This window comes from Streptomyces exfoliatus, assembly GCF_000725545.1.
GTDB classification, from domain to species: Bacteria; Actinomycetota; Actinomycetes; order Streptomycetales; family Streptomycetaceae; genus Streptomyces; species Streptomyces exfoliatus.
Genome location: NZ_JNZP01000012.1, coordinates 1 through 57671, shown reverse-complemented (window position 1 = coordinate 57671; position 57671 = coordinate 1). Strand labels below are relative to the sequence as shown.

The window sequence follows — 57671 nt, the reverse complement described above, 5'->3', positions numbered from 1 at the left end:
GCTCTTCCTCTCCCTCGCCGCCGACCCCGGAGGACAACCGTGACCGACGACCCCGCACCGTACGACGCGCCTGCTCCGTACGACGACCCCGGTGCGTACGACCCCACCGCCCCCGGAAGCGACACCCCGTCCCCCGGTTCCCCGCCGGAGCCCACGCTCGACGCACTCGTCGCCGCGGGCTTCGACGTGGACGCGCTCAGCGAGGAGCAGCACGAGGTCCTGCGCACGCTGACCCCCGAGGAACTGGCCCTGCTCGTCGACATCAGGGGCCGTCTCGACGCGGCGGCCCCCGAGGTACAGGCCCACGCCGACGTGGCGGGTGGCGCCCTCTTCTGACCCCGGCCGCCCCACCGTCCCGCGCCCACCGGAGGAACCCATGACCTGCGCCTCGTGCCGGAGCGCACTGCCGCCCGGCGCCCGGTTCTGCCCCTCCTGCGGCAGCCCGAGCGCCCCGGGGCCGGTCATGGCGAGACCGACCGGCCGCAAGGTGGTGACCGTCCTCTTCTGCGACCTGGTGGGCTCCACGGCCCTCTCGGGCGCCCTGGACGCGGAGACCCTGCGCTCGGTGACCCTCCGCTGGTTCGACCTGATGCGGCTGCGGATCGAGGAGCAGGGCGGCACCGTGGAGAAGTTCATCGGGGACGCCGTCATGGCCGTCTTCGGCGTGCCGACCGTCCGGGAGGACGACGCCCGCCGGGCGCTCGCCGCCGCCCTCGCCATGCGGGAGGCCCTCGCCGGGCTCAACACCCGACTCGAGCAGGCCGTCGGCGTCCACCTGGACATGCGCATCGGCGTCAACACCGGGCAGGCGGTCACGGGTTCGGCCACACCGCGTCAGGCCATGGTCTCCGGTGAGGTCGTGAACGTCGCCGCCCGCCTCGAACAGAACGCCGCCGCCGGGGAGATCCTCATCGGCCCCGACACCCTCGCGGCCGCCGGTCCCGGCGTACGGACGACGGAGACCGGCCCGCTGCTCCTGAAGGGCAAGAGCGACCGGGTCGCCGCCCATCGGCTGCTCGGCCTCGACGAGGAGGACGGTCCGGAGGCGCTCCGCCGCTTCGATCTCGGATTCGTCGGCCGGTCCCGTGAACTGGCCCTGATCGACGAGGCGTTGGAGGGGGTGGTGCGCAGCCGGCGGGCCGGACGTCTGGTGGTCGGCGGAGAGGCGGGCCAGGGCAAGACCAGGCTCGTACGCGAGTGGCTCCACCGGACGGCGGCCGCGCCCGCTCCGGCGGAATCCGGGGATGACCCCGCGACCGCGGTCCCGGCCGTCCGTCCGTGGCATGGTGTGGGCCGCTGCCGGGCCCGTGGCGAGCAGCCCAGCCTCGGACCGCTCGCGGACGCCGTCGCGGACCTCCTCAGGACGGGCGGCACGGTCATTCCCTCGCCCGAACTGGACATGCTCCACCGGGGTCTGCTCCTCGACGGGACGCCCAACCCGTCACCGGCCGACACCTTCGCGGCGCTCGCCAAGGTCCTCGCCGAACTGTCCGACGCGCGTCCCGTCGTGCTGGTCGTCGACGACTGCCAGTGGGCCGCCCAGCCGTTCTTCGACGCCCTCGACCGGCTGCTGCGCGCCCTCACCGACGCGGCCGTCCTGGTCGTCCTCCTCGGCCGCCCCCAACTGTTCGACCAGCGCCCCGAACTGCTTGCGGACGCCGTGCCGCTCGGCGGGCTCACCGACGCCGAGGCACAGCTCCTCGCGGCCGAACTCACCGGCGTCACGGCGGACGGCGGACCGCTCGGCCCCGCCGTACTTGCCCGGGTGGGCGGAAACCCGCTGCACCTGGAACAACTGCTCGTCGCCGGGGACCCGGTGGACGCCGACAGCGTCCCGCTCCCGCTCCAGGCCCTGATCGGCGCCCGCATCGACGCCCTCGACCCGCCGGAACAGCTCGTCCTGGGGCTCGCGTCCGTACTGGGCGGCGACTTCACCGCCGACGAACTCGCGGCGCTCGCCGGACCTCCCACGGAGGAGTGGGACGGGGCCGAGGTGCGGTCGACGCTGCGCCGACTGGTCCGGCACCGGCTGCTCAGGCCGGACGGCGAGGCGTTCCGCTTCGCCGGAGGCCTGATCCAGGAGGTCGTCCACGCCAGCCAGTCCAAGCAGGACCGGGCCGACCGGCACGAACGCGCGTCCCGCCTCGACTCGGTCCGCGCGCGGGGCAGTGCCGCGGTCGGCGCCCACCTGGAACAGGCGTACCGCTACCGGGCCGAGCTGGGCGCCCAGGACCCGTACACCGACGGGCTGCGCCGAAGCGCCGCCGACACGCTCGCCGAGGCCGGTCGTCTCGCACTCGCCCACGCCGACCCCGTCTGGGCGGCGGACCTGCTGACCAGGGCCACGGCCCGGTACGCGCCGGGCGAGCCGGGCAGCACGGCGGCGCGTCGGCGGCTCGGTCAGACGCTCCTCGACCTGGGGCGCGGCGCGGAAGGCAGGACGCTGCTCGAAGAGGTCCTCGCGGAGGCCCCCTCGGACGCCGGGGGCGCCCTGGAGGCTGCACACGCCCGCCTGGCCCTGGCCTCCGTAGGCCGGACGGCGGGAACGGCGGATACGGCGGGAACGGATGGATCGGGGTCGGCCGGCAAGGGAGCCCCCAGGGCGGCCGGAGCGGCCCCGCGAGCGTCGGCCCCCGGAGCGGCACTCCGAGGGGCCGACGAGACGGCCGCCGAGGCCGCCGGCGCGACCCTGCCGGTCTTCGCGGCGGCCGGTGACGACCTCGGCCAGGCCAGGGCCTGCCTGCGGCTCGCCCAGCGCGCCCAGGAACAGGGCCGGCACCGGGCGGCGGAGCGGCTGCTCGACCGCGCGCTCGACCACGCGGTCCGCGCGGACGCCGAGCCCGAGCGGGCGGCGGCCCTCGGCGCGATGGGGGTGTCGCTCTGGCGCGGCCCCCAGCCGGTCCCGGACGCCGTCGCCCGCTGTCGCGCACTCCTCGCCGACCAGGGCACGGGCCGCCGGGCCGTTCGCCTGACGCTCAACTGTCCGCTGGCCGTGCTGCTCGCCCTCCACGACGACCGCGACGGGGCCCTGGCCTGCCTCGCGGAGGCGGAGCACCTCGCGAAGCGGCTCGGCTATGCCGAAGCCGACGCCTTCCTGCCGCTCTTCGCCGCGACCGTGGCCGACGTGGGCGGCCGTCACGAGGAGGCCCTCCTGAACCTGGAACGGGCCGCCGCCGCCGCGCGGAAACTCGGCGCCACGGCGCTGTTGCGCAGCGCCCGGCTGGATGCCGCCCGCATCCGGCTCGACCTCGGCGACCGGCGGACCGCCCACGAGGTCCTCGCCGACCTGCTCGGAACCGGAGGCGAACCGGTCCCGCCGCACGCCGGACCGCCCCTGGCCCGTGTCGAACCGGTCCCGTCCCGTGTCGAACCGGTCCCGTCCCGTGCCGAACCGGTCCCGGCCCGCGCCGAGTCCGCCGACCTCGACGGGCTGCGCGCGCGGCTGGCCGCGGCGCGGGGGCAGGACGCGGCCGCCACCCGGCTGGCCGCGAGGGCGCTCGGCACCGCCGGCCGCACCGACTCGCCGATCGTCCAGGGCCTCGCCGCCCTCGACGCGGCCCGCACGGCCCTCCTGCTCGGTCGCCCGGCCGAGGCGGCCGACGCTGCGGCGCGGGCCCGCCGCCACTTCGCGGCCAAGGGCCATCTGCCAGCCGTACGGCTGGCGGAGGCCACGGCCGCACAGTGCCGTCGCCGCCCGCCGGGACAGGGGCCCGCCGCCGGACGGGCCACCGGAGCCGGAGAGGAGGCACCGCGATGACCACCGTGCGGCGACCGGCGCCCGGACTCACCTGGGGCCTGCGAGGGCGCGGCCCCGACGACGTACCCGTGGACGCGGACGGTCCGCCGTCCCCGCCCGAGGGGGGCCTCCTCGGCGGTACGGGACAGGGCATCCGCGTCTGTGTGGTCGACTCGGGCGTCGAACGCGACCACCCCATGGTCGGCCCGGTCGCCCGGTCGTGGCGCGTCCTCAAGGACGAGGACGGCGTGCGCGTGGAGGAGACGGAGGAGGGGGACGCCTGCGGTCACGGCACCGCCTGCGCCGGCATCATCCGCCGCACCGCGCCCGACTGCGAACTGTCCAGCGTCCGGGTCCTCGGCGAGCGGTTCTCCGGCAGCGGGGACGTCCTTCTCGAAGGGATCAGGTGGGCCGTCCGCCAGCGGTTCGACGTGATCAACCTGAGCCTGTCCACCAGCAGCGACCGCTTCGTGGAGCAGCTGCGCCGACTGGCCGACGAGGCCTACTTCCAGCAGACCGTGATCGTCGCCTCGGCCCACAACACGCACGTGGAGAGCTTCCCCTGGCGCTTCTCCTCGGTGATCTCGGTGGGCAGCCACCAGGAGGACGACCCGGACCTCCACCTGTACAACCCCGAGCCGCCGGTGGAGTTCTTCGCCCCCGGCCAGCGGGTCCGCGTCGCGTGGCTCGGAGGCACGTCGATCCGCAGCTCGGGCAACAGCTTCGCCACCCCGTTCATCGCGGGGCTGTGCGCCCGGATCCTGTCGAGCCACCCCCGGCTGACGCCGTTCCAGCTGAAGAACGCCCTGTACCTGTCCGCAGCCAACGTCCGTGTCCACGGAAGCCGGTAACGACCGGCGCCGGAAGGGAACCCCCATGGCCCAGCCGATCGCCCCCTTCGCGTCCGCGGCACCCCAGCCGGATCCGGCCATGGAGGAGCTCCTGCAGTCGGTGGTCGACACCGCACGCGCCATCTTCGGCGCCCAGGCGAGCTCCATCCTGCTCCTGGAGACCGAGAAGGACGAACTCGTCTTCGAGGCCGTCTCCGGGCAGGGACAGGACTTCCTGGTCGGCCGGCGGTTCCCGGCCGGCCGGGGCATCGCCGGCTGGGTCGCCGCCTCGGGCGAGCCGATGGTGGTGGACGACCTGCACGACAGCACGTCCTTCGACCGGGACATCGCCCGATCCACCGGCTACGTTCCGGACGCGCTGATGGCCGCCCCCCTCGTCCACGGGGACCGGGTCCTCGGGGTCCTGGAGGTGCTGGATCCCTCTCCGCAGGCCAGGTCCAGCCTGACGGAGCTCGACCTGCTGTGCCTCTTCGCCCGGCAGGCCGCCGTCGCCCTGAACGTCCTGACCACCCACACGCGCCGCGCGCCGGCCCCCGACGCCTCCCCCGACCCCTCGCGCACGGAACTCCTCCGGCTCCTCTCCGAAGCCCGCCGCCTCCTCGGGGAGTGAGAGAGCGGCGGGGGCGGGGGGTCAGGTCGGCAGGTTCTGTTCCGCCCAGACCACCTTGCCGGTCACCGTGCGGCAGGAGCCCCATCGGCGGCACAGCATGTTGATGAGCTGGAGCCCGCGACCGCCCTCGTCGCTGAGGTCCGCGTGCTGGATCTGGGGCAGGTCCGGGCCCGTGTCCGAGACCTCCACGACGAGGCGCTCGCCGCGCAGCAGCCGGAGCTCGCCGGGACCGTTGCCGTAGCGCAGGGCGTTGCCGACGAGTTCCGAGACGACGAGTTCGCACACGTCGGCGAGCTCGGCCAGGTCCCAGGCGGCGAGCTGCTCCGTGACCAGGCCACGGGCGACGGACGCGGCGCGCCCCTCCTGCGGCAGCTGCCACACCCGCAGGTCGGCCGGTGTACCGGAGGCGGTCGTCGCGGTGAGGAGCACCGCCTCGTCGAACCGGGCGGAGCCGGCCGGGGCGCGGGCGACCAGGCCGCCGTCTTCGAGGGTCCCGGGTTCCAGGTCGCGCGCCGCCGTGCGCAGCAGGTCGAGCTGGTGGTCCAGGTCCGCGTGCCGCGACTTGATGAGGCCGTCCGTGTACATGACCAGGTGGCCGCCCGTCGGAACCCTGAGGCGGACCGGGTCGTACGGGATGACTCCCGCGCCGAGCGGCGCGCCGGTCGGCACGTCCACGAAGTCGGCGGAGCCCCGCCCGTCGAGCAGGAGCGGGGGCAGGTGGCCGGCACTGGCCAGGGTGTACGTGGAGTCGACCGGGTCGTAGACGGCGCACAGGCAGGTCGCGACCTGTTCGTCCTCCAGATCGCGGGTGGCCAGGTCGAGCCGGGCGAGCACCCGCTCCGGGGCCATGTCGAGGGTCATCAGGGTACGGGCGACCGCCCGCAGGCGCCCCATGGTCGCGGCGGCGGGCAGACCGTGCCCCATCACGTCGCCCACCATCAGGGCCGTACGACCGCTGGGCAGGGCCATGACGTCGTACCAGTCGCCGCCCACGCCGTGGTGGGCGGTGGAGGGCGCGTACTCGGGGTGCACCAGAAGCCCGGGCGTCACCGGGGTGGCCCGCGGCAGCAGACTGCGCTGCAACGAGACCACGTGCGCGCGCTCGCGCCCGTACAGCCGGGCGTTGTCGATGAAGACGGCGGCCTGGGAGGCCAGCTGTTCCGCGAGCGCGAGGTCGGTGGAGGAGAACGGCGGGCTGCCGGGACCGCGGACGAAGTCGGCGCTGCCGAGCAGCAGCCCGCGGGCGATCAGCGGCACCGCGAGGTAGCTGTGCACCCCGGCGGCCCGCATCTTCGCCGCGGCGCTCTCGGTCGGCGCCACCTTGATGAAGTCGTCGTCGCGGATCCTGCTGACGAGGACGGGCCTGCCCTGCCGGAGGCAGTACCGGTGGAGGAGCGTCTCGTGCTGCTGCTCGCCGCGGAGGAACGTCTCTCCCAGCGGTGTGGGCTCCAGGGAGGACAGCGACTCGACGGCGCTCAGCGCGGCCGCCCGCATCAGGGGGACGCCCGAGCCGGTCCAGCGGGCGCCCTCCTCGCCCCTCAGGACGCTCTCCAGGATGTCCACGGCGGCTCCGTCGGCGAAGCCGGGCACGGTGAAATCGGCCAGCTCCTGAGCGGTGCGTTCCAGGTTCAGGCTCGTGCCGATCCTGGAGCCGGCGGAACTCAGCCAGGCGAGCCGGCCCCGGGCGGAGAGCCGGTCGAGGGAGACCCCGCCGGTACTCCGCCCGAGCCGGCCGCGGTTTCCGGCCGACCGTTGCGCCGCGACGCTCCGGCCGGCGGAGGCCCGGCTGGTCAGACGCCGCCTCCGGCTGCCGCCGTTCACTCTTTCGGCCTCCAGACAGGAACTCGACGCTCTTTGGTGCACAGCATGCACCGGAAGCGGCCGCAGTGCACGAGGCATGCGGAAGACGAGCCGCCGCTCGTGCGCCTCCCGGGGGCCTGTTCCCCGTCGGCAGTGCCGCGGAACGCCCAGGACAGCAGGCCCGCAGACCGAGGCGTCACCGTGGGTAGCGGTGCGTGCGCGCCGACGAGGTTCAACGGAGGCGGAACACCGGGCCGCGGGGCGTGAACGGCAGTGAGGCGCCCTCCGGGACGAGGTAGGCGTGCTCGGGCCGTACGCGGAGCGTGTCGCAGGCGCCGTCCGTGATGATCAGCACCGGCGCCGTCGCCGGGAAGTCGTCCGCGCGGCGGAGCAGGTCCAGGCCCGGCTGGAGAACCGTGCCGCCGCGGCCGTGCACCCGGACCCTCCCGGCGATCTCCGTCGGCGGAAGGTAGCCGGCGTCGTACGCGGCGGCGTCGCAGAACACCACCCGCGCGGCCGGGACGTCGCGCGCCTCGGCGTACGAGGCGATGGCACCGAGCGCCTTGCCGAGCAGCGCCGCGTTCATGGACCCCGAGGTGTCCAGGACGACGCCGAAGGTGCAGCGGGCGACCTCCTCGGGCGGGAAGTACCGTCCGGCACGCGGGATGTCGGGGGTGGACGCCTGGCGGCGGGCCGGCCGCGCGTAGCTCCGCACCGGCTCGGGGCGGGGCACGAACTCGTCGAACCAGCGGGCCAGCCGGGCGTCCCAGGGCACCGGCGGGTGGGCGAGCGCCCTGATCTCCTGGACGAGCCCGGCCGGCAGCACCCCGCGCTCACCACTGACATGCAGGTCGAGCCCTTGGGCCAGGCCGCGCCGGTAGAACTCGTCGAGGTCGACCGAGTCACGGCGCACGCCGCCGAGCGGCTCGCCGAGGATGTCCCCGGTGCCCTTGCCCCTCAGCGTGGCCAGGCGCCTCATGCGCCGGACGTCGGTCGCGATCCGGTCGTACACCTCCTCCGTCGACAGGCCCGTCAGGCCGGGGTCGTACAGGAGCCCTTCGGGCATGGTGCCGACCCGCATCTCGACCAGCCAGCCGTTGACGACGTAGTCGGCGGCGACGTTGAAGAGGTACGGGTCGCGGGCGCCCCGCCGGTCGCCGTGGCGCAGCGCGGCGTGCAGCATCTCGTGGGCGAGGACGAACCGCCATTCCTCGTCCTCGAAGCGGCGCAGCGGGTTGAGGTAGATCTCGCCGAGCGTCGCGTCGACGGCGGCGACGCCGATGCCGTGCGCACGGGCGAGCTCCGCGTCGGCGACGATCTTCAGACCGGCCGCGATGCCGCCGAGCAGGGGATACGAGGAGACGAACCAGCTCAGCGCCCGGTCCCAGGGCTGCCTGGGGCGCCGCTCACCGGTGAGCGTCTCGCGCCGGCCGCCCGCGACGTCCATGGCGGCGGACATGGTGCGCGTCAGGGCGTGCGCGAAGGCGAGCTGCCAGTCCGGCGGGGTGTGCCAGGTCGACCACGGCACGAGGATCTGGTCGGGGACGTCGCCTCCCGTACCGAGGTGCTCGTACGCGGGCGGGATGCCGTCCCTGCGCCAGCGGCCGGCGAGCTGCTCCTCGTCGCCGTCGGGGTAGGAGACGGGCAGGTTGTCCGGGGCGCGGCCGACGGGGAACGTGAGCAGGAAGCGGTCGACGACGGTGCAGCGGGCGGCGAGGTCGAACCGGTCGGGTTGCGGGCGGGTCTCCTTGTGGGCCGGGACGTGGCCGAAGCCGAGGTGGATCAGGCAGTGGGCGAGGGCCCTGGCCCAGTCGGCGGGTTCGGCGCGGCGGTCGGGGTGGACGTGGACCTTGCCGTTGGAGTCGACGACGGCCAGGCCGTGGCGCGGGTTGCGCGCGCAGTCTCGGGTGCGGCAGATGTCGGCGTCGAGCGCGGCGAGGGCCGGATTGCGCTGGACGATGGCCAGTCCCGCGAGGAACGCCTCGGTGGCCGCGTCAGAGCCCGCCGCCTTCCCGCGACGCGACGGCGCACCGCTCACCGGCGGGCCTCCACGAGGCGCGGCATGTCGCGGGCGGCCTCCACGAGGAACCAGGCGGGCAGCACGGGCTGACCGTCCTCGTCGTCGCGGATGACGGTCTGGGCGACCTCGACGGAGATCTCCGCCAGCTGCACGAGCAGGGACTTGGCACGGTGGGCGGTCTGCCGCAGGGCGGGCGAGATCTGGTCCTTGCCGGCGGGGAGTTCCTTGACGAGCCGGCCCCGGAAGGCGTCGGCGAGGTAGTAGAGCAGATCGCGGTCCTCGACGCGGCGGGGCCAGGACGCGTCGCCCTTGATGATGGCGTCGAGGCCGTACGCGTGCCGCACGATCTTGGCGTGACCGCAGAAGGAGACGGCGTGCCGGGGGGTGAGGGTGCCGTGCGCGATGACCTTGAGGGTCTCCTCGTCGAGCGTCGGCCCGAAGGAGTGCAGCGCGTCGGAGAGCATGTGCCAGGAGCGAGGCGTCGAGAACGGCTCCTCGGTCTTGGGCGGCTGGGACCACAGGTGGTCGGGCCGGTCGGTGACGTAGTCGACGACCCACGGATGGATGCCGTTCTCGCCCGCCCACACGAGCCAGTCCGTGGTGGAGGCGCGCAGATGGACATGGGTGAGCCGGTTGACCAGCGCGGAGGCGATGGGGCGGGCGAGCGCGTTGTCGGTGGCACGGTTGCCCGCGCCGATGACGATGGAGCCCGCGGGCAGCTCGTACGACCCGATGCGGCGGTCGAGGATCAGCGAGTAGAACGCCTTCTGCACGTCGGCGGTCGCCGCGTTGAGTTCGTCGAGGAAGAGGCAGTACGGCTCGTCCCTGGCGATGGCCTCCGGCGGGCAGAACACGGACCTGCCGTCGCGGATCTGCGGCACACCGATGAGGTCCTCGGGCGCGAGCTGGGTGCCGAGCAGACTGACGCATTCCAGGCCGAGGGACTCGGCGAAGTTCCGTACGAGGGACGACTTGCCGATCCCGGGCGCGCCCCACAGGAAGACGGGCCGGACGGTGGCGAGACCGAGCAGCAGCTCGGGGACGCGGGACGGCGTGACGGTGACGGCTGCCTGCAAGCGGAGAACTCCTGAGAACGGGTGAGGTGCCGGGGCGCGCCTCGGCTGTTCGATGTGCTCGAACAGTGTGGAGGGGGCGGACGGGACGGCGCAGCCCAATTAACCGCCGCCGGGCGGTCGGCGCCGGTCGTCCGGTCCGACACGGCGTCGTCGGCCCCGGGGAGGCTCCCCGAGGCCGACGCGGTGGTTCAGCCCGTGTGGTTCCCGGTGCCTACCAGGTGACCGTCCGGCCGCCGAATGCCGTGACGAGGCGGCCGTCCGCGGCGTAGGACCAGCTCAGGGCTCCGGCGTACGAGGAGCAGCGGGAGCCGTTCGCGCCGGACCAGAACTGGTTCGTGCCGTCGACGTCGCCGATGGTCCGGTCGTTGGTGCCGCTGGAGCTGCGGCAGGAGGTGTTGCTCCGGAACACCGAAGTGCCCGCGTCGAACGAGAAGTTGCGCTGTGCGTTGTCGATGCTGATGTTGTTGGAGATGGTCATCGAGCCCGGGTTGCTGTTGTACGTGAACCCGTGCTTGCCGTTGTGGAAGGCGATCGTCCGCCGGACCGTGTGGTTGACCGGGATGTCCTCGCCGCCGAGCTTGAAGCCGTTGCGGTCACCGGCGCCTGCCTGGGATCCGTCGCTGAGGGTCCCGTTGTCGTACGCGAGGGAGTCCTCGATGGTCACGGTCCCGATGGGTCCGGTGTCCGTCTTGGTGTACAGGTCCCAGCCGTCGTCGATGTTGTGGTGGGCCACGGCGTAGCGGAAGACGTTCCCCGAGCCGACCGTGAGCTTCGCGGCGAAGCCGTCGGCGTCCTCACCGTCGGAGTCGGCGTTGTCGTGCGACTCCGCGCTCAGGATGAGGTTGTTGGACGGCCACTGCTCGCGGGGCGTGGTGGAGGCCGCGCGGGAGAGCTGCAGCCCGGTGTCGCGGTTGAAGCGCGTCACGGTGCGCTCGATGATGTTGTTGCTTCCGCCGACGAAGATCCCGTTGTCGCCGGCGCGCTCGACGACGACCCCGTTGACGTGCCAGTACGAACCGTTCAGGGCGAGGCCGCGGTTGGCCGGGTCCTCGATCATGGCCGAGAAGTTCAGGACCGGGGTCTCGCCGGGGTAGGCGGACAGCTTCTTCAGGGCGCCGGCCGTGCCGTTATTGCCGGTGGGGACGGTGACCGTCGTGGAGTGGCGGTAGGTGCCGCCGCGCAGGTAGATCGTGCCGCCGGCCGCGACGCGGCCGATCGCCGAGGTGAGCGTCGTGGGGTCGGACTGGGTTCCGGAGGCGGTGTCGGTGCCGTTCGGCGCGACGTACAGCGCGCTGCTCGTCGGCGGCGGCGGGGTGTCGCCCGTCGTGACGTTCAGGGAGTCGACGTTGGGCAGGCCGGCGGAGGTGGTGGGGTTCAGCCGGATCGTGTTGCTGCCCGCGTTGAGCGCGACGGTCAGGGTCTTGGTGGTCCAGGTGGACCACGCGCCCGTGCTCTCGAACGACGGCGTCTGCACGGTGGACCCGTTGACGACGAGACCGGCCGGCCGCGCGGTGGTGCCGCCGTTGGCGAACCGGACGGCGAGCGTCGCCGTACCGGCGGCGGGGGCGTTCACCGTGAACTGCGCGTAGGCCCCGGTGGCGTTGGTGGCGTTGCAGAAGCCGCTGCCGGTGTAGCCGGTCCAGTCGGATTCGATGACGCCGGTGCAGACGGCGGGGGAGGACTCGGCTTCGTACAGCGTGGACGCGGCGTGGGCCGTGTTCACGGAGAGGGCGACGAGCGTGCCTGCCAGCAGGCTGACGCAGGCTGTGGCGGATCGCAGGTGCATCTGGGGGCTCCGGGGTGAGGGGAAAACGTTCCGGGGACTGGACGAGAAAGCGCTTTCATCGGACGCTAGGGGTGTTGCCGTGGACGCGTCAATGGTTGTGTACGCGACTGATGTTCAGATATCTGAACGGTTGAAGGGGGGTGCAACAGGGAACGCGGGGGCGGGTGTCGAGCGCTCGACCGGTCGCGAATCCGAGCAATTACCGCCGTGTGCAGGCGTTTTCCTCGACAGGGGGCGGACGGTCGCGTGGTTACCGCGACGCGGCGGGAGGGTCATCGTGATTGCCCAGGAGCAGATCGCCGCGATCGTGGAGCCGCCGGGGACGGCGACGGCCGGCGCGGACAGGGCCTGAGCGACGCGAGTGGCATCGGCGGCGCCGACGCGCGGCCCGGAGTCGGTATGCCGGACGAAGGGCCTCGGTGTGTCGCGCGGCGGGGTCGGTGAGTCGCGTACCTGCGACGACGCCATGACCCGCTCCGAGGGGCGGATGCGCGTCGGCACCGAGCAGGTCGAGACCGGCCGCGTACGGCTGCGCGAGTACGTCGTGACCGAAGACGTCCAGCAGACCGTCCCCGTCGGACGCGAGGGGGTCCGCGTGGAGCGCGAGCCCATCACCGGGGCGAACCGGGGTCGGGCCCTGTCCGGACCCGAGATCTCCGAGGTCGAACGCGAGGTGACCCTCCATGAGGAGCGCCCCGTCGTCGAGACCGGGGCCGTCCCCGTCGAGCGGGTCAGCCTGCGGACGGACGAGGTCGCGGAGGAAGAGGCGGTCGCCGGGCGGGTCCGCGAGGATCGGGTCGACGTCGAGGCGGAGGCGGTGGAGGGGGATGGCGAGATCGCCGAGGGCCGCGGCGGCGAAGAGGGTCGCTTCTGACCGCACGTCCGCCCCGGGGGCTTCCGGTGCGCGCGAGTCTGCGAGTCCATTGCAACCCCCGCCCTGATCGTCCATTGCATTCAGCTCCATTCTCATTGCAACGGAGTGCGAAATGATGGCGTAATGGCAGGCCAGTTGAGCCCGTTCGTCGTTGACGAAGCAGTGAACGCAATGTAGCGTCACTGGCGTTCAGCGGTTCTCGAACATCGACGAACGGGGAGACTCATGACGGGAAAGAACAGCGGCGGCTTCTCCGAAGCGGGGCTGCGCAAGGTGCGCGACGTACTGGAGCGGTACGTCGGGTCAGGGAAGATCCCGGGGGTCGTCGCGCTGGTCGGCCGGGGCGACGAGACGCACGTCGAGGCGATGGGGACGATGCGTCACGACGGTGGTGCGCCGATGCGTCGCGACACCATCTTCCGCATGGCGTCGACCTCCAAGCCGGTCTCGGTCTCCGCGGCGATGATCCTGCTCGACGAGTGCAGGCTGCGCCTCGACGACACGGTGGACGACTGGCTGCCCGAACTCGCCGATCGGCAGGTCCTGAAGCGGATCGACGGACCGCTGGACGACACCGTGCCGGCGCGGCGGCCGATCACCGTGCGGGACGTGCTGACCTCCACGTTCGGACTCGGCATGGATATGACGGCGCTTGGCACTCCGATCATGAACGCGGTCTTCGAGCAGGGGCTCACGCCCAACCTGCCCACGCCGATGCCCGAGCCCGACGAGTGGATGCGCCGGCTCGGCGCGCTGCCGCTGATGCACCAGCCCGGCGAGCGCTGGCAGTACCACCTCAGCAACGACCTCATCGGGGTGCTCGTCGCCAGGGTCACGGGTCAGTCCTTCGAGACGTTCCTGCGGGAGCGCGTCTTCGAGCCGCTGGGCATGAAGGACACCGGATTCCACGTGCCCGCCGACAAGATGGACCGGCTGCCGCCGCTCTACGCCCCCGACCCGCAGACCGGGGAGTTCCATGTGTGGGACGAGGCCGAGGGAGGCCGCCACAGCGCGCCGCCGGCGTTCCAGGGCGGCGGCGGAGGGCTGGTCTCCACCGTCGACGACTACCACGCCTACTTCCGGATGCTGCTGAACCACGGAACGCACGGCGACGAGCGGATCCTGTCCAAGCCCGCCGTCGAGCTCATGACCACCAACCGCCTCGCGCCCGAGCAGCAGGCCGCCCGGCACGCCATGGCCGTCGACAACGTCCACATCTCCTTCGGCCAGGGCCAGCACGGCGGCTGGGGCTTCGGGATGGCGGTGCGCACCTACCGCGGCGACTACGCGCCCCTCGGCCAGTTCGGCTGGGACGGCGGAAGCGGAACCTCCACCTATGCCGACCCCGAGAACCAGCTCACCGGCATCCTGCTCACCCAGGTCGGGACGTCCGTCCCCGACCCGGCGCGGCTCTTCCACGACTTCTGGACCACGGTCTACCAGTCGCTCGACGACTGACGCCGGGCAGCGGGCCCCGCTGACGACTGACGCCGGGCAGCGGGCCCCGCTGACGACTGACGCCGGGCAGCTGGCCCCGGGCGCTCAGAAGATCCTGTGCTCCGTCCAGAACGGGCCGAGGTCCTCCGTCGTCGCCGCCTGTGCCGCGCGCGTGAAGTCCGCGGTGGTGGCGACGCCCAGCCAGTGGTCGCGCACGTACCCCCGCAGCATGGCCGTCATCGCCGGGCCGCCCAGGACGCGTTCCAGGTCGTGCAGGGCGCAGGCGCCGCGCATGTAGACGGCGCGGACGTACTCCGAACGGCGGCCGTCCGCGTAGGAGGCCGGGGAGTGGGTCAGGGCGGCCGTGGCGCTGGGCCATTCCCCCTGGTCCTCCCAGCAGGTGGCGGTGGGCTCCCCGTAGTACAGCTGGTTCGCGTACTGGGCGAAGGACTCGTCCAGTCAGGGCGAGGCGAACCGGTCGTTCCCCACGATGCCGTAGAACCACTGGTGGGCCACCTCATGGACGACGGCCGACCCCTCCGGTTCGGTCCACAGCAGGACGGGCTCGTTCCGGGGCCCTCACCTCAGGACCCGGTCCCCCTCTCCACACTGTCGCGCGCCTGGTAGCCACCGGCCTGGAGCGTGAACATCTCCGCGTAGAGGCCGCCGAGGGCCATGAGTGCGGTGTGCGATCCCGACTCCACGACCCGGCCCTTGTCGAAGACGTAGACGCGGTCGCAGTCGACGACGCTGGCGAGCCGGTGCGAGATGAGCACCGTGATCTGGTCCTCCCGCAGCCGGCCGCGCAGCACCGCCTCGTAGACGGCGTGTTCCGACGGCGGGTCCATGCTCGCGGTCGGCTCGTCGAGGAGGAGGAGCGAGGCGTTCTTGTACAGGCCGCGCGCCACCGCGACCTTGGCCCACTGCCCGCCGGACAGCTCCTGGCCGCCGCGGAACCGCTTGGACAGCAGCGCCTCCCACTGCCCGGGGAGCCCCGCGAGGACCTGATCGGCGCCGGCGGCGCGTACGGCCGCCATCGCCCGCTCCGGGTCGGCCTCCGTCAGGCTGCCGGTGGACACGGTCACGTTGGACAGGGCGCTGAACGGGAAACGGACGGGGTCCTGGAGGACGCAGGCGACCTGTCGCTGCAGGGACCGGCTGTCCATGGTCCGGACGTCGACGCCGTCCCAGCACATCCGCCCTTCCTGCACGTCGTGCAGGCCGGCCAGGACCTTGGCGCAGGTGCTCTTGCCCCCGCCGTTGAGACCGACGAAGGCGACGGTCTCGCCCGCGGTGAGCGTCATCGACACCCCGTCGAGCGCGGGGGTGTCCTTTCCCGCGTAGGTGAAGGACACGTCCTCCAGGGTGATCGTCTTCACTCGCTCCGGGGCGTGCAGGTCCGCGGTCCGCTGCTGGAGGCCGCGGCAGCGCTGCTGTACGGCGAGGAGGTCGTCGACCCACATCGCGTGCTCGTACACGAGGTGCGCGGTCTCGACGAGCCGGGTGAGGGCCGCCTGTCCGGCCTGGATCGCGAGCACCGCGCCGGCCCCGGCGGCCAGCGGGAGCCAGCCCGCGATCAGCATGGCGCCCAGGGCGAAGTACGTGACGCCGGTGCCGATCCCGCCGACCCCGCGGCCCGCCAGGTTGAGCACGGCGGCCTGCACCCCGAGTCGGGTGTCCTCCTCGGAGATCCGGGTGATCAGACGCCGGTGCTCGTCCAGGAGCGCGGCCTGCGCGGTGTCGGAGCGGAGTTCGGCGGCGGCGTCCTGGTCGAGGAGCAGCCACGAGAAGACCCGGACGCGGCGCTGGAGCGCGTTCCACCGCTTGAAGGAGTGGAAGCGCGCCCGCGCGCTGCGGACGGCCGCCATGCCGACGGGCAGCACGGACAGGAGGAGCAGCGGCAGCAGGGCGGGGTGCAGGACGCCGAGGACGCCGGCGGTGCCGGCGAGGCCGAGGGCGGAGGAGGCGAGGGAGACGACCTGTCCGACGATCTGCCGTGCGTAGAACAGCCCCCGGTCGTTGGCGCGGTAGACCTCGTCGTGCCAGTCGGCGTCCTCGACCGCCTCCAGCCTCACGTGCGCGGTGAGATGGAAGAACTCGGTCTCCAGGGCGGTGCGGATCTTGGGTGTCACCCGGGCCTGCGCCACCGCGACCGCCGCCTCGAGGAGGGCTCGGCCGGCGATGAACCCGACCACGAGCAGGATCTGCGGGACGGCGGCGCGCACCCGGTCCGGGGTCGGGCCCTGGGCGAACAGCTCCCGCAGCACCGCGACCGAGGCGATGAGACCGAAGGCGCTCATGGCTGCCGACCCCAGCTGGCACGCGACGACGGCCGCTGTCGCCCGCCTGTCGGCGCGCCAGGCGAGCCGTCCGATGCTCGCGGTGATCCGCGGCAGCCGCACCAGGACCTGCCGGACGGTCGCCCGCGCGGCGGCACCGTCATGGACGGACCAGTACGCCTCCTCCATCTCCTCGGTCATGTCCCCGTCCTGCGCACCGACGGGAAGGGTCCGGGGCGGCGGGGCGAGCGAGGCGGCCCGCGGGCCGGGAACGGTGCTTCCGGAAGCCGGGCCGTCGGCGTACTCGCTCATGCCGCCCACCTCCCGCCGAGGGCGGCGGACAGGGGTCCGCACGGCTGCCGCCGTTCGAATCCGGAGACGCACGAGAAGGGAAGGGGTACGGGATGCACGGAGGCCTCCGAAGGAGCTCGATGGGTACGTGTGTGCTCTCAAACGGGCCTCGCCTTCACCCGTTACGGGGCGTCGGGGAGCAGATCCGGGGTGAATGTTCGAATGTGCGCCGCAGGGCGGACGCGCCTTGAGGAGTACCGCCGGAGGCCCTCTCGAACGGCGCTCTCACCCTTCAGGGGACTTGCGGGCGGTGTGGCCGACGGCTGTGAGGGTCCACGCATGGTCGAGATGATCGAATCGCTCATATGTTCGGTTTATCGTCTACGCTGGAACCATGACCGCAGTACGACCGGACGTCCCCGGCTTCCAGGGCTCCCTCTTCGACCAGGGCTCCGACATCGGACCCGGCCCCATGGGCGCCGTCCGGCGCACCGAGCTGGGTCGCGGCGCCTGGGTCGATCACCTGCCCGGCTGGTTCCACGGCGCCGACGCCCTCTTCGAGGAGCTCGTCGCCGGGGTCCCCTGGCGGGCCGAGGAGCGCACGATGTACGAGAACGTCGTGGCCGTGCCGAGGCTCCTCGCGCACTACGGGGAAGGTGCCCCGCTCCCGCACCCCGCGCTCGACGAGGCCCGTGACGCCCTCGGTGCGCACTACGCCGCCGAGCTCGGCGAGCCATTCGCCACGGCGGGGCTCTGTCTCTACCGCGACGGGCGCGACAGCGTCGCCTGGCACGGCGACCGCACCGGCCGCTCGGCCACCCGCGACACCATGGTCGCGATCCTGGCCCTCGGTGACCCGCGTGACCTCGTCTTCCGCCCGCGTGGTGGCGGCCCCGTGGCTCTCCGTCTTCCCTCCGGCCACGGCGACCTCCTCGTCATGGGCGGGTCCTGCCAGCGCACCTGGGAGCACGCCGTCCCGAAGTCGGCCCGTGCCGTCGGTCCGCGCGTCAGCGTGCAGTTCCGCCCGCGCGGAGTGCGCTGAACCGTCGAGCGGTCAGGAGAGGGAGCGCCAGGCCTCGTTCAGGGCCGCCCGGAACGCGGCGGTCTCTTCGGCGTCCATGCCGGCGGTCATGCGTTCCTCGATGTGGCGGGCCGGCTCGGCGTACTCGGCGAGCAGTCGCCGCCCGGGGTCGGCGAGCAGGATGAGGCGCTCACGGCGGTTGGCGGGGTTGGGCTCGCGGCGGATCAGGCCACGGCTCTCCAGGGCGCGGACCATGTCGGCCATCGACTGGGCGGTGACGAAGGAGTCGCGGGCGAGCTGGGCCGCGGAGATGCCGTCGTGCCGTTCGAGCACCGTCAGGGCGGTGTACTGCAGCGCCGTGACCCCGGCGGGCTTGAGCAGCTCCTCCAGGCGTGCGCGGACCACCAGTTCCGTCCTCTTGATCAGGTAGAGCAGTGACGTGCCCACTTCGTCCTCCCGTCGTGACCGCCCGCGCGGGCGGCAGCCGTCCCATCCTAGGTCATTGACAGGAATCCTGGCGATTGCCCAGACTGGCGTTCATCAGGATTCCTGTCGATCCCGGCTGTGGCCGGGATCTCCGGCATCCCCTCCTCCACTCCCTCACGAGAGGCACCCCTCATGGACCTTCAGGGCAAGGTCGCCGTCGTCACCGGCAGCGGCCGCGGTCTCGGACTCGCATACGCCCAGGCCCTCGCCACCGCGGGCGCCGCCGTCGTCGTCAACGACGTCGACAAGGACACGGTCGACGCCGCCGTCACCTCGATCACGACCCGGGGCGGCTCGGCGACCGGCGTCGTCGCGGCCGTGGGCGACAGCGAGGCGGCCCAGCGGCTCGTCGACGCGGCCGTCGGAGAGTTCGGGCGCCTGGACGTACTCGTCACCAACGCCGGCATCCTGCGCGACCGCGTGCTGTGGAAGATGACCGACGACGACTTCGACGACGTCGTCCGCGTCCACCTGCGCGGCACGTTCACCTGCGCCCGCGCCGCCGCCGTCCGCATGCGCGAGCAGGGCACCGGCGGCCGGCTCGTCCTGATCTCCTCGCCCGCGGGCCAGCGCGGCAACTTCGGCCAGACCAACTACGCCGCCGCCAAGGCCGGCATCGTCGCCATGGCCCGCACCTGGGCGATGGAACTCGGCCGCGCCGGCATCACCGTCAACGCCGTCGTGCCCGTCGCCGCCACCGAGATGACCAGGAGCATCCCGGCGTTCGCCCCGCTCATCGAGAAGTCCGAGCGCACCGGGGAGCCCCTCCCTGACCGGCTGCGCAAGGACGAGGGCCTCGGGACCGTCGAGGACGTCGCAGGCCTGATCACCTTCCTGGCCTCGGACGCCTCCGCCGGAGTGACCGGGCAGGCCATCGGCATCGGCGGCGACCGGCTGGCCCTGTGGGCGCACCCCAAGGAGAAGGCGGTCGCCTTCGCCGACGGCGGCTGGAGCGCCGACGCGATCACCGCCGCGTGGCGGGACGGTGTCGGCGCCGAGCCCGAGACCTACGGCATCCCCGCGCCCCAGGCCCCGGAGGCGTGAGATGACCGACCGTGCCTACCGGAGCGCACTCGACCTCGACGCGCTGACCGCCATCGACATGCACACCCACGCCGAGGTCTCCAAGGACGGCCACGGGGCCCTCAGCCCCGAACTGCTCGGCGCCTCCGAGGCGTACTTCAAGGCCCACGGCCACCGGCAGCCGACCATCGACGAGACGGCCGCGCACTACCGCGAACGCCGCATGGCGGCCGTCGTCTTCACCGTCGACGCCGAACACGCCACCGGCCACCCGCGGATCCACAACGAGGAGATCGCCGAGAGCTGCGCCGCCCACGCCGACGTCCTGATCCCGTTCGCGAGCGTCGACCCGCACAAGGGCCGGGCGGGAGTCCGCGAGGCCCGGCGCCTCGTGGAGGAGTACGGGGTGCGCGGATTCAAGTTCCACCCCAGCGTCCAGGCCTTCTCCCCGAACGACCGCCTCGCCTACCCGCTGTACGAGGCCATCGAGGAACTCGGCGTACCCGCCCTCTTCCACACCGGCCAGACCGGCATCGGCGCCGGCGTCCCGGGCGGCGGCGGCATCCGGCTGACGTACTCGAACCCCATGGCGGTCGACGACGTCGCCGTCGACTTCCCCGAACTGAGGATCGTCCTCGCCCACCCGTCCTTCCCCTGGCAGGACGAGGCCCTCGCGGTGGCCACCCACAAACCGTACGTGTACATCGACCTGTCCGGCTGGTCGCCCAGGTACTTCCCGCCGCAACTCGTGCGCTACGCGAACACCCTGCTCAAGGACAAGGTCCTCTTCGGCTCCGACTACCCGGTCATCACCCCCGACCGGTGGCTCGCCGACTTCGAGGCGCTCGACATCAAACCCGAGGTCCGGCCGAAGATCCTCAAGGAGAACGCCGCCCGCCTCCTCGGTCTGTCCGGCGACGCGGAGAACTCCCCGTGCTGAACCAGGGCATCGGCTCCTGGCCGGCGCGCCGGGCCCGCAGGACACCCGACCGGACCGCCGTCGTCCACGAAGACCGCGCCCTGACCTACCGCGAGCTCCACCGGCGCGTCCTGCGGCTCGCCCACGCCCTGCGCGCCCTCGGCGTGACGAGCGGCGACCGGGTCGCCTACCTGGGACCCAACCACCCGGCCTTCCTGGAGACGCTGTTCGCCGCGGGAGCGCTCGGCGCGGTCTTCGTCCCGCTCAACACCCGCCTCACCGCCCCGGAACTGGCGTACAACCTCGCCGACTCCGGCAGCGTCGTCCTCGTCCACGCCCCCGAGCAGGGCGAGGCCGCCCGCGCCGCCACCGACCAGGCCGGGGTGCGCCACCGGATCGCGCTCGAAGGACCCGGCGACGGCGCTCCCGGGTACGAGGAACTGCTCGCCGGTGCCCCCGACGAGCCCCTGGACGTGGCCGTGGCCCCCGAGGACCCGTGCATGATCATGTACACCTCCGGGACCACGGGCCGCCCCAAGGGAGCCGTCCTCTCCCACGCCAACATCGTCTGGAACAGCGTCAACGTCCTCGTCGACACCGACCTCACCGCCGACGAGGTCACCCTCGTCGCGGCCCCGCTGTTCCACACCGCCGGCCTCAACATGACCTGCCTGCCCACCCTGCTCAAGGGCGGCCGGGTGATCCTGCTCGCCGCCTTCGACGCCGACCGGGTCCTCGACCTCGTCGAACGCCGCCGCGTCACGTACATGTTCGGCGTCCCCACCATGTACGACGCGATGGCCGCCCGGCCCCGCTGGGCGGGCACCGACCTCTCCAGCCTGCGCACCCTCAACTGCGGCGGCGCTCCGGTCCCGGCCCGCACCATCGCCGCGTACGTCGACCGCGGCCTCGCCTTCAGCCAGGGCTACGGCATGACCGAGGCGTCCCCCGGCATCCTCTTCCTCGACCGGGAGCAGACCACGGCCAAGGCCGGCTCCGCCGGCGTCCCGCACTTCTTCACCGACACCCGCGTCGTCCTGCCCGACGGCGCAGACGCCGCGCCCGGCGAACGCGGCGAGATCCTCGTCCACGGCCCCCACGTCATGACCGGCTACTGGAACCTGCCCGAGGACACCGCGGCCGCCTTCACCGACGACGGCTGGCTGCGCACCGGGGACATCGCCAGGACCGACACCGACGGATACGCCTACCTCGTCGACCGGGTCAAGGACATGTTCGTCTCCGGCGGCGAGAACGTCTATCCGGCCGAGGTCGAGGACGCGCTCCTCGGCCACCCCGACGTCGCCGAATGCGCGGTCATCGGCGTCCCCCACCCCGTGTGGGGCGAGGTCGGCCGTGCCGTCGTCGTCCTCGAACCCGGCGCCCCGGCGACCCAGGACGACCTCCTCGGCCATCTGCGGGGCCGGCTAGCCAAATACAAGATCCCCAGGTCCGTCGTCCTCACGGACCGACTGCCCCGAACGGCCACCGGAAAGATCATCAAGCCCGCCGTGCGCGAGGCGTTCTCGACAGGGCCCGTCGAACACCCTTACCCGTAAAGGCGTTTCGAGCAGCACCCTCCCGCAGCCCGCGCCATCGAAAGGAATCCCCATGCCCACGACCGCCGACAGTCTCGCCGCCCTCACGTCCCTCGCCGGAGCCGACCTCGGCCGCACCGAGTGGAGGGAGATCACCCAGGACCGGGTGAACACCTTCGCCGACGCCACCGACGACCACCAGTGGATCCACACGGATCCGGAGAAGGCCAAGGACGGGCCCTTCGGCGGCCCCATCGCCCACGGCTACCTCACCCTCTCCCTGATCATCCCGCTCTTCGGCGAGCTGCTCACCATCACCGGCACCCGCATGAGCGTCAACTACGGCCTGGACAAGGTCCGTTTCCCCAGCCCCGTCCCCGTCGGCGCGAGGATCCGCCTCCACGGCGTCGTCGGCACCGTGGAGGAGGTCAAGGGCGACGGCGTGCAGATGCCGATCACGTTCACCGTCGAGGTCGAGGGCAGCACCAAGCCGGCCTGCGTCGCCGAGGCCGTCTACCGCCACTACGCCTGACCGACGCACCCAACGTGCCGGAGTGCCGGTCGCCCCGTGAGGTGGCGACCGGCACTCCGGCATGAGATCTCAGAAAGCGGAGGCGGCGGTCAGCTGCTCCTCCAGGGCCGCAAGCGTCCGGTAGCAGGACATGACCTGGGCGATCGAGGAGTTCGGCTCGCGGCCCTCGCGGATCGCCGCGACGAACTCACGGTCCTGCAGCTCGATGCCGTCCATCGACACGGCGACCCGGCTGACGTCGATCGGCTCGTCCTTGCCGGTGAACAGGTCGTCGTAGCGGGCGAGATAGGTGCCGTTGTCGCCGATGTAGCGGAAGAACGTGCCGAGCGGCCCGTCGTTGTTGAACGACAGCGAAAGCGTGCAGAGGGCACCGTTCGCCGCGCGCAGCTGGATCGACATGTCCATCGCGATGCCGAGCTCGGGGTGGATCGGGCCCTGGATCGCGTGGGCCTGCACGATCGGCGAACCGGTCTGGTACGCGAAGAGATCGACGGTGTGCGCAGCGTGGTGCCACAGCAGGTGGTCGGTCCACGAGCGCGGCTGACCAAGGGCGTTGAGGTTCGTGCGGCGGAAGAAGTACGTCTGCACGTCCATCTGCTGGATGTGGTACTCGCCGGCCTGGATCCGCTGCCGCAGCCACTGGTGGCTCGGGTTGAAGCGCCGGGTGTGGCCCACCATGGCGACGAGACCCGTCCGCTCCTGCGCCGCCAGGCACGCCTCGGCGTCGCCGAGGGAGGCGGCGAGCGGGATCTCGACCTGGACGTGCTTGCCGGCGTCGAGACAGGCCAGGGTCTGCCCGGCGTGCATCGGGGTGGGGGTGGCGAGGACGACGGCGTCGACGTCGTCCATCGCGAGCACCTCGTCCAGGGACGCCACGGCGCGGCCGACCCCCTGGTCGGCGGCGAACTTCCGTGCGCTCTCCAGGCTGCTGCTCACCACGGCGGCCACCTCGACGCCCTCGATGCGCCGGAGCGCCGCCGCGTGCTTGGCGCCGAAGGCGCCGCCTCCGGCCAGGGCGATCCTGAGGGTTCGGTCGTCGGTCATGTCAGTTCACTCCTTCGGCGGGCTCCTGGGCCCGGGGACGGTTCTCGAGGATCAGGTGGCCGACGGCGGTGTTGGACGCCGGCACATGGTAGAAGCGGTGCTTGACGTCGACCTCTCCGGTCCCGTCCACGTCGCTCAACGCCCCGCGGGCGATCAGCCACATGACCAGCTCGATGCCCTCCGAGCCGGCCTCCTGGACGTACTCCAGGTGCGGCACCTGCGACAGGCCGGCCGGATCCTCGATCAGCCGGTCGAGGAACGCGTTGTCCCACTCCCGGTTGATCAGTCCGGCGCGCGGACCCTGCAACTGGTGGCTCATGCCACCGGTGCCCCACACCTGGACCTTCAGCGGCCTGTCGTACGACTCGATGGCCCGGCGCAGCGCCTGGCCGAGCCGGAAGCACCGGGCGCCCGAGGGCACGGGGTACTGGACCACGTTGACGTGGAACGGGATCACCTTGCACGGCCACTTCTCGACGTCCCCGAACATCAGGGACAGCGGGACGGTCAGGCCGTGGTCGACGGTCATCTCGTTGGCGAGCGTGAGGTCGAAGTCGTCCCGCACCAGCGAGTGCGCGATGTGCGCTGCCAGGTCGGGATCGCCCTCGACGCCGGGGACGGGTCGGGGCCCGTACCCCTCGTCGGCGGTCGCGTAGGCCGCGCCCGTACCGAGGACGAACGTGGGGATCAACGACAGGTCGAACGCGGACGCGTGGTCGTTGTAGACCAGGAAGATCACATCGGGGAGGTTCTCCCTCTCCCACTCCTTGGAGAAGTCGTACCCCTCGAAGACCGGCTTCCAGTAAGGCTCGCGGGTCTTGTCGTGGTCCATCGCCGCGCCGATCGCCGGTACGTGCGAGGTGAAGACCGCGCCGGTGATGGTGGCGTGCACGGCGGGGGGCGCCGCATCGGCGTGCGCCGCTTCGAGGACGGCGTGGTCGATGCGGTTGCCCTCGACGGAGCGGCCGCCGCCGGCCATCATCGCGCGGTACTCCTCCTCGGTCATGCCGGTCATCGACCCCGCCATCTGCTGGAACGAGAGCCCCAGCGTGGCGCCCCACTTGGCGAGGAAGTAGATGTTGCCGCCCTCGTCCATGGCCGCGTTCAGGTCGCGGTCGAGCAGGGCCCGCTTCTGCTCCTCCCGCAGCGGCCACGCGTCCAGATACGCGCGCTCGTCGGCGAGGTAGCGCTCGCGGTTCTCGGCCGTCATCAGCGACATGCAGAACTGGTTGAGGTGATAGCCCCTGGCGGACTGCTCGGCGTCGAAGACGATGGTCCCCGGCACGAGTCTGTAGGTCTTGTCGAGTGACATGTTCGGACTCCGATCGTGAGGCGGGTCAGCCGGCGTCCGGCCAGTACAGGCGCGTCGGGTTGTCGACGAGGAGCTTGCGCCGCAGCTCCGGTGTGGGGGCGATGTGCGGGACGAAGTCGACGAGCAGACCGTCGTCGGGCATGTGGGAGACGAGGTTCGGGTGCGGCCAGTCCGTGCCCCACAGCACCCGGTCGGGGAACTCCTCGACGACCCGGCGGGCGAAGGGGACGACGTCGCGGTACGCCGAACGCTCGCCGTCCAGGGCGGGCGGCCCGCTCACGGACAGCCGCTCCGGGCAGGTCACCTTGCACCAGATGTCCGGCCGCGCCCGCATGAGGTCGAGGAACGCCCCGAACTCCGGGCCGTCCGGATCCTTGGTGACATCGGGCCGCCCCATGTGGTCGACCACGAGCGGAACCGGGACCGACAGGAGGAAGTCACGCAGGTCCGGCAGGTCGGCCGCCTCGAAGTAGACGACGACGTGCCATCCGTACGGGGCGATCCGCAGGGCGACGTCCCGCAGGTCCTGCCGCGGCGCCGCGTCGACGAGCCGCTTGACGAAGTTGAACCGCACGCCGCGCACACCGGCCTCGTGCAGTTCCCGCAGCTCGGCGTCGGAGACGTCGGGCCGCACCGTCGCCACGCCCCTGGCCAGCCCTCCGGAGGCCCGCAGGGCCTCGACCATGGCGCTGTTGTCGGCGCCGTGGCAGGTCGCCTGGACCACCACGGTACGGGAGAAGCCCAGGTGGTCGCGCAGGGCGAAGAGCTGGTCCCTGGACGCGTCGCAGGGCGTGTACTTCCGTTCGGGCGCGAACGGGAACACGGCCCCCGGGCCGAACACGTGGCAGTGCGCGTCGACGGCCCCCTCGGGCATCCGGTAGCGCGGCCGGCTCGGACCGGCGTACCAGTCCAGCCAGCCGGGAGTCTTCCTGAAACTCGTCGTCATCCTCACTCCTCGTAACGCAGACCGAGCTCGGCCAGCGGGCCGCGCATGCCGTACATGTCCAGGCCGAGTTCGCCCGCGCGGAACCGTGCCCGCTTGCCCTCCTCGGCCGCCTCGCGCCGGGCCGCCGCCGCGGCGACCTCGGCGGCGCGCTCGCGCGGCACGACCACGACGCCGTCGCCGTCCCCCACGACGACGTCGCCGGGACGGACCAGGGCGTTGGCGCAGACCACCGGCACGTTGACCGAACCGAGGGTGGCCTTGATCGTGCCCTTGGCGTTGACCGCGCGGGCGAACACCGGGAAGTCCATGCGCTCCAGGTCGGCCACGTCGCGCACGCCGCCGTCGATGACCAGGCCCTGGCCACCGCGGGCGCGGAACGAGGTGGCGAGCAGCTCGCCGAAGAATCCGTCCTCGCTCTCGGCAGTGCAGGCCGCGACCACCACGTCGCCCTCCCTGATCTGCTCGGCGGCGACGTGCAGCATCCAGTTGTCGCCGGGCTGCAGCAGCACGGTCACCGCCGTGCCGCACAGCCGCGCCCGGGGGTAGACGGGCCGCAGGTAGGGGCGCATCAGGCCCACCCGGCCCATGGCCTCGTGGATCGTCGCGACGCCGTACGCCGACAGGGCGGCGACCTCCTCGGGGTCGGCGCGGCTGATCGAGGTGTGGACGACACCTGTCCGGGTGTGTTCCATGAGGTGTTCTCCTGGGTCAGAGGTCGGCGACGGCGAGCCGGGCGGCGAGCCGGGGGTGGACGCGCAGGGCGTTGCCGGAGTAGACGGCTGCCCGTTCCGCGTCGGTGAGGTGCGCGGTGGCCTCGACGTACCGCTTCGTGTCGTCGAAGTGGTGGCCGCTGCGCGGGTCGACGTCGCGGACCGCGCCGATCATCTCGCTGGCGAACAGCAGGGAACGGCTGGGTATGACCCGGGTGAGCAGGTCGATGCCGGCCTGGTGGTACACGCAGGTGTCGAAGAAGACGTTGTCGAGCAGCGTCTCGGGATCCGGCCGGCCGAGCGCCATCGCCAGACCTCGGAACCGTCCCCAGTGGTAGGGCACCGCGCCCCCGCCGTGCGGGATCACGAACCGCAGCGACGGGAAGTCGGCGAACAGATCGCCCTGGACCAGCTGCATGAACGCCGTGGTGTCCGCGTTCAGGTAGTGGGCGCCCGTGGTGTGGAAGGCCGGGTTGCAGGACGTGCTGACGTGGATCATCGCGGGGATGTCGTACGCGACCATCGCCTCGTAGACCGGGTACCAGCTGCGGTCCGTCAGCGGCGGCGCGGTCCATCCGCCGCCTGACGGATCGGGGTTGAGGTTGACCGACACCGCGCCGAGCTCCTCGACCGCGCGGCGCAGCTCGGGCACGCAGGTCGCCGGGTCGACGCCCGGTGACTGCGGCAGCATCGCGCCCATCGCGAAGCGGTCGGGGTAGAGCCCGCTGACGCGGTGGACCAGGTCGTTGCAGATCCGCGCCCATGCCGAGGAGACCTGGAAGTCACCGATGTGGTGGGCCATGAAGCTGGCCCGGGGGGAGAAGATCGTCAGATCGCTGCCGCGCTCGTCCATCAGGCGCAGCTGATTGCCCTCGATCGCCTGGCGGAGGTCGTCGTCGGTGACGACGAGGTCGTCGGGGTCGGGCGCGTCCTCCGGTGCGCCGACCGCCGCCACCTGCCGTTCACGCCACCGCGCGAGCTGTGGCGGCGCCGTGGTGAAGTGACCGTGACAGTCGATGATCATGGCGTGTCTCCTGGGTTCGTCGGGGTCGGCCCCGGGGTTTGTCCGGGTCAGCCCCGGGAGCCGGCGGGCCAGCCGGTGTACTGCTCGGCGAGGTAGGCGCGGCCGGCGCGCGTGGCCACCACGTTGTCGAGCTCGCCGAGGCGGCGCCGCAGGTCGAACGGCGAGTCGCCCGGCGCGGTGTGCAGCAGCCCCGTCATCCAGTGCGAGAAGTTCTGCGCCCGCCAGACCCGCCGCATCGCGCGCGGCTGGTAGTCGTCGAGAGCGGCCTCTCCGGCGGCGCCGAGCGCCCGGGGCAGGACCTCGGCCAGGATCTTCACGTCGTGCAGCGCGAGGTTGAGCCCGCGGGCGCCGGTCGGCGGCACGGTGTGCGCGGCGTCACCGGCGAGCACCATCGAGCCCCAGCGCATCGGCTCCTGCACGAACGAACGGAACCGCAGGACCGTCTTGTCCAAAACCGGGCCCTCGTGGAGCCGGAAGCCGTCCTCGCCGGCCACCCGGGCCTGGAGCGTCTCCCAGACGCGGTCGTCCGGCCAGGCGTCGACGGACTCGCCGGGGGAGCACTGGAAGTACATCCGCTGCACGGTCTCGGTCCGCCGGCTGATCAGCGCGAACCCGTGCTCGGAGTGGGCGTAGACCAGCTCGGGCGCGCTCGGCGGGGCCTCGGCCAGGATGCCGAACCAGGCGAAGGGGTACTCCTTGCCGTACCGCACCCGCCGGTCCTCGGGGACGAGATCGCGGCACATGCTCCGGGAGCCGTCCGCGCCGACCACGTACCGCGCGCGGATCTCGTGCCGGGTGCCGTCGGCCGCGGTGTAGCGGACTCGGGGAGCGCCGGTGGTGACGTCGAGGACCTCGGTGTCCTTGACGCCGAAGTGGACCGTGCCGCCGTCCCGCTCCCGCGCGTCGGCCAGGTCGATGAACACGTCGGTCTGCGGATAGAGCCAGACCGACGCGCCGACGAGCGCCTTGAAGTGGATGCGGTGCGCCCGGCCGCCGAAGCGCAGCTCGGTGCCCTCGTGTTCGTGGCCGTCGCGCAGGATCCGGTCGGAGACGCCGGTCTCCACCAGGTCCCGGGCCGCGTCGGCCTCCAGGATGCCGGCCCGCTGCGTGGTCTCGATCTCCCGCCGGGTGCGGGTGTCGACCACGACCGTCTCGACCCCGGCGCGTGCGAGGCGGTGAGCCAGCATCAGCCCGGCGGGGCCCGCCCCGATGACTGCGACGGGAACCGAGGCAACGGTGTCGACGACGGCGTCGGCCATGGCATCTCCTGAGCGAGGGTGAACGTCCGGGACACGTCGAACGTTGACACCCGGGAGCACGGCCGGTCTCCGGTGTTTCCGTCAGGCGGAAGCCCGCTCGGTCTCAGGCGGCCGGACGGGCACGCCGATCCTCAGGCGGCCGGACGGGCGCGTCGACGGGCTCAGGCGGTCGGCCGGGCACGCCGGCCGAGCTCGTCGGAGATCCCGTACGCGGCCCTCAGCAGCGGCTCACGGAGCCCGCGGGCACGGCTCGCGCCCCGCGCCGTGAACACGATCCCCAAGGCCGCGCCGACCGGCCCGTTGCGGCCGGTCCGCACGGGCGCGGCCACCGCGACCGTGCTCTCCGAGAGCTGCCGGTCGCTCACGAAGACCTGCTCGCGGCGGATGCGGTCCAGCTGCGCGCGCAGCGTCTTCGGGTCGGTGACGGTGTGCGGGGTCCAGGCCCGCAGCGGCGACGCGAGGACCTCCTCCTGGAGTCCCGGAGGGGCGTGGGCCAGCAGGACCCGCCCCATGCCGGTGGAGCCGATCGGGAACCGGCTCCCCACCATCGTCAACAGCTCCACCGACCGGTGCCCGGCGATCCGCTCGACGAACACCAGCTCCGTCCCCTCGCGGACCGCGAGCTGGATGTTCTCGTGGGTCGCCTCGTAGAGGTCCTGCATGAAGGGCAGGGCCACATCGCGCAGGATCTGGGTGCGCGGGCACCCGGAGGCGATCTCCCAGAGCCTGAGGCCGACGTGCCACGACCCGTCCTCCGCGCGCTCCAGCGCCCCCCATCCCGCCAGCTCGGAGACCACCCGGTGCGTCGTGCTCAGGGCCATGCCGGTGCGCTGGGCGATCTCCGACAGCGTCTGCGACGGGTGCTCCCGGTCGAAGACCGCGAGGACGTCGAGGACTTTTCCAGCCGCTGTGCTCCGGGTCGCGCTCACCCGGCCAGTCTCGCAGACCGGCGTTGATGCAGCTCCGAGGGCGTCGTAGCATCTGCCGGACACCAAGGAGGCGACGTGAACAGAGAGATCTCCGGGCTGTCCTCGATGGCGACACGGCCGCTGCTCGCCGAGCTGTCCGCACACCTTGGGCGCGCGCACGGACTTCCCGTGCGCTTCGCGTCCGCGGGCGGCGTCGAGATCGCACGACGGGTGCGCGAGGGCGCGGAGGCCGACCTGCTCGTGCTCGCCGACGGGGCGCTGGCCGCCCTGGAGAAGGAGGGCCACGTCCTGGCGGGCACGGCGCGACCGCTGTGGATCTCGCAGGTCGTCGCCGCCGTACCGGAGGGATCACCTGTTCCGGCGCTCGACTCGGAAGCCGACCTGCGGGCCGTGCTGCGGTCCGCGCCGAGGATCGCGTACTCCACCGGCCCCAGCGGGACGCAACTCCTCGGTCTCATCGGCCGGCTGGGGCTCGCCGACGTGCTCGCCGGACGGCTCGTCCAGGCGCCCCCGGGGGTGCCGGCCGGCAGTCTGCTCTCCTCCGGCGGGGCCGAACTGGCGTTCCAGCAGCACAGTGAGCTGATGGACCTGCCGGGCGTCACCGTCGTCGGCCCGCTGCCGGGTGACACCGCCCTCACCTCGACCTTCGGCGGAGGCGTCCTGGCCTCCTCGTCCCGGCCGGACCTCGCCCGTGAGGTCCTCGACCACCTCGGCTCCGACACGGCGGCGCGGACCGCGCGTGCCAGGGGCATGCGGGCGGCCTCCCGCGCGTGAACGCGACGTCCCGGCGCCCCACCTGAGGTGGTGACGCCGGGACACCGGAGAACACTCAGCGGGGCAGGTTCACTTGCCGAGCCACGCGTTGTGGATCTTCAGCGTCGAGGTGTTGCCCTGCTTGTCCGTGACCACGGCGGAGAACGAGACGCCGCTGTCTTTCGCCGGACTCGCCACGGAGATCACGCCGTTGCGGACCTGCGTGGGGCGCCAGGTCTTTCCGCCGTCGTAACTCACCGACACAGTCAGCGACTTGAGGTTGGCCCCGGCCGCCGAGCCCTGCACGGTCACCGGGACCCGGACCTGCCGGCCCGCCGGGACGCGCGAGGCGAGGTCCACGGGGGCCGCGAAACGTACCGTCGACACCGGCAGCGCCGTGGTGGCCGCGACCTGCCCCGAACGGAACGTGAAGGCGGCGTCGATCCGGGTGGAGACCGCGGCGAGGCCCGCCGGACGCTCCACCGAGGTCTCCAGGCGGTACGCGGCGTCGGCCGCGTCCACCGTGAAGGGCTGCCACCCGGTCAGCGGGTCGTCGTTCGCGCCGACCTCGACGCCGTCGCGGTACAGCTTCGTCGTGGCCGAGACGTTCGCCGGGACACCGACGTGGCCCTTGCCGTCCGCGAACAGCGGCAGGGAGCCGAAGAGCCGCTGCTCGCCCGTCTCCGGGTCCGGAGCGGTACGGAAGACACCCATGCCCTCGCCCAGGAGAGGCCCGAAGACGCCCGTGTTGAACGTCTCCCGGTACGTCCTGCCGGCCTCGTAACGCTTCGGCCGGACCATCTCGAAGCCGCCCTCGAAGGCCGGGTAGCCCCATTCGTCGAGCGCGCCCAGCTGGTTGAACCTGGTCAGCCACCTCACGCCGTCGGCGGTGGAGACATGGAAGGTACGGGTGCCAGGAGCCGCCTGCGGTGCGGAGAAGCCGTTGCCCTCCGGCGCGCCCGGCAGATGGGCGTACGGGGAGGTGAGAGCCGACTTCCCGGGGGCCGAGGCGCCGAGACGGACCGTGAGCGTGGCCAGTTCGTCCGCCTTCACGTGCCGGGTGTAGCCGGTCGCGACCGTGCTCGCCTTGCCGCCGAAGGCCACCGCGTACTGGCTGCCGGCGTCCTTCAGGAAGTGCGCGTCCCAGGTCTGCAGGAGCGAGCCGTCGGTGACGGCGGGACCCAGGTGGGCGGTACGGAAGCCGGTGAAGCCCCGCAGGACCCAGCCGTTGCCGACACGGCCGCTCCCGGTGCCGACCTCGTAGTACGTCCCCGCGTAGTCCGCCCGGTCGATGCCGGGCACGGTGAGGTCCACCGGCCTCGCGGTGCGGGCGTCGGCGGTGACCGTCGTGTCACCGGAGACGTCCAGCTTCGGCTGGGCGATCCAGTCGGTGCCCTTCGCGTAGTCCGAAGGGTCCTGGTAGACGGCCGTGTTGAACGTGTAGGAGCCCTTGGGCACGCGGATCGTGTGGCTGCCCGGCTCGTCGTCGATACGGGCCTGGAAGCCGGTGGCGGCTCCGGCGACGCCCGTCAGGGTGCTGGAGAAGTTCTCGGCGTCCGTACCGTCGCGGTCCACCGCCCTCACGGTCACGTCGTACGACTCCGCCTCCCGGGTCGCCACCGCGGCCGTGCGCACGGACTGCCCCGCGCCGGTGGCGGTGACGTAGCCCGAGTAGGTGCCGTCGGCGTCACCGGTCCTGGTGTCGGCGACGAGGTCGACCTCGGCCGTGCCGCCCGCGGGCACGGTCACCTTCGAGGCGCCGAGCGAGAAGAACCCGGCCGGGGCCGGCCTGCCCGACGGGTCGAGCGTCGACACCGCCAGGTCGAGGGTGACGTCACCGGTGCCCAGGTTGCGGTAGACGACCTTCCGGGTGAGGAGCCGGTCGTCGGCGTGCGGCCACCGTGCCGTGCCGAAGTTCAGCGAGACCGGATCGGCGATCACGCTCTGGGTCAGCGCCTTGTCGACCTGGACACGGCCGGAGCCCTGCTGGAAGGCGGTGTGGGCGCCCCCCTTCGTGGACGCGGTCAGCGCGCCCTTCAGCTCGGTGGACCTCCACTCCGGGTGCCGTTGCTTCAGGATCGCCGCCGCGCCCGCGACGTGCGGGGTCGCCATCGACGTACCGTCGAGCTGGAGGTATCCCGGTGCCGGGTGCGGCGTGCCGGGGCGCGTGTCGAGGGCGCTGCCGGGGGCGGCGGCCGCGGTGACGGCGACACCGGGCGCGGTCACGTCCGGCTTCACGGCGCCGTCGCCGACGCGCGGGCCGGTGCTGGAGAAGGGCGCCAGTCTGTCGTCCTCGTCCACGGCGCCGACGGTCAGCGCGGCGTCCGCGCTGCCCGGGGAGCCGATCGTCGACGCGCCGGACTCGCCGTCGTTGCCCGCCGCGACGGCGAACAGGATCCCCTTCTCAGCGGACAGCCTGTCGACGGTGGCCTCGAGGGGGTCGACGCCGGGGCTGTCGGGGCTGCCCAGGCTGAGGTTGACCACGTCCGCGCCTTCGGCGGCGGCCCATTCGACGCCCGCGATGACGGCGGAGTCGTCCCCGTACCCCTCGTCGTCGAGGACCTTCCCGCTGATCACCTCGGCGCCGGGGGCGACGCCCTTGTACCGGCCGCCGGACTTCGCGCCGGTGCCGGCGGCGATCGACGCGACGTGCGTGCCGTGCCCGACGCGGTCCACGGCGTCGGGGGAGGCCGAGAAGTTCTTCTCGCCGACGACCCGGGTCCTGAGGTCCTCGTGGGTCTTGTCGACGCCGGTGTCGAGGACGGCGATCCTGACGCCCGTACCGTCGAACCCGGACTCCCACGCCTTGTCGGCGCCGATCCGCCGGACGCCGCGGTCCAGGCTCGCCTCGCGCACCCCGTCCAGCCACACCGAGCCGATGCCGGAGGCGGCGGCGCGCGCCCCGCCGCTCCGCTGGTTCGTCAGGGCTTCCCACACTTCGGCCACGTCGTCCGGCGACGTACGGATGGCGTCGGCGTCGATGGTCGGGAAGGTGCGCCGCAGCTGGGTGTCGCCCGCCGTACGCACCTCGGCCCGTGCGGCGCCGGCACCCCCCTCGTACCGCACGATGAGCTTGAGTCCGGCGCGGTGGCTCTCGCGCAGCCGCGGGTCGGTGAGGACGTCGAGGTCGAAGAGCCGCTGGTCGAGCCTGCCCGTGGCGATCAGGCGCTGGGCGTCGGCCGGCACCACGAGGGTGTGGCCCGGGGTGCGCTGTATCCGTACGGGTATGTGCTCACGGCCCTCGGCGGACTCGAAGCCCACCATCCGGCCCTTCGCGTCCACCACCACACGGTCGCCCGTGACGAGCGGGATCCGTTGGCCGCCGTCGACGCGTGCGGTGTCCGGTGCGGCTTTCGCGTACGCGGCGATCGCCGTCGCGGGGCCGGTCATGCCTGCTACGAGGGCCACCGATGTGGCCGCCGCGATGGTGAAGGCGTGTGCTCGCTTCACTTGTGCGCGCAAGTCTCCCCCAGGAGCTTGGGATGAGGTCGAGTGGTCGATCCGGCGCGGGGCGCGAGAGCGTGCCCGCCGCCGGTCAGCGCAGTATGTGAGGTGATCGACGGCGCTGCGGGAGCGCGGCGTCGAAGCGCATGCTTTCCGGCCACCTTGCGGCGACGCGGTGCGATGGGACGGCGATGGGGGTGTGACGAACGTGTGACGCCGGAGCGATCGTTGCGCGACACCGGCCCGCCACGGACCCTCCGGAACACGGTCGGGGCCGGGCCCCGAGCGGCTTTCGAGGGCCGGCGCCCTCGCGGTCGGAGCCCGCCCCTCCTCTTGGCCGTATCAGCCCCCCTCGGTCTCGAACGTGCGCAGCAGGTCGGCGGCGACACTGACGGCGATGGTGGCGGGCTCCTTGCCGGTGATGTCGGCGATCCCGATCGGGGTCTTGATCCGGTCGACGGCGGCCTCGTCGTGACCGCCCTCCGTGAGGAGGCGTCCGCGGAACCGTCCCCACTTGGCCGCCGAGCCGATGAGCCCGATGGAGCCGAGATGGTCGGTCCGCAGGGCGGCGTCGCACAGGGCGGCGTCCTCGGCGTGATCGTGGGTCATGATCAGGACGTGGGTGCCGGGCGGCAGCTCGTCGAGGACCTCCTCCGGCAGCAGCGGCGTGTGGTGCACCCGTACCCGCGCCACCGCGTCGCCGAGGACGGCGAGCCGCTCCTCGGCGAGGAGGTCGGAGCGGCTGTCGACCAGATGGAGGTCGAGGTCCTGGCGCGCCAGGACGCGCGCCAGTTCCATCCCCACGTGCCCGACGCCGAAGATCGCCACCGCCCGTACCACCGGCAGCGGTTCGAGCAGCACCGAGACCGTGCCGCCGCAGCACTGGACGCCGTGCCGGTTGGTCACCTTGTCGTTCAGGGCGAAGTCGATCAGCTCCGGCTCGGGCCGGGCGGCGAGGAACATCTCCCGGGCCCGGTCGATCGCGACGGCCTCGACGTTGCCGCCACCGATCGAGCCCCACGTCTCGCTCCGGCCCACGACGAGTTTCGCGCCGGCGTTGCGCGGGGCGTGGCCGCGCACGGTCGCGACCGTCACGAGCACGCCGAACTCCCGGCGTGCCCGCAGCCCCGCGACCGCGGCGACCCACGTCATGTCAGGCACTGCCGACCGCTTCCGCAGCCACGACGGCCGCTTCCGCAGCCCCGACGACCGTTTCTTCCGCCCCGGCGACCGCGTCTGCCGCCCCGGCGGCCCTGCGAGCGGCCTGGACCGCCCAGTACACGGCCTCCGGCGTCGCGGGCGACGCCAGCTCGACGGTGACCCCGGCAGGTCCGAACGCGGCGGCGGCCTGCCGCAACGCCTCCCGCACCGAGAACGCGAGCATCACCGGAGGTTCACCCACCGCCTTCGACCCGTAGACCGCGCCCTCTTCGGTGGCGTTCGCGAGCAGCCTGACGTTGAACTCCTCGGGCATCTCCGAGAAGCTCGGCAGCTTGTACGTGCTCGCCGCCTGGGTGAGCAGCCGGCCGCGGCCCGGCCCCTCACCGGCGTCCCACCGCAGGTCCTCCAGCGTCAGCCAGCCCGCGCCCTGCACGAAACCGCCCTCGACCTGACCGATGTCGATCATCGGGGACAGGCTGTCGCCGACGTCGTGCACGATGTCCACCCGCCGGACGCGGTACGCGCCGGTGAAGCCGTCCACCTCCACCTCGGCCGCGGCGGCGCCGTGGGAGAAGTACTTGAACGGGGAGCCCTGGAACCCTTTGGCGTCCCAGTGCAGGCCCTCCGTACGGTAGAAGCCGGCCGCCGACAGCTGGACCCGCTGGAGGTACGCGGTGCGCACGAGGGCGTCCCAGGCCAGCTCCCGGTCGCTGCCCGGAGTACGTGCGACGCCGTCGACGATGCGTACGTCCGAGGCGTTCGCACCGAGCCGCGTGGCGGCGACCTGGAGCAGTCGCTCGCGCAACTGCTCGCAGGCGTTCTTCACCGCCGCGCCGTTGAGGTCCGTCCCCGCGCTGGCGGCGGTGGCGGAGGTGTTGGGCACCTTGTCGGTACGCGTCGGGGCGAGGCGCACCTTGTGCGGGGGGATGCCGAGGGCGGTCGCGGCCACCTGCAGCATCTTGGTGTGCAGGCCCTGGCCCATCTCGGTGCCGCCGTGGTTGATCAGGACCGAGCCGTCCTTGTAGATCAGCACCAGCGCGCCGCCCTGGTTGAAGGCGGTGAGGTTGAACGAGATCCCGAACTTGACGCCGGTGAGCGCGAGGGCCCGCTTGGTGTGCCGATGCGCGGCGTTGAAGGCGGCGATCTCGCGCTCGCGCTCGGCGAGGCCGGCGTCGGCCTTGACCTGCTCCCAGACGGCCCTGATCCGCTCGGGCCTGACGACCGGCTGCCCGTACGGCGTGGACTGACCGGGGCGGTAGAAGTTCCGCTCCCGCAGCTCCCTCGGGTCCAGGCCGAGCAGCGGTGCGCACCGGCCCATGATGTCCTCGATCACCAGCATGCCCTGGGGCCCGCCGAAGCCGCGGAAGGCGGTGTTGGAGACCTTGTTGGTCCTGGCGACGCGGCCGGTGACGCGCGCGTGGGGGATCCAGTACGTGTTGTCGATGTGGCACAGCGCCCGCGCCACCACCGGCTCCGACAGGTCCAGGCTCCAGCCGCCGTCCGCGGTGAGGGTGGCCTCCAGGGCCTGGATGCGGCCGTCGGCGTCGAAGCCGATCCGCCACTCGGCGTGGAACCCGTGCCGCTTGCCGGACATCGTCAGGTCCTGGGTCCTGGTGAGCCGCACCCGGACCGGCCGGCCGGTCAGCCAGGCGCCGAGCGCGGCGACCGCCGCGAACCCGTGCGGCTGCATCTCCTTGCCGCCGAAGCCGCCGCCCATCCGCAGGCACTGCACGGTCACCTCGTGGCTGTGCAGACCGAGGACGTGCGCCACGATCTCCTGGGTCTCCGAGGGATGCTGGGTGCTGCTCTGGACGAACACCTGCCCGGCCTCGTCGATGGACGCGAGCGCCGCGTGCGTCTCCAGGTAGAAGTGCTCCTGGTCGGAGAACCGGAGCTCGCCGGTGAACACGTGCGCGGAGTCGGCGAAGCCGGCGTCGACGTCACCGGTCGTCATCACGGGCCGGGCGCCGTGGAAGCTGCCGGCCGCGATCGCCTCCGGAAGCGTGACCAGGGAGGGCAGTTCGTCGAGATCCACCTCGACCGCCGCCGCTCCGAGCCGGGCCGCCTCCAGGGTCTCGCCGAGCACCCAGGCGACCGCGTGGCCGTGGAACATGACCTCGTCCGGGAACAGCGGTTCGTCGTGCTTCATCCCGGCGTCGTTGACACCGGGCACGTCGGCGCCGGTCAGCACGCGGACCACACCGGGCACGGCGAGCGCCGGTGCCGTGCGCAGCGCGGTGATCCTGCCGTGGGCGCTCATGACCTGGACCGGGTGGGCGTGCAGCACGTCCTTGGTGCGGTGCACCAGATCGTCGGTGTAGAGAGCGGCGCCGGTGACGTGAAGCGCGGCACTCTCGTGCGGCATCGAGAGGCCGACGACGGGCTTCTCGGGGCGCTCGGACAGATGACTCATGACGACACCGCCTCGGTGGTTCGCGCGTACAGCTTCAGCAGGCTCTGGCCGAGCATGGCGGAGCGGTAGAGGGAGCTGGCCCGGTGGTCGTCCATCGGCGTGCCCTCGCCCCGCAGCACCACGGCCGCGGCCTCGACGGTCTGCGCCGCCCAGGGCTCGCCCTCCAGGGCGGCCTCGGTGGCACGGGCGCGGACCGGGGTGGCGGCCACGCCGCCCAGGCCGATGCGTGCGGTGCGGACGATCCCGTCCTCGATGTCGAGCGCGAAGGCGACCGCCACGCTGGAGATGTCGTCGAAACGCCGCTTGGCGATCTTGTGGAAGGCCGTGACCGGCGACAGCGGCAGCGGGACCCGCACCGCGCGGATCAGCTCGCCGGGTCGGCGCACGCTCTGCCGGTATCCGGTGAAGTACCCGGAGAGGGGTACCTCACGCTCTCCGTCGGGGCCTGCGAGCACCACCGACGCGTCCAGCGCGAGCAGCACCGGCGGGCTGTCACCGATGGGGGAGCCGGTTCCCAGGTTGCCGCCGAGGGTCGCGCTGTTGCGGATGAGCCGGGAGGCGAACTGCGGGAAGAGCTCAGCGAGCAGCGGGACGGCGCCGTCGAGGCGCCGCTCGATCTCGGTGAGCGTCAGCGCCGCCCCGATCTCGATGTGGTCGGACGCGACACGCAGTTCCCGCAGTTCGGGCAGCCTGTCGACGGCGACGACACAATCCGCTCTCCTGGAGCGGATGTTGACCTCCACACCCCAGTCGGTGGAACCGGCGACCACCACCGCCCCGGGCCGCTCCTCCAGCAGCCTCAGGGTGTCGGCGAGGGTGCTCCTCCGGAGGAACGCGCTGTCGCCCCGGGTGTACGCGGTGGCGACCGGCGCGGGCGGGGCCTGCTCACGGCGCTGCGCCAGCGGGTCGCCGTCGGCGGGCGCGCCGACGGCGAACGCGGCGTCGCGGATCGGGCGGTAGCCGGTGCAGCGGCACAGGTTGCCGCTCAGGGCGTGCAGGTCGAAGCCGTTCGGACCGTGCTCGGCGTCGGCGCCGTCCGCCGGATCCTGGTGCGCGCAGCGGTCGGGCCGGTAGTACTCGGCGGCCATGCTGCAGACGAACCCCGGCGTGCAGTAGCCGCATTGGGAGCCGCCGCGGACCGCCATCTCCTCCTGCACCGGGTGCAGGACGGGCCGGCTGCCGGGTTCTCCGGCGGTGGCGAGGCCCTCGGAGGTGACGATCTCCTGACCGTCGAGCGCCGCGGCCGGGATCAGGCAGGCGTTGACCGCCACCCAGTCGGTGGGCTTCTTCACGCCCGGCCGGGCCACCAGGACCGAACAGGCGCCGCACTCGCCCTCGGCGCAGCCCTCCTTGGTGCCGGTCAGGCCACGCTCGCGCAGGAAATCGAGCACGGTGGTGTGGGGCGCGGCGGGAGCAAGGGGTGTCTCTCGCCCGTTGACGATGATCCGGGCCGCTACCACGACGGGCCTCCGCTTCGGCGCGAGATGGGTCGATTCTTCATGTTCGCCAAGGTCAGGCAGCTTTCTGTGCTCGGAGGCGCCACGTGACGGAGACGGGCGCGAGACGGCACGCGACAGCGGCGTGCCGGGAGAAGGTGAGGGGGAGAGCGGGATCGCGCCATGGAAGGGCGCGGCGGAACGGCGTGTCAGCAGCCGTGCGCGATACGACCCGGAACCCAGGCCGTGGTGCGGGCGAGGCGACTCAGGTCGGAGCTGGTGTACATCCGCCGGTCGCCCCCCTCGGTCGTTCAGGTCTACGTCGAGCGAAAGCTAGTGGCTGACTCCACCGAGGTCAAGGGGTGCCCGGGCCGAGGCCCAGGGCGGCCGCCAGGCGGGCCCGGTGCCAGGACGGCGGGCCGAAGAGCTGGGACGAGCCGTGGGCGCGCTTGAAGTAGCGGTGGGCGTCGTGCTCCCAGGTGATCCCGATGCCGCCGTGCAGCTGGATCATCTCGCCCGCGACCACGGAGAACGCCTCCGAGCAGGCGGACTTGGCGGCGGCCGCGCAGCGGGTCAGCTCCGGTGAGCCCGCGGCGGCCTCCGCCGCCGCGGAGGCGGCGCCGAGTGCGGCCGAGCGGGCCGACTCCACCAGGACGTACGCGTCCGCGAGACGGTGCTTGACGGCCTGGAAGGAGCCGATGGGCCGACCGAACTGGACCCGCTCCCGGGCGTAGGCGAGCGTGAGTTCGAGGCAGCGCGAGGCGGCGCCGACCTGTTCGGCGGCGAGTGCCACGCAGGCCAGGTCGAGGACGTGCGGCAGGATCCGCTCGCCCGCGCCCTCCGCTCCGACGAGCCGGCCCACGGCCCCGGCCAGCACCACGCGCGACTGCGTCCGGGTGGAGTCCATCGTCACCGCCGCCCCGCGGTCCACGCCCGGACCGTCCCCCGACACCTCGAAGAGCGAGACCCCGGCTCCCGTACGGGCCGCCACGAGCAGCACGTCCGCTCCGGCGCCGTCGAGCACGTGCTCCTTGGTCCCGGTGATCCGCCACCCGTCCCCGTCCCCAGGGGCAGCCTCGGCCCGTACGGCCGAAGGATCCCAGGAGCCGTCCTCCGCCCACGCCAGGGCGCCCACCCCGGCACCCGAGGCCAGTCCCGGCAGCAGCCGCGCGCACGCGGTCTTGTCGTCCGAGGCGAGCAGCGCCTGCGTCACGAGCACCGCGGACCCGAGGTAGGGCACGGGGCTCAGCTCCCGGCCCAGCTCCTCCATCACCACATGGACCTCCATGGCCCCGCATCCGGCGCCGCCGTACTCCTCGGGAACGGCGAGCCCCGCGACGCCGACCCGCTCGGTCAGCGGCCGCCAGGCCGCCTGCCCCGGACGGCGGCCGAGTACGGCCCGCACGGCGGACCGCAGCTCCTCCTGTTCCTCCGTCAGCCTCACGCCTCTGCTCCCTTCGATGCGGTACGGGTACGGGTCTGCTCGCCCGCCAGGGGAGCGTGCGGCCTTCAGCGCGCGAGGACGCGGGCGCGGCAGGCGGCCGGGGTGCCCCAGGCGTCGCGCAGGGGGCGGGCCTTGCGGATCCACAGGGCGAGGTCCAGCTCATCGGTGTAGCCGACGGCGCCGTGGAGCTGGAGGGCGGTGCGGGCGGCGGCGTACGCGGCCTCCCCGGCCGTGACCTTGGCCGCCGCGATCTCGGCGGAGGCGTGGTCCGCCCCCTCCGCCAGGGCCAGGGCGGCCGAGTAAAGCAGGGGCTGCGCGAACTCCAGGGCGATGAGCGTGTCGGCCAGGCGGTGCTTCACCGCCTGGAACGAGCCGACGGCGGCCCCGAACTGGGTGCGCTGCCCGACGTATGCGACGGTCCGGTCGAGGAGGGCGCGGCCGAGGCCGAGGGACTGGGCGGCGGTGGCGAGGGCCGCGACCTCGGCGGCGTGCGAGGCAGCGGCTGCCACGGCGGGTCCCCGGGCCAGGACGGTTCCGCCGAGCGGGCGCGCCAGTCGCCGCACCGGGTCGGCGGAGGGCTGGAGGGGGCCGGTGGTCTCCGCCAGGCGTACGGTGTCGCCGTCGACGACGAGTACGGCGTCGGCGGCGTCCGGATCCAGGGCGTACGGGCCGCTCGCGGCCGGCACGCAGAGGGAGAGGAGCGCCTTCCCGCCGGCGATCCGTGGCAGCCACTCCGCCGCGGCCCCCGCGTGACCGAACCCGTCGAGCCCGTCGAGGCGATCGACCTCATCGAGCCCATCGAGGCGATCGACCTCATCGAGCCGATCGAGGAACGCGGCCGCCGCCACCGTCTCCACCAGCGGACCGGGCACGGCGTGACGGCCCAACTCCGCGCACGCGACGGCGAGTTCGAGCGGCATCGGGCCCAGCCCCTCGTGCCGCTCCGGTACGGCGAGCGCGAAGACACCGGCCTCCGCGAGCCGCGCCCAGAGCGCGCGGCCGGGCGCGGTGTCCCCGGCCGCCCAGGCCCGCGCGGCCCCGGGGGTGTCGGCCGCTGTGAGCATGCCGTCGAGCGAGCGGGCGAACTCCCGCTGCTCGTCGTCGAGGAGGAACCGCATCACCGGCGTCCCTTCGGGAGGCCGAGCAGCCGCTCGGCGATGATGTCGCGCTGGATCTCGTTGGTGCCGGCGTAGATGGGTCCGGCGAGCGAGAAGGTGTGTCCTTCGGCCCAGCTGCCGTGTGCGGGCGCCTCCGTGGCCTCGTCCGACAGCTCGCCGTACGGGCCGAGCAGATCGAGCGCGGTCTCGTGCAGGGCGATGTCGAGCTCGGACCAGAAGACCTTGTTGAGGCTGGACTCGGCGCCGATCGAGCCTCCGGCGGCGATGCGCGAGGCGCCGGCGTAGGCGAACAGGCGGTAGGCGCGGGCGCCGATGACGGCGTCGGCGACCCGGTCGCGCAGGGCGGTGTCGGAGGGGTCGGCGTTCTCCCGCCACAGCGCGGTGAGCCGCTCGGCCGCGGCCGTGAACCGGCCGGGACTGCGCAGGGTGAGCCCCCGCTCGTTGCCCGCGGTGCTCATGGCGACCCGCCAGCCCTGTCCGGGTGCGCCGATCACGTCCTCGTCGGGCACGAACACGTCGTCGAGGAAGAGTTCGGCGAAGGCGGGCTTGCCGTCGAGCCGCCCGATGGGCCGTACGGTCACGCCGTCGGCGTCCAGCGGGAACATCAGGTACGTCAGGCCCTGGTGCGGTCGTCCGGCGGCGGGGTCGCTGCGGAACAGGCCGAAGGCGCGGTCGGCGAAGGCCGCCCGTGACGACCAGGTCTTCTGACCGCGCAGGAGCCAGCCTCCTTCGGTCCGTTCGGCCGTGGAGCGGAGCGAGGCCAGATCGGAGCCGGACTCCGGCTCCGACCAGGCCTGGGCCCAGACGACGTCGCCGCGGGCCATGGAGGGCAGGACGCGGGCGCGCTGCTCGTCGGTGCCGTGCTCGAAGAGGGTGGGGGCGAGCAGGTTGATGCCGTTCTGGCTGACCCTGCCGGGCGCCCCGGCCGCGTAGTACTCCTCCTCGAAGATCAGCCACCGGAGGATCGAGGCGCCTCGGCCGCCGTACTCCTCGGGCCAGGAGACGACCGACCAGCGGTCCGCGAACAGGGTCCGCTCCCATTCCCGGTGGGCGGCGAAGCCGTCCTCCGTCTCCAGGGAGGGCAGGGGGCTCTCGGGTACGTGGGCGGTGAGCCAGGCGCGGGCCTCGGCCCGGAAGGCGTCCTCCGCCGCGGAGAAGTCGAGATCCATCAGGCACCCCCCGCCCTCATGGCGTGTACGTCCGTGCAGCCGAGGGCGTCGGGGCCGGTCGCGGCGGTGTGCGCGTGCGCGAGGTGGTTCGAGTGAGCGGACATCCACCCTCCTTCCCTAACAAGTGTTTGGTAGGTTAACGTACGGCCACGAGCGACGTCGAGGAGTTCCCATGACCAACGTCGAGGAGTTCCGCAGAGAGGTCCGCGGCTGGCTGCGCACCCACCTCACCGGCGAGTTCGCCGCCCTGCGCGGGCGCGGCGGACCGGGACGCGAACACGAGGCCCATGCCGAACGGCTCGCCTGGGAGCGGCACATGGCCGCCTCGGGATGGACCTGCGTCGGCTGGCCCGAGGAGTACGGCGGACGGGGCGCGACCCTCGAAGAGCAGGTCGCCTTCCACGAGGAGTACGCCCTCGCCGACGCTCCCGCCCGCGTCGGCCACATCGGCGAGCAGCTCCTCGGCCCCACCCTCATCGCCTTCGGCACACCGGAACAGCGCGAGCGATTCCTGCCGCCGATCGCCGCCGCCCAGGAGCTGTGGTGCCAGGGCTACTCGGAGCCGGACGCCGGCTCGGACCTCGCGAACGTACGGACGCGCGCCGAGCGTGACGGGGACGACTGGACGGTCACCGGGCAGAAGATCTGGACCTCTCTGGCCCACGAGGCCGACTGGTGCTTCGTCGTGGCCCGCACCGAGCCGGGATCGACCCGCCACCGCGGCCTGTCCTACCTGCTCGTCCCCCTGGACCAGCCCGGTGTGGAGATCAGGCCGATCGTCCAGCTCACCGGGACGTCGGAGTTCAACGAGGTGTTCTTCGACGGGGCCAGGACGGGCGCGGCGAACGTCGTCGGCGCCCCCGGCGACGGCTGGCGGGTGGCCATGGCCACCCTCGGATTCGAGCGGGGCGTGTCCACCCTCGGCCAGCAGGTCGGCTTCCGCCGCGAACTGGAGGCCGTCATCGCACTGGCCAAGCGCAACGGCGCCGCCGCCGACCCGCTGATCCGCGACCGCATCGCCCGCGCATGGACCGGCCTGGAGACCATCCGGTTCAACGCCCTGCGCATGCTCGGCGCGGTGGCGGCCGGAGCCCCGGGCCCCGAGGCCTCCATCGGGAAGATCTTCTGGGCCACCTGGCACCGGGACCTCGGCGAACTCGCCATGGACGTCTGCGGCGCCGGCGGCATGCTGGCCGACGGTGAACCGTACGACCTCACCGACTGGCAGCGGCTGTACCTGTTCTCCCGCTCCGACACCCTCTACGCCGGCTCCAACGAGATCCAGCGGAACATCATCGCCGAGCGCGTCCTCGGCCTGCCCAAGGAGGTCCGCCCGTGACCCGCACCCCACCGGACTACGTCCCCGGGCACGGTCTGCTCGCCGGGCGCGGTGCCGTCGTCACCGCCGCCGCGGGCGCCGGAATCGGCGGCGCGACCGCCCGGCGGCTCCTGGAGGAGGGCGCCCGCGTCCTCATCAGCGACGCCCACGCCCGCAGACTGAAGGAGTCCGAGGCCGAACTGGCCGCGGAGTTCGGTGCGGACCGCGTCATCGCGCTGCCCTGTGACGTCACCGACGAGACCCAGGTCGCCGCGCTCTTCGACCTCGCCGCGGAACGCCACGGGCGCCTCGACATCGTCGTCAACAACGCGGGCCTCGGCGGCACCGCCGACCTGGTCGACATGACCGACGAGCAGTGGGACAAGGTCCTCGACGTCACCCTCAACGGCACCTTCCGTTGCACCCGCGCCGCACTGCGCCGGATGAAGGCCGCGGGCGCCGGTGGCGTCGTCGTCAACAACGCCTCCGTGATCGGCTGGCGGGCCCAGCGGGGCCAGGCCCACTACGCCGCCGCCAAGGCCGGCGTGATGGCGCTCACCCGCTGCGCCTCCCTTGAGGCAGCCGCGTACGGGGTACGGGTCAACGCCGTCTCCCCGAGCCTGGCCATGCACCCGCACCTGGTGAAGGTCACCACCCCCGAACTCCTGGCGGAGCTGACCTCCCGCGAGGCGTTCGGGCGCCACGCCGAGCCGTGGGAGGTGGCCAACGTGATCGTCTTCCTCGCCAGCGGCTACTCCTCGTACATGACGGGGGAGGTCCTCTCCGTCAGCAGCCGGCATCCGTGAGACCCGCGCCCGATCGGCGTCGGCAACTCCTGGACACGGCGGCCGAGGTGTTCGCCGCCCAGGGGTACGACGCCACCACCGTCCGCCGGATCGCGGACGCCGCCGGCCTGCTCGCGGGCAGCCTCTACTACCACTTCGACTCCAAGGAGTCGATGCTCGACGAGATCCTCTCCGCCTTCCTGGACGAGCTCCTTGCCGGGTACGACACCGTGCTCGCCGCCGGGCTCGGCCCCCGGGAGACGATCGAGGCCCTGGTCACCGAGTCCTTCCGCGAGATCGACCGGCACCGCGCCGCCGTCGCCATCTTCCAGAAGGAGTCCCGGCACCTCCAGGACCAGCCGCGCTTCGAGTACCTCGCCGACGCGCGCCACAGGTTCGAGACGGCCTGGCTCGGAACCCTGGAGCGCGGGGTCGCGGCCGGGGACTTCCGCGCCGACCTCGACGTCCGCCTCACCTACCGCTTCGTGCGCGACACCGTGTGGGTGGCCGCGTCCTGGTACCGGCCCGGCGGCCGGCACAGCCCGGAGGAGATCGCCCGCCAGTACCTCTCCATGGTCCTCGAAGGCATCGCTTCCCGTACCCGTACATGACCTGACATCGTGGACATCGAAGAAGGAGTGGCCATGGCCGAGGCATACATCGTGGACGCCGTCCGCACCCCGGTCGGCAGGCGCGACGGCGGTCTTTCCGCCGTCCACCCGGCCGACCTCGGGGCGCACGTCCTGAAGGCGCTGATGGAGCGCTCGGGAGTCGACCCGGCCGCCGTCGAGGACGTCGTCCTCGGCTGCCTGGACACCGTCGGCCCCCAGGCCGGCGACATAGCCCGCACCTGCTGGCTGGCCGCGGGACTGCCCGAGGAGGTGCCGGGCGTGACCGTGGACCGGCAGTGCGGCTCCTCCCAGCAGGCCCTGCACTTCGCCGCGCAGGGCGTCCTGTCCGGCACCCAGGACCTGGTGGTCGCGGGCGGCACGCAGAACATGTCGCAGATCCCCATCGCCTTCGCGAGCCGCCAGGCCGCCGTGCCGCTCGGACTGACCGACGGCCCGTACGCGGGCTCCGAGGGCTGGCGCGCCCGCTACGGCGACCAGCCGGTCAACCAGTTCCACGGCGCCGAACTCATCGCGACCAAGTGGGACGTCTCGCGCCGGGACATGGAGGAGTTCGCCCTCCGCTCGCACCGGCGGGCGCTCCGGGCCATCGACGAGGGCCGCTTCGACCGCGAGCTCGTCCCGTACGGGGACGTGACCACCGACGAGGGCCCGCGCCGCGACACCACCCTGGAGAAGATGGCGGGCCTGCGGCCGCTGGTCGAGGGCGGCCGGCTGACCGCCGCCGTCTCCTCGCAGGTCTCCGACGGGGCCTCGGCGATCCTGCTCGCCTCGGAACGCGCGGTACGGGAGCACGGCCTGACGCCGCGCGCCCGCGTCCACCACCTGTCCGTACGGGGCGAGGACCCGATCCGCATGCTGTCGGCCCCGATCCCGGCGACGGCGTACGCCCTGAAGAAGGCCGGGATGACGCTCGACGACATCGACCTCGTGGAGATCAACGAGGCGTTCGCCCCGGTCGTCCTGGCCTGGCTCAAGGAGACCGGCGCCGACCCGGACAAGGTCAACGTCAACGGCGGCGCCATCGCCCTCGGCCACCCGCTCGGCGCGACCGGCACCAAGCTGACGACGACCCTGCTGCACGAACTGGAGCGCACCGGCGGCCGCTACGGCCTCCAGACGATGTGCGAGGGCGGCGGCCAGGCGAACGTGACGATCATCGAACGGCTGTGACGGACCCGGCGTGTCGGAGGCCGCACCAGCGGGAGGCCGCCGGGGTGACATCACCCCGGCGGCCTCCCGCCGTCCGACTCCCCACCGCGGCAGTCGGGGCGGAGGTGCCGTGAGCGGTGCGGTGGTTCAGCCGGTGGCGGGCAGGGCGCGGAGCGTCGCCAGCGCCTCGGTCATGACCCGGTCGACGAGTTCGGCGCAGGACGGCAGGTCGTCGATCAGGCCCGCGACCTGCCCGGAGGCCATCACTCCGAGATCGGTACGACCGTCCACCATGGAGGCCTTGAGCAGCATCGGGGTGTTCGCGGCCAGCAGGACCTGGCTCCAGGTCAGGTCCTTGCCGTGCCTCATCGCCAGGCCGTCACGGACCATCCGGGACCACCCCATGCCGGACTCACGGCGGAAGGCACGGGCGTGCCGCACCGCCCGCAGCAGCGATACGGTCCTGCCCGAGCGCTCGAGGGCGTCGACGAGCTCCGTGCGCAGCATCCGGTGCGGCAGTCCGTCCACCTTCGTGGTGACGGTGACGTCGCCGACCGCCGCGGCGAGGTAGCGGGCCTTCACCGTGTCGGGGACCGTGCTGTCGGAGGTGAGCAGGAATCGGGTGCCCATCGCGACCCCGGCCGCGCCGTAGGCCAGCGCCGCGACCAGGCCGCGTCCGTCGTGGAAGCCGCCGGCGGCGACGACCGGGATGTCCACGGCGTCCACGACCTGCGGGAGCAGGACGGTCGTGGCGACACTGCCGGTGTGGCCGCCGCCCTCCCCGCCCTGCACGATCACCGCGTCGGCGCCCCACGCCGCGACCTTCTCGGCGTGCCGCCTGGCCCCGACGGAGGGGATGACGACGACGCCGGCGTCCTTGAGCCGCGCGATCAGCTCGCGGGACGGGGCGAGCGCGAACGACGCGACCCGCACGCCCTCGTCGACGATGATCCGCGCGCGCTCGGCCGCGTCCCCGGCGTCGGCCCGCAGGTTCACCCCGAAGGGCGCGTCGGTACGGGACTTGACCTCGCGTACCGCGGAGCGGAGCTGGTCGACGGTCATCGTCGCCGAGGCGAGGATCCCGAGCGCGCCCGCGTTCGCGGTGGCCGAGACGAGCCGGGGACCGGCCACCCAGCCCATGCCGGTCTGCACGACGGGATGCCGCACCCCGACGAGCTCGGTGAGCGGAGTCGCGAGCGTGACGTCGCTCATGCCCGTACCTCGCGGTCGCGCAGCCCCTTCGGGTCGATCTCCTCACGGATCAGGCGCAGTTCCTCGGCCGTGGGCTCGCGGGTGTACGGCACCTCGTCGGGCACGGCCAGGGCGAAGCCGGTGGACTCCACCACCTGCGCGACCGTGACGCCGGGGTGCAGGGAGCGCAGCCGCATGGTGCGGTCGGGGGTCTCGAAGTCGAAGACGCCCAGGTCGCTGATGACGTCGGGGAGGCGGTGGTAGCGGGTCGCGGAGGGGCCGGCCGCGGCGGCCCGGTCGTAGCCGACCCCGCAGACCATGTCGACCCGCTCGACGAACACCCGCGTCGAGTGCTTCGGGACCCAATAACTGGTCGGGTTGTTGAGGGTGTTGACCGGCGCGCCGCGCACGCCGAGGAGCTGTCGCCGGGGCCGCTCCCAGTCGCCGACGCAGCTGATGTTCTGGTTGCCGTACCGGTCGAGCTGGCTCGCGCCCATCATCACGTGCCGCCGCCCGGTGGCGACGAGGGCCAGATGCTGCCGGTACGGCAGCCAGCCCTCCACCACCCCCGGCGCGGCGCCGACCGCCGGCACGTCGCCGACGAGCAGCGCCTCGCCGTCGGTGAGCAGCAGGTCGGGGGAGAAGGTGAGTCGGGCCAGGCGGGCACCGATCGTCGGGACGGTGCCCATCGGACTGGCCAGGACCTCGCCCGCGCCCCGCCACGCCTCGGCGCAGGCGACGACGCAGTACTCGGCCCGCGTCGCCGGCGCGGCCGCCGTCGTCGTACCGGTGCCGCTCATGCTTCCTCCTCGTGGAACGCCGCGACCGCGGCCTGGTAGGCGTCCTCGTCGCCGGACAGGAAGCGGGCGGTGAAGGCCCGCCACTCCTCCGGGTCGCGCGCGGCCCGGACGTACGCGCGCTGGAACGCCTCGTCCCGGTCGTGGTCGGGGGCGCAGGAGGTGAAGTGCGCGCCGTTCGGCGTCTCGACGACGCCGTCGACGAACGCCCGCTTGAGCAGCAGCGACTGCGGCCCCGCGTCCTTGAGCAGCTCCGAGGTCTCCACGATCCGCTCGCAGGAGACGTACGCGCTGTCGGCGGCCTCGCAGAACAGGTCGTCGAAGTACGGGTCGGGGCCCAGGTACTGGCCGTTGCCGTGCGCGTCGGAGCGGTTGAGGTGGACGAGCGCGGCGTCGAGGCGGAGGGCGGGGACGGCGACCAGCTCCTCGCGGTCGTCGTACGGCGACCTCACCGTCCGCAGCGACGGGTTGACGCGCATCACGTCCGAGGCGAGCCCGGCCCTGATGGGCATGAAGGGCAGCCGGTGCACGGCGGCGGTCAGACCCCACATGACCATGGCCTCGTCCAGCTCCACGAGCTCGAAGGCGCCGCGCTGCCGGGCCGCGCCGAAGTGCGGTTCCAGGGGGATGGAGTCGAGCGTGGCGAAGGCCGCGACCAGCTTGCGGATCTTGCCGGCGGCGGCGAGCAGCCCCACGTCCGGGCCGCCGTACGAGACGACGGTCAGGTCCGTGAGGTCCGACCGCAGCAGCGCCCGTACCAGGGCCATCGGCTTGCGCCGGGAGCCCCAGCCGCCGATGCCGATCGTCATCCCGCTCCTGAGCCGCCCCACGACCTCCTCGGCGGTCATCGTCTTGTCCTTGGTCACGACTCCTCCTCGCTCTTGTCGACGGCGCCGTCCTTGGCGAACGTGTCGCGGACCCGGTCGGCGACGCCGCTGAGGTTGGCCTCGAAGGTGAAGCCCTGTTCGAAGCGGTAGCTGCGGCGGACGTCCACCGGATCGATGCCGTTGATCGCGGCCTTCGCGAGCCGGATCAGCTGTCCGTCCTTGGCGGCGATCTCCCGCGCGAGGTCGAGCGCGGCTTCGCGCAGGCGCTCGCGCGGGACGACCCGCCACACCGAGCCGTGCCGGTGCAGCTCCTCCGCGGTGACCGTGCGCGAGGTGTAGTACAGGGCCCGCATCAGCTGCTGGGGGACGAGCCGGGCCAGGTGGGTGGCCGCGCCGAGCGCGCCCCGGTCCAGCTCGGGCAGGCCGAAGGTGGCGTCCTCGGAGGCGACGATCGCGTCGGCGTTGCCGGCCAGGCCGATGCCGCCGCCGAGGCAGAAGCCGTGCACGGCGGCGACCACCGGCACCTCGCAGTCGTAGACCGCGGCGAACGCCTCGTAGCAACCGCGGTTGGCGCCCAGGAGGGCGTCGTGCCCGGCGGTGCGCTGGATCTCCTTGATGTCGACGCCTGCGTTGAAGCCCCGGCCCTCGGAGGCGAGCACGACGCAGCGCACGCGGGGATCGGCGCCCGTGGCGCGCACCGCGGCGGCCAGGTCGTACCAGCCTTGTACGGGGAGGGCGTTGACCGGCGGGAAGTCGACGGTGACGACGGCGACGCCTTCGTCGGGGACTGAGGTGGAGACACCCATGAGCGGATCAGCTACCTTTCCACCAAACGTTTGTTAGGCGGAAGATAGCAGCGGTTCGCCCGCTGCGGGAGGTGTCCCTTGGCAGTCATCACCGATCTGTCGGGATCCGTCGCCGTCGTCACCGGCGGCACACGCGGCGTCGGAGCCGGAATCACCAGGGCTCTGCTCGAAGCCGGCGCGGAGGTCGTGACCTGCGCCCGGCGGCCCCCCGACACGCCCGTCGAGGCGGACGGGCGCACGGCCCGCTTCCTCCCCGTCGACCTGCGCGACCCGGCGGCCGTCGGAGACTTCTTCGCCCGGGTGCGCGACGACCACGGACGGCTGGACCTCCTCGTCAACAACGCCGGGGGAACCCCGTACCGGATGCTCGGCGACGGGGGAGCCGAGCGGCAGGCCCGGGTCGTCGAGCTGAACCTCCTCGCCCCCCTGACCGCCTCCCTCGCCGCGTACGAGGTGATGCGCCATCAGAGCGGGGGAGGGGCCATCGTCATGATCGGCAGCGTCAGCGGCACCCGCCCGTCACCGGGCACCGCGGCCTACGGAGCCGCCAAGGCGGGCCTGGACAGCCTCGCCCGGTCCATGGCGGTGGAGTGGGCGCCGCGGATCCGGGTGAACACGCTCGTCCTCGGCATGGTGCGCACCGAGCTGTCCCACCTGCACTACGGGGACGAGGACGGCCTCGCCGCCGTCGGCCGCACCGTGCCGCTCGGCCGGCTCGCCGAGCCCGCCGACATCGGCGCCGCCTGCGTCTTCCTCGCCTCCGACCGCGCCGCCTACATCAGCGGCGCCAGCCTGTCCGTACACGGTGGCGGGGAACGTCCGGCGTTCCTGGACGCGTCCACCGCCCACCACTGACCCCACCCATCGAAAGGACCCAGCCATGCCAGGACTGTGCAACGGACGCGTCGTGATCGTCACCGGAGCCGGGCGCGGGCTCGGCCGCGCGCACGCGCTCGCCTTCGCCGCCGAGGGCGCCGAGGTCGTCGTCAACGACCTCGGAGTCGCCCCGGACGGCAGCGGAGGGGAGAGCGGACCCGCCCAGCGGGTCGTCGACGAGATCAGGGCGGCCGGCGGAGAGGCCGTCGCCCACGGAGGCGACATCGCCACCCCCGACGGCGCGGCCTCGCTGATCACCATCGCCCTGGAGACCTTCGGCCGCGTCGACACCCTCGTCAACAACGCCGGGTTCCTGCGCGACCGCATGCTCGTCAACCTCGACGAGGACGCATGGGACGCCGTCATGCGCGTCCACCTCAAAGGGCACTTCCTGCCGCTCAAGTACGCCACCGCGCACTGGCGCGCCGAGGCCAAGGCCGGCCGGAGGCCCGAGGCGCGGGTGATCCACACCAGCTCCGGCGCGGGCCTCCTCGGCAGCGTCGGCCAGGGCAACTACGCCGCCGCCAAGGCCGGCATCGTCGGCCTGACCCTCGTCGCCGCCGCCGAGACCGCCCGCTACGGGGTCCAGGTCAACGCGATCGCCCCCGCCGCCCGCACCCGGATGACCGAGCGGACCTTCGCCGAGGCGATGGCCGCCCCCGAGAAGGGCGCCTTCGACGCGATGGCCCCGGAGAACGTCTCCCCGCTCGTCGTCTGGCTGGGCTCCGCCGCCTCGGCCGGAGTGACGGGCCGGGTCTTCGAGACCGAGGGCGGCCGGATCACCGTCATGGAGGGCTGGCGCCCGGGCCCGACGGCCGACAAGGGCGCGCGCTGGACACCGGCGGAGGCGGGCGAGGCTGCGCTGAAGCTGCTCGCGGACGCGGAGCCGCCGCAGCCCGTGTACGGGACACGCTGACGGCGGCCCCACGCGGCGTCCCGACCCGACGGACCCGACCCGAGGGACCCTCCTCCGGGCGGCTCTCCCGCTCACCGGGAAGGTGACGCGACTTGTTCCGGGCTCAGGCTGTGGGAGCCGCCCCGGCCCTGCTGATCGTCGCCGTCACCTGGGTCAGCGCGTGGCGGCAGGGCCGCCTGGCCGTCGACGAGTTCGACGAGTTCGCCGAACTCGTCGAAGCGGCGGTCGACCCGTACGGCCTGGATCTGGCGAACGCCCCGGGCGTCCCCTGCGAGGGACGGCTCACGGCCGCCGAGAGCATGGAGATCACCCGAGTCCTCCGCAAGGGAACCTGACGGCCGGACGGAAACCGCGCTCCGGCTCGGAACCCCCGCTCCGGCCCAGGACCGCCTGCTCGCGCCCAGGACCGTCTGCTCCGCCCCCGCTCAGGACCGCCGGCCTCCACCGGCCGGGGGAGGGCCGTCCGGCTCCCAGAGCTGCCCATGGTCCTCGGCGTAGGCGGCGAAGACCTCCTCCGGGCCCCCTCCCGCACGCAGGAAGCGTGCGTCGAGCACGGTCGCGAGGTCTTCCAGCGCCCGGCGCAGGACCGACGCGGAGAGCCTGACGTCGGGGTGCCGCGCTTCCTCGGCCTGATCCGCGAGGCCGAGGGCGTGGCCGAGCTGTCGCGGGAGCGCCGTGTCCTCGTCCGCGTCATGGAAGTAGTACGACTCGGCGTACTGCAGGAAGTCGACGGTGGCGGTGGCCAGGGCGGAGGCGAGCCCGTCGAGGATCGCCGCGCCGCCGTCGGAGTCGAGCGCCCGCGCGTCGGCCCGGCTGCGGCGTACGTGGGACAGCCGCAGCGCCAACGCCCTGCGACGGGCGAGGGCGGGGTAGATCCCGAGGTTCCAGGCCACGGTCGCCGACAGCAGCGCGAAGCCCACGAGGGCCTCCAGAGGAGCGAGGACGCGCAGCCAGCCCGTGGCCGGCGCGATGTCGCCGAGGCCGAGCGTGGCGAGGGTGACCAGGGAGACGTACAGGGCGTCCCCCGGACTCGCGTGCTCGGTCGGGTCGAGCCCCGCCGCGTACGAGAAGTCCTCCGGCATGTGGGGCCAGTACACGAGCCCCCACCCCACGGCCACCGTCAGCGCCCAGACGGCGACCACCATGACCATGCCGAGCGGGCCCGCGAGCCCGGCAGGGCGCCACCGTGCGCCGCGGTGGGCCGAAAGGCGCCACATGCCCCGCATCACGAGCCGGCTCAGACCGCCGTGACGGGTGGGGTGCCAGAGCGTGTGGAAGACGTCCCGGAGGATGAGCAGCACCATGAGGGCGCCCAACGGCGTCGCGATCCAGGCCATTGGGTCACCTTTCCCGCCCGGTCCGTGAAGCCCCCTCCCGGCCGGTGATTTCATCCCGGTGGCGCAGCCTGCCCGCTCGGACGGACGCCGTGCACGCGGACGAATCCGTTTACACCCTGCAGCACGACAAGAGGTGAGGTCAGAGGCGCAGATCACTGGTTGACCAGAATTCCGGTCCGGGTGATAGTGACGGTCGCGGCCGCGTCAGTCCGGCCCGCTGTACCAGGGGTGGGGACTCTTGAACGACACCAGTGACGATGTAAGCGAGCGGGTCGACGCGCTGGTCGCGGCCGGCCGGGCGGCCGAGGCGCGGACCGTCGCGCGGAGCGCGCTCGACACGGAAGGACCCGATGCCGGGCTCCTCCTCGCGCTCGCCCGCGCCCACATGGCCGAGGACGACGACGACCACGATGACGCCGCCGAGCGGGTCTTCCGCGAGGGACTCGACGCCTTCCCTGACGACATAGGTCTGCTGGCCGGGTACGCGGAGCTCTGCGCCGGAACCGACGCGGTGGACCGCCCGGCGCGGAACGCCCGGAGCGTCACGCTCCTCGCCCGCCTGCGCGAGATCGCGCCGTACTCCGTGGAGTTGTCGCGCGCCGAGGCCGCGGGAAGCTCCGTGTCCGCCGACGCCAAGAACACCGCTTCGGTGCGCCGGATGCAGTCGTTCGACGCGGGCCGGGTCTTCGCCGGCGCGCCCACGCCCGGGGCCGCCGCCGCCCAGGCCGCCCACTGGGCCGCCGCCGCCCCGCGCGACCTGCGGCTCGCCGTCCTCGCCGAGACCACGGCAGCCCTCGCCGCCCCCGGCCGGACGTGGTTGCGTCTGCTCCTTCTCCGGAGCCCCGAATACCGCTGCGCGGTCGGTACGGTCGTCGCGCTGCTCGCCGTCCTGCGTCTCACCGTCCCGTCGGCGGTGCCGTACGGCGTGGTGGCGGGTGTGTGGCTGCTGACGGGGCTGCCTTTCCTCGTCCTCCGCAAGCAGCTCCTCGCCGCCCGCGAGCGGGCTGCCGAGCGGATGGTCGCGGCGGTGAACGAACCCGCACGGGACAGCGAAGCGGATGCCGGGGGCGACGGGTTCGGGCCGCCCGCGCTGCCGCCGGTGCCGCGCATGACCCTGCGCGAATACGTCCTCGGCGCGGTCGGAGTCGTCCTCGTCCTGGGCGTCGGCACAGCGGTGTACGCCTCTTCCCTCGCGTACCCCCGCTACGACATCGTCGCCCACGACACCTTCCGGGGCCTGGAGGGATTCGAGCTCCGCGAGCAGTACGACCCGTTCGCCGCCCTGCCCGACCGCAGGGCGGCGGAGACCATGGCCCGGGTGTACGTCGCCGAGGACGCCGCACGCGACGCCGCCGCCGAGTACCTGGTCGGTGTGGCGACCGGAGACTTCCACGAGATGCGGGAGTCGTACCTGTTCGAGGACGGTGGGATCGTCCCCTCGATCACGGCAGGTGTCGGAGTCGTCCACGACACCTGGCGGGCCGGCGCGGGCCCGTACGGAGGCTGGATGCGGTGCCTCCGCTACACCGAGGCGACCACCGGAACGCCCCGGGCGATGTGCATCTGGGGAGACAAGGGCAGCATCGGCATGGTCCTGTTCACGGCGGAGGACGAGAACCAGGACGAGATCGAGGAGACGGCCCGCTCCATCGGCGCCGCCTTCCTCCGCCCGGCCGACGACTGACGGGCCTCCGTCAGCCCCGCGCCGCGGCCGTCGGGAGTCCTTCACGTACCCGTACACGCGTACGGCGCGCTCTGTGGTGATGCAGTGATACTGGCGTGGCCGGAATCGAGAAGTGAACCGCTGGGGGGCGTGGATGGCCGACTTTCGCGTGAGTCGAGAGATGACGTTCGTGGAGTGGAGGAACCCGGCGGTCGCCGCCGAGGTCTATGCGAGGTGTACTACTCCTCGCGGCGAGGTGACCCTGGTCCGGGAACGAGGACCACGGACCCGTCCGGAGGACCACGCCGATGCGGTGGAGAGCTGGACGGTGTCCCTGCGGGACGGAGAGGTCACGCTGAAGGTGCACCGGCTCGTGCCAGAGCCGCTGCGGCTGCGGCTGCGGTGGAGGCTCGGGAAGGGGTACGAGGGAGAGGCGAACGGGGAACCGTTCCGTTTCACCGGCACGTCCGGGCTACGGCGCTCTCGCCGATCGGTCACGTACGAAGGACCCACGATCGACGTCCGGATCGCGCCGCGCGCGTTCGGCCTCCGTCTTGTCGAGCAGGGTGAGGAGGTCGGATCCCGTTCCTTCAGCAATCATTGGAGGCTGCCGAACCCCACGGACCACGCCGTACTGGCCGTCTGTCTCTTCGAGTGGGCCGGGTTGGAGGACCTGCTCAGGACACCCGTGCTCCGGGACCTGTGACGGACCGGCCCTGCGAGATCCCCTGCACGCGACGACATCCTGTCCGGCACCGTCGCGGCGATCGAACGGTCCGGGGCCGTGGAGGACATCGGCCTGCCGGCCCGACGAGTGCTCCTCTCCCTGCCGAAGAGCGAAGCCCCTCGAACCCATCGAGGTCGAGCCAGACGTCCCGCTGCCGCACAGGGCTCGCCAGCGCCACCACCGCCTGCACGACATGGAGGCGGTAGTAAGGCAAGGCAACACCGTGATCAACCACGAGGCGAGACTGCTCACCCCGTGACCTGCACCGCCGACCGAGGAAATCGACCACGCGGACCCGCCCGCAGCCGGAGGGGCGCTCCATCTGCTCGTCGAAGTGGCCTTGACCGGGACGTTGTTGGCCGGCGCTCGGTTGCTCGCGACAGCCGGGAAGTTCAACCGGGTTCCCCGATGGATCAAGCGGGTTCCTCTCGGGGGCGTTGTCCTCGTGCAGTGCGTGATCATTGGGCGTGCCCTGCTGAACATCGCCGGAGCCCGACGGCCTCGGTGACGTAGCGTCAGACGGGGGTCGTTGCCGGGCATACGAAAACCCATCCACCAGGGGCTTCATCCGTCCGTCGGGGCCAACTGGCCATCCAACAGGCGAGATTGGTAATGGCTCACTGTACGGCTGGCCGCTGCCCCGCCCCGGGCCGACCGGTGACCAACGTCTTCGATTACGTATTTCTACTGACGCCTCGGGAACGCGGCGTTGGCAGACTCACTCCATGAGCTTCATGACGGAGCCGTGGTGTCACGCCGGGGAGCTTGCTGACTCCCCAACTGCGCAACCGTCGCCAGCTGTTCAACAGGTAGCGAACGCTGTCTGGTCCATAGAGCCGCGCCTGAACATTGGAGAGTCCTCCGTTGGTTTCCAAGATTCGAGTCCTTCTGGGCATGCTCGTGCTCCTCGCGCTGGCCCTCGGCGCCATCGCCCTGCTCGCGGCCATGAAAGCCGATGCCACCTGGTTCACGGTCGTTCCTCTCGGCATCCTCGTTATGGGCGCGTCCGTCGCCCAGTCGCTCGGATGGTTCAACAAAAAGGGCAGGTGACTGGCCTGGCGCCTCGCAGGGCCCACAGCTTCTTCTGCAGAGCCCTTCTCGCGGGGCAACGAGGTCCGTCCGCCCGGCTCATCCGGGTGCCGTCGTGAGCCGGTCTGCAACCTTCCTGCTCAACTGATCGCGGCCATGGCTGACCGCCCCCGCCCATGTCGGACGGCATTTCATGGGAGGGAGAGGCATGCGCGAGGTGTGCCGGACGACGAACGGGATGAGCGGATCCTCCGCAGGCTCCGCTGCTCGACGACCCGAATCACCAGCCTCGTCCGAGCCGTCCTCACCCTCCATCTGGCCGGCTCAAGCTGAGGATGGAAGAGGCTCCCCGCATCTGAAGCGAGCTCTTCCCGATCCGATCACCGAACTGGTAGCTGTGGTCGGCCGATTCTGCCCGGCAATCGGAACGACAGTCGTGGGAGGAGTCAGGCTGGTCCCGTCAAGGCCGAAGGTCCTTCTTCCTCCGTGGCCATGCGCGCTTGCCTCGCTACCTCGTCACGGCCAGGCTGACCGCTCGGTGCGATCGGCGCCGCCGTCGCCGTCCACCACGTAGGTCAGTGCCTCTGCGAAGCTGGCGCCCAGGTGCCACTGGACGCCCGGTCCCATGGCGAGGACACGCCCGCTCGCCGCCACGTATGACCTGTACTGGATGGACCACATCCCCAGAGGGCTGTAGTTCTCCCCGTATCGGCGCCTCAGTCTCCGAGCCTCCTCGGACGCGTCGATACAGGCGTCGACGGGATCCACGTGCAGCGAAGAGGAAGGGACTCGAGTCGGCGAACTCGAGATCGTCAGTGCGCCGAACTCTGCCCAGATCGCTGTCGCCACGTCGTTGAACTCGAACCCAGCCGCCGCAAGTCGCCGTGTCCAGGTGTCAGTGTCGATCCGTCGCCCCGCTCTCCAGCCGGCGGTCGTGAGCGCTTCCACCACCGAGGGCCCGCAGCCCGTCAACAGTCCACCGATGCGCTCTATGCGCCCACCCCGTCTCCTCAGCGAGTCTGCTGTCACGTAAGTCTGACATCGCAGTGCGGCGGCCCGTCCGGGCGGGGTTCCCAGTCGGTTGTGCGCTGTGGTGCCAACCCCTGGGCGCCGGAGGTCAACACGGCCGGTGGGGCCGCTCGTAGCTTGAAGGAGTGCCGGGCCGCGGGAGTGCGGC

Annotated in this window: 50 protein-coding genes and 1 pseudogene (1 of these 51 running past the window's edge); 24 read left to right on the top strand and 27 right to left on the bottom strand. The window is 72.6% G+C overall.

Annotated features, from left to right (window positions below; all coding sequences use genetic code 11):
- From IO20_RS0114560 to IO20_RS0114540, 5 genes are all read left to right on the top strand, one after another.
- A protein-coding gene (locus IO20_RS0114560; RefSeq protein WP_030545276.1) for an iron-containing redox enzyme family protein crosses the window boundary here: on the top strand, positions 1-43 show its 3' end. The gene continues 620 nt to the left of window position 1, outside the view; only the last 43 of its 663 coding nucleotides appear in the window; its start codon lies beyond the left edge, outside the window; its stop codon occupies positions 41-43.
- Complete coding sequence (locus IO20_RS42340; RefSeq protein ID WP_030545274.1) at positions 40-336, top strand: aroma-sacti cluster domain-containing protein; 297 nt, start codon at positions 40-42, stop codon at positions 334-336. Before IO20_RS0114560 ends, IO20_RS42340 begins: the two co-directional genes overlap by 4 nt.
- 127 nt (positions 337-463) lie before the next feature.
- Positions 464-3757 (top strand): adenylate/guanylate cyclase domain-containing protein, encoded by a 3294-nt coding sequence (locus tag IO20_RS0114550; RefSeq protein WP_169749490.1) that lies wholly within the window; start codon positions 464-466, stop codon positions 3755-3757.
- Positions 3754-4587, top strand: coding sequence for a S8 family peptidase (locus IO20_RS0114545; protein ID WP_030545270.1), 834 nt, complete (start codon positions 3754-3756; stop codon positions 4585-4587). The genes IO20_RS0114550 and IO20_RS0114545 overlap by 4 nt, the downstream gene beginning before the upstream one ends.
- A gap of 25 nt (positions 4588-4612) precedes the next feature.
- Positions 4613-5197, top strand: coding sequence for a GAF domain-containing protein (locus tag IO20_RS0114540; protein ID WP_030545268.1), 585 nt, complete (start codon positions 4613-4615; stop codon positions 5195-5197).
- Positions 5198-5218: 21 nt separating this feature from the next.
- Here the strand turns inward: IO20_RS0114540 and IO20_RS0114535 are convergent, their stop codons facing one another.
- From IO20_RS0114535 to IO20_RS0114520, 4 genes are all read right to left on the bottom strand, one after another.
- Entirely contained in the window at positions 5219-7018 is a 1800-nt protein-coding gene (locus tag IO20_RS0114535; protein ID WP_037635488.1) for an ATP-binding SpoIIE family protein phosphatase, read from the bottom strand.
- Positions 7019-7229: 211 nt separating this feature from the next.
- Positions 7230-9035, bottom strand: coding sequence for a vWA domain-containing protein (locus IO20_RS0114530; protein WP_030545265.1), 1806 nt, complete (start codon positions 9033-9035; stop codon positions 7230-7232).
- Positions 9032-10093: an ATP-binding protein gene (locus IO20_RS0114525; protein ID WP_030545263.1), complete on the bottom strand. Its 1062-nt coding sequence runs from the start codon at positions 10091-10093 to the stop codon at positions 9032-9034. The genes IO20_RS0114530 and IO20_RS0114525 overlap by 4 nt, the downstream gene beginning before the upstream one ends.
- Before the next feature lie 211 nt (positions 10094-10304).
- Positions 10305-11879 carry a right-handed parallel beta-helix repeat-containing protein gene (locus tag IO20_RS0114520; RefSeq protein ID WP_030545260.1) on the bottom strand — a complete coding sequence of 525 codons (1575 nt, stop codon included), beginning with the start codon at positions 11877-11879 and terminating at the stop codon, positions 10305-10307.
- Positions 11880-12345: 466 nt separating this feature from the next.
- Here IO20_RS0114520 and IO20_RS36565 point away from each other — a divergent pair, with 466 nt between their 5' ends.
- Both IO20_RS36565 and IO20_RS0114510 read left to right on the top strand, forming a co-directional pair.
- Positions 12346-12753: a DUF2382 domain-containing protein gene (locus IO20_RS36565; RefSeq protein ID WP_078945790.1), complete on the top strand. Its 408-nt coding sequence runs from the start codon at positions 12346-12348 to the stop codon at positions 12751-12753.
- Between the two features lie 225 nt (positions 12754-12978).
- Positions 12979-14211 carry a serine hydrolase domain-containing protein gene (locus IO20_RS0114510; protein ID WP_030545254.1) on the top strand — a complete coding sequence of 411 codons (1233 nt, stop codon included), beginning with the start codon at positions 12979-12981 and terminating at the stop codon, positions 14209-14211.
- 84 nt (positions 14212-14295) lie between these two features.
- On the opposite strand, the gene IO20_RS42160 is transcribed toward IO20_RS0114510, so the two are convergent.
- The gene (locus IO20_RS42160; protein ID WP_030545252.1) at positions 14296-14484 is read right to left on the bottom strand and encodes a hypothetical protein; all 189 of its coding nucleotides are present in this window, start codon (positions 14482-14484) and stop codon (positions 14296-14298) included.
- Between the two features lie 290 nt (positions 14485-14774).
- Positions 14775-16781 (bottom strand): ATP-binding cassette domain-containing protein, encoded by a 2007-nt coding sequence (locus tag IO20_RS0114500; RefSeq protein ID WP_030545250.1) that lies wholly within the window; start codon positions 16779-16781, stop codon positions 14775-14777.
- A 373-nt stretch (positions 16782-17154) separates the two neighbouring features.
- Here IO20_RS0114500 and IO20_RS0114495 point away from each other — a divergent pair, with 373 nt between their 5' ends.
- Positions 17155-17802, top strand: coding sequence for an alpha-ketoglutarate-dependent dioxygenase AlkB (locus IO20_RS0114495; protein WP_030545248.1), 648 nt, complete (start codon positions 17155-17157; stop codon positions 17800-17802).
- Between the two features lie 12 nt (positions 17803-17814).
- Here the strand turns inward: IO20_RS0114495 and IO20_RS0114490 are convergent, their stop codons facing one another.
- A complete protein-coding gene (locus IO20_RS0114490; protein ID WP_030545246.1) occupies positions 17815-18228 on the bottom strand; it encodes a MarR family winged helix-turn-helix transcriptional regulator in 414 nt (137 codons plus the stop codon).
- Between the two features lie 171 nt (positions 18229-18399).
- On the opposite strand from IO20_RS0114490, the gene IO20_RS0114485 reads away from it, so the two are divergent.
- From IO20_RS0114485 to IO20_RS0114470, 4 genes are read left to right on the top strand one after another with little or no spacing between them, the layout of a single operon-like run.
- Positions 18400-19311 (top strand): SDR family NAD(P)-dependent oxidoreductase, encoded by a 912-nt coding sequence (locus IO20_RS0114485; RefSeq protein ID WP_030545244.1) that lies wholly within the window; start codon positions 18400-18402, stop codon positions 19309-19311.
- 1 nt (position 19312) lies between these two features.
- Positions 19313-20230, top strand: coding sequence for an amidohydrolase family protein (locus IO20_RS0114480; RefSeq protein WP_030545242.1), 918 nt, complete (start codon positions 19313-19315; stop codon positions 20228-20230).
- Positions 20224-21768, top strand: a complete 1545-nt coding sequence (locus tag IO20_RS0114475; RefSeq protein ID WP_030545240.1) for an acyl-CoA synthetase — start codon at positions 20224-20226, stop codon at positions 21766-21768. The genes IO20_RS0114480 and IO20_RS0114475 overlap by 7 nt, the downstream gene beginning before the upstream one ends.
- A gap of 52 nt (positions 21769-21820) precedes the next feature.
- The gene (locus tag IO20_RS0114470; RefSeq protein WP_030545238.1) at positions 21821-22279 is read left to right on the top strand and encodes a MaoC family dehydratase; all 459 of its coding nucleotides are present in this window, start codon (positions 21821-21823) and stop codon (positions 22277-22279) included.
- Between the two features lie 69 nt (positions 22280-22348).
- On the opposite strand, the gene IO20_RS0114465 is transcribed toward IO20_RS0114470, so the two are convergent.
- The 7 genes from IO20_RS0114465 to IO20_RS0114435 form a co-directional block, all read right to left on the bottom strand.
- Complete coding sequence (locus IO20_RS0114465) at positions 22349-23323, bottom strand: Gfo/Idh/MocA family oxidoreductase (protein WP_030545235.1); 975 nt, start codon at positions 23321-23323, stop codon at positions 22349-22351.
- 1 nt (position 23324) lies between these two features.
- Entirely contained in the window at positions 23325-24635 is a 1311-nt protein-coding gene (gene ligA / locus IO20_RS38545) for a protocatechuate 4,5-dioxygenase subunit alpha (RefSeq protein WP_078945770.1), read from the bottom strand.
- Positions 24636-24660: 25 nt separating this feature from the next.
- On the bottom strand, positions 24661-25581 hold the full coding sequence (locus IO20_RS0114455) for an amidohydrolase family protein (RefSeq protein WP_030545230.1): 921 nt from the start codon (positions 25579-25581) through the stop codon (positions 24661-24663).
- A gap of 2 nt (positions 25582-25583) precedes the next feature.
- Complete coding sequence (gene ligK, locus IO20_RS0114450) at positions 25584-26273, bottom strand: 4-carboxy-4-hydroxy-2-oxoadipate aldolase/oxaloacetate decarboxylase (protein ID WP_030545228.1); 690 nt, start codon at positions 26271-26273, stop codon at positions 25584-25586.
- A 16-nt stretch (positions 26274-26289) separates the two neighbouring features.
- A complete protein-coding gene (locus IO20_RS0114445; RefSeq protein WP_030545227.1) occupies positions 26290-27315 on the bottom strand; it encodes an amidohydrolase family protein in 1026 nt (341 codons plus the stop codon).
- 47 nt (positions 27316-27362) lie between these two features.
- A complete protein-coding gene (locus tag IO20_RS0114440; RefSeq protein WP_030545225.1) occupies positions 27363-28574 on the bottom strand; it encodes a 4-hydroxybenzoate 3-monooxygenase in 1212 nt (403 codons plus the stop codon).
- Between the two features lie 161 nt (positions 28575-28735).
- Positions 28736-29503 carry an IclR family transcriptional regulator gene (locus IO20_RS0114435; protein WP_030545223.1) on the bottom strand — a complete coding sequence of 256 codons (768 nt, stop codon included), beginning with the start codon at positions 29501-29503 and terminating at the stop codon, positions 28736-28738.
- Between the two features lie 75 nt (positions 29504-29578).
- On the opposite strand from IO20_RS0114435, the gene IO20_RS0114430 reads away from it, so the two are divergent.
- On the top strand, positions 29579-30277 hold the full coding sequence (locus IO20_RS0114430) for a substrate-binding domain-containing protein (RefSeq protein WP_030545221.1): 699 nt from the start codon (positions 29579-29581) through the stop codon (positions 30275-30277).
- Between the two features lie 69 nt (positions 30278-30346).
- Here IO20_RS0114430 and IO20_RS0114425 read toward each other — a convergent pair whose 3' ends face one another.
- From IO20_RS0114425 to IO20_RS0114395, 7 genes are all read right to left on the bottom strand, one after another.
- The gene (locus IO20_RS0114425) at positions 30347-33706 is read right to left on the bottom strand and encodes a S8 family peptidase (RefSeq protein WP_030545219.1); all 3360 of its coding nucleotides are present in this window, start codon (positions 33704-33706) and stop codon (positions 30347-30349) included.
- A gap of 336 nt (positions 33707-34042) precedes the next feature.
- Positions 34043-34852, bottom strand: coding sequence for a xanthine dehydrogenase accessory protein XdhC (xdhC, locus tag IO20_RS0114420; protein WP_030545216.1), 810 nt, complete (start codon positions 34850-34852; stop codon positions 34043-34045).
- Position 34853: 1 nt separating this feature from the next.
- Positions 34854-37274 (bottom strand): xanthine dehydrogenase molybdopterin binding subunit, encoded by a 2421-nt coding sequence (gene xdhB / locus IO20_RS0114415; protein ID WP_245684951.1) that lies wholly within the window; start codon positions 37272-37274, stop codon positions 34854-34856.
- Positions 37271-38734 (bottom strand): xanthine dehydrogenase small subunit, encoded by a 1464-nt coding sequence (locus tag IO20_RS0114410; RefSeq protein ID WP_030545212.1) that lies wholly within the window; start codon positions 38732-38734, stop codon positions 37271-37273. Before IO20_RS0114410 ends, xdhB begins: the two co-directional genes overlap by 4 nt.
- A gap of 331 nt (positions 38735-39065) precedes the next feature.
- Positions 39066-40154, bottom strand: coding sequence for an acyl-CoA dehydrogenase family protein (locus tag IO20_RS0114405; RefSeq protein ID WP_030545210.1), 1089 nt, complete (start codon positions 40152-40154; stop codon positions 39066-39068).
- Between the two features lie 65 nt (positions 40155-40219).
- The gene (locus IO20_RS0114400; protein WP_030545207.1) at positions 40220-41272 is read right to left on the bottom strand and encodes an acyl-CoA dehydrogenase family protein; all 1053 of its coding nucleotides are present in this window, start codon (positions 41270-41272) and stop codon (positions 40220-40222) included.
- Positions 41272-42441: an acyl-CoA dehydrogenase family protein gene (locus tag IO20_RS0114395; protein WP_030545205.1), complete on the bottom strand. Its 1170-nt coding sequence runs from the start codon at positions 42439-42441 to the stop codon at positions 41272-41274. The genes IO20_RS0114400 and IO20_RS0114395 overlap by 1 nt, the downstream gene beginning before the upstream one ends.
- Positions 42442-42613: 172 nt before the next feature.
- On the opposite strand from IO20_RS0114395, the gene IO20_RS0114385 reads away from it, so the two are divergent.
- The 4 genes from IO20_RS0114385 to IO20_RS0114370 are packed head-to-tail and all read left to right on the top strand — an operon-like array spanning position 42614 to position 46346.
- Complete coding sequence (locus IO20_RS0114385) at positions 42614-43780, top strand: acyl-CoA dehydrogenase family protein (RefSeq protein WP_030545203.1); 1167 nt, start codon at positions 42614-42616, stop codon at positions 43778-43780.
- Complete coding sequence (locus IO20_RS0114380; protein WP_030545201.1) at positions 43777-44565, top strand: SDR family oxidoreductase; 789 nt, start codon at positions 43777-43779, stop codon at positions 44563-44565. The genes IO20_RS0114385 and IO20_RS0114380 overlap by 4 nt, the downstream gene beginning before the upstream one ends.
- Positions 44562-45155, top strand: a complete 594-nt coding sequence (locus IO20_RS0114375) for a TetR/AcrR family transcriptional regulator (protein ID WP_030545199.1) — start codon at positions 44562-44564, stop codon at positions 45153-45155. The genes IO20_RS0114380 and IO20_RS0114375 overlap by 4 nt, the downstream gene beginning before the upstream one ends.
- Before the next feature lie 33 nt (positions 45156-45188).
- The gene (locus IO20_RS0114370) at positions 45189-46346 is read left to right on the top strand and encodes an acetyl-CoA C-acetyltransferase (RefSeq protein WP_030545197.1); all 1158 of its coding nucleotides are present in this window, start codon (positions 45189-45191) and stop codon (positions 46344-46346) included.
- Positions 46347-46472: 126 nt separating this feature from the next.
- On the opposite strand, the gene IO20_RS0114365 is transcribed toward IO20_RS0114370, so the two are convergent.
- Genes IO20_RS0114365 through IO20_RS0114350 form a run of 4 tightly spaced genes read right to left on the bottom strand, consistent with a single transcriptional unit; the run spans position 46473 to position 49946 of the window.
- Positions 46473-47537 carry an NAD(P)H-dependent flavin oxidoreductase gene (locus tag IO20_RS0114365; protein ID WP_037635484.1) on the bottom strand — a complete coding sequence of 355 codons (1065 nt, stop codon included), beginning with the start codon at positions 47535-47537 and terminating at the stop codon, positions 46473-46475.
- The gene (locus tag IO20_RS0114360; RefSeq protein ID WP_030545194.1) at positions 47534-48316 is read right to left on the bottom strand and encodes a CoA-transferase subunit beta; all 783 of its coding nucleotides are present in this window, start codon (positions 48314-48316) and stop codon (positions 47534-47536) included. Before IO20_RS0114360 ends, IO20_RS0114365 begins: the two co-directional genes overlap by 4 nt.
- Positions 48313-49161, bottom strand: coding sequence for a CoA transferase subunit A (locus IO20_RS0114355; RefSeq protein WP_030545193.1), 849 nt, complete (start codon positions 49159-49161; stop codon positions 48313-48315). The genes IO20_RS0114360 and IO20_RS0114355 overlap by 4 nt, the downstream gene beginning before the upstream one ends.
- Before the next feature lie 14 nt (positions 49162-49175).
- Positions 49176-49946 (bottom strand): enoyl-CoA hydratase family protein, encoded by a 771-nt coding sequence (locus IO20_RS0114350; protein ID WP_037635481.1) that lies wholly within the window; start codon positions 49944-49946, stop codon positions 49176-49178.
- Between the two features lie 78 nt (positions 49947-50024).
- Here IO20_RS0114350 and IO20_RS0114345 point away from each other — a divergent pair, with 78 nt between their 5' ends.
- The 3 genes from IO20_RS0114345 to IO20_RS0114335 all read left to right on the top strand — a co-directional run bounded on the left by IO20_RS0114345 (position 50025) and on the right by IO20_RS0114335 (position 52073).
- Positions 50025-50801 carry an SDR family oxidoreductase gene (locus IO20_RS0114345; RefSeq protein WP_030545189.1) on the top strand — a complete coding sequence of 259 codons (777 nt, stop codon included), beginning with the start codon at positions 50025-50027 and terminating at the stop codon, positions 50799-50801.
- A 25-nt stretch (positions 50802-50826) separates the two neighbouring features.
- Complete coding sequence (locus IO20_RS0114340) at positions 50827-51738, top strand: SDR family oxidoreductase (protein WP_030545187.1); 912 nt, start codon at positions 50827-50829, stop codon at positions 51736-51738.
- Between the two features lie 92 nt (positions 51739-51830).
- On the top strand, positions 51831-52073 hold the full coding sequence (locus tag IO20_RS0114335) for a hypothetical protein (protein WP_157850775.1): 243 nt from the start codon (positions 51831-51833) through the stop codon (positions 52071-52073).
- A gap of 90 nt (positions 52074-52163) precedes the next feature.
- Here the strand turns inward: IO20_RS0114335 and IO20_RS0114330 are convergent, their stop codons facing one another.
- Complete coding sequence (locus IO20_RS0114330; RefSeq protein WP_051874192.1) at positions 52164-53075, bottom strand: potassium channel family protein; 912 nt, start codon at positions 53073-53075, stop codon at positions 52164-52166.
- A gap of 238 nt (positions 53076-53313) precedes the next feature.
- Between IO20_RS0114330 and IO20_RS37610 the strand changes: the two genes are divergently transcribed.
- From IO20_RS37610 to IO20_RS39695, 4 genes and pseudogenes are all read left to right on the top strand, one after another.
- Positions 53314-54759, top strand: a complete 1446-nt coding sequence (locus IO20_RS37610) for a hypothetical protein (protein ID WP_051874191.1) — start codon at positions 53314-53316, stop codon at positions 54757-54759.
- Positions 54760-54919: 160 nt separating this feature from the next.
- A complete protein-coding gene (locus IO20_RS0114320; RefSeq protein WP_157850774.1) occupies positions 54920-55444 on the top strand; it encodes a hypothetical protein in 525 nt (174 codons plus the stop codon).
- Between the two features lie 885 nt (positions 55445-56329).
- Positions 56330-56515: a hypothetical protein gene (locus tag IO20_RS0114315; RefSeq protein WP_030545177.1), complete on the top strand. Its 186-nt coding sequence runs from the start codon at positions 56330-56332 to the stop codon at positions 56513-56515.
- Between the two features lie 222 nt (positions 56516-56737).
- Positions 56738-56827: pseudogene (locus IO20_RS39695) on the top strand (IS5/IS1182 family transposase); the annotation flags it as partial.
- Positions 56828-57010: 183 nt separating this feature from the next.
- Here IO20_RS39695 and IO20_RS0114310 read toward each other — a convergent pair.
- The gene (locus tag IO20_RS0114310) at positions 57011-57523 is read right to left on the bottom strand and encodes an SUKH-3 domain-containing protein (protein WP_157850773.1); all 513 of its coding nucleotides are present in this window, start codon (positions 57521-57523) and stop codon (positions 57011-57013) included.
- Positions 57524-57671: the final 148 nt, after the last annotated feature.

Bases quoted from the DNA above. Each gene is read 5' to 3' on its own strand.
- IO20_RS0114440 (WP_030545225.1), bottom strand. From the start codon at position 28,574: ATGGCCGACGCCGTCGTCGACACCGTTGCCTCGGTTCCCGTCGCAGTC.
- IO20_RS0114485 (WP_030545244.1), top strand. From the start codon at position 18,400: ATGGACCTTCAGGGCAAGGTCGCCGTCGTCACCGGCAGCGGCCGCGGT.
- IO20_RS0114395 (WP_030545205.1), bottom strand. From the start codon at position 42,441: ATGGATCTCGACTTCTCCGCGGCGGAGGACGCCTTCCGGGCCGAGGCC.
- IO20_RS0114400 (WP_030545207.1), bottom strand. From the start codon at position 41,272: ATGCGGTTCCTCCTCGACGACGAGCAGCGGGAGTTCGCCCGCTCGCTC.
- IO20_RS0114550 (WP_169749490.1), top strand. From the start codon at position 464: ATGGCGAGACCGACCGGCCGCAAGGTGGTGACCGTCCTCTTCTGCGAC.
- IO20_RS0114355 (WP_030545193.1), bottom strand. From the start codon at position 49,161: ATGACCGCCGAGGAGGTCGTGGGGCGGCTCAGGAGCGGGATGACGATC.
- IO20_RS0114510 (WP_030545254.1), top strand. From the start codon at position 12,979: ATGACGGGAAAGAACAGCGGCGGCTTCTCCGAAGCGGGGCTGCGCAAG.
- ligA (WP_078945770.1), bottom strand. From the start codon at position 24,635: ATGTCACTCGACAAGACCTACAGACTCGTGCCGGGGACCATCGTCTTC.
- IO20_RS0114320 (WP_157850774.1), top strand. From the start codon at position 54,920: ATGACGTTCGTGGAGTGGAGGAACCCGGCGGTCGCCGCCGAGGTCTAT.
- IO20_RS0114495 (WP_030545248.1), top strand. From the start codon at position 17,155: ATGACCGCAGTACGACCGGACGTCCCCGGCTTCCAGGGCTCCCTCTTC.
- IO20_RS0114500 (WP_030545250.1), bottom strand. From the start codon at position 16,781: ATGAGCGAGTACGCCGACGGCCCGGCTTCCGGAAGCACCGTTCCCGGC.
- IO20_RS0114330 (WP_051874192.1), bottom strand. From the start codon at position 53,075: ATGGCCTGGATCGCGACGCCGTTGGGCGCCCTCATGGTGCTGCTCATC.
- IO20_RS0114540 (WP_030545268.1), top strand. From the start codon at position 4,613: ATGGCCCAGCCGATCGCCCCCTTCGCGTCCGCGGCACCCCAGCCGGAT.
- IO20_RS0114445 (WP_030545227.1), bottom strand. From the start codon at position 27,315: ATGATCATCGACTGTCACGGTCACTTCACCACGGCGCCGCCACAGCTC.
- IO20_RS0114350 (WP_037635481.1), bottom strand. From the start codon at position 49,946: ATGGGTGTCTCCACCTCAGTCCCCGACGAAGGCGTCGCCGTCGTCACC.
- IO20_RS0114480 (WP_030545242.1), top strand. From the start codon at position 19,313: ATGACCGACCGTGCCTACCGGAGCGCACTCGACCTCGACGCGCTGACC.
- xdhC (WP_030545216.1), bottom strand. From the start codon at position 34,852: ATGACGTGGGTCGCCGCGGTCGCGGGGCTGCGGGCACGCCGGGAGTTC.
- IO20_RS0114370 (WP_030545197.1), top strand. From the start codon at position 45,189: ATGGCCGAGGCATACATCGTGGACGCCGTCCGCACCCCGGTCGGCAGG.
- IO20_RS0114365 (WP_037635484.1), bottom strand. From the start codon at position 47,537: ATGAGCGACGTCACGCTCGCGACTCCGCTCACCGAGCTCGTCGGGGTG.
- IO20_RS36565 (WP_078945790.1), top strand. From the start codon at position 12,346: ATGACCCGCTCCGAGGGGCGGATGCGCGTCGGCACCGAGCAGGTCGAG.
- IO20_RS0114520 (WP_030545260.1), bottom strand. From the start codon at position 11,879: ATGCACCTGCGATCCGCCACAGCCTGCGTCAGCCTGCTGGCAGGCACG.
- IO20_RS0114545 (WP_030545270.1), top strand. From the start codon at position 3,754: ATGACCACCGTGCGGCGACCGGCGCCCGGACTCACCTGGGGCCTGCGA.
- IO20_RS42160 (WP_030545252.1), bottom strand. From the start codon at position 14,484: ATGCGCGGCGCCTGCGCCCTGCACGACCTGGAACGCGTCCTGGGCGGC.
- IO20_RS0114340 (WP_030545187.1), top strand. From the start codon at position 50,827: ATGCCAGGACTGTGCAACGGACGCGTCGTGATCGTCACCGGAGCCGGG.
- IO20_RS0114385 (WP_030545203.1), top strand. From the start codon at position 42,614: ATGACCAACGTCGAGGAGTTCCGCAGAGAGGTCCGCGGCTGGCTGCGC.
- IO20_RS0114470 (WP_030545238.1), top strand. From the start codon at position 21,821: ATGCCCACGACCGCCGACAGTCTCGCCGCCCTCACGTCCCTCGCCGGA.
- IO20_RS0114465 (WP_030545235.1), bottom strand. From the start codon at position 23,323: ATGACCGACGACCGAACCCTCAGGATCGCCCTGGCCGGAGGCGGCGCC.
- xdhB (WP_245684951.1), bottom strand. From the start codon at position 37,274: ATGAGTCATCTGTCCGAGCGCCCCGAGAAGCCCGTCGTCGGCCTCTCG.
- IO20_RS0114360 (WP_030545194.1), bottom strand. From the start codon at position 48,316: ATGAGCGGCACCGGTACGACGACGGCGGCCGCGCCGGCGACGCGGGCC.
- ligK (WP_030545228.1), bottom strand. From the start codon at position 26,273: ATGGAACACACCCGGACAGGTGTCGTCCACACCTCGATCAGCCGCGCC.
- IO20_RS0114455 (WP_030545230.1), bottom strand. From the start codon at position 25,581: ATGACGACGAGTTTCAGGAAGACTCCCGGCTGGCTGGACTGGTACGCC.